The 47,246-nt window shown below is 63.4% G+C and carries 36 protein-coding genes and 1 tRNA gene; 23 read left to right on the forward strand and 14 right to left on the reverse strand.

The window, feature by feature from the left end:
• Window positions 1-173: 173 nt before the first annotated feature.
• Entirely contained in the window at window positions 174-2,558 is a 2,385-nt protein-coding gene (locus tag CAG31_RS27050; RefSeq protein WP_085586807.1) for an RND family transporter, read from the reverse strand.
• Between the two features lie 28 nt (window positions 2,559-2,586).
• Complete coding sequence (locus CAG31_RS27055) at window positions 2,587-3,615, reverse strand: YCF48-related protein (protein ID WP_085586808.1); 1,029 nt, start codon at window positions 3,613-3,615, stop codon at window positions 2,587-2,589.
• Window positions 3,616-4,107: 492 nt separating this feature from the next.
• Here CAG31_RS27055 and CAG31_RS27060 point away from each other — a divergent pair, with 492 nt between their 5' ends.
• The 7 genes from CAG31_RS27060 (at window position 4,108) to CAG31_RS27090 (ending at window position 9,429) form a co-directional block, all read left to right on the forward strand.
• Window positions 4,108-4,698 carry an amino acid synthesis family protein gene (locus tag CAG31_RS27060; RefSeq protein ID WP_085586809.1) on the forward strand — a complete coding sequence of 197 codons (591 nt, stop codon included), beginning with the start codon at window positions 4,108-4,110 and terminating at the stop codon, window positions 4,696-4,698.
• Between the two features lie 31 nt (window positions 4,699-4,729).
• Entirely contained in the window at window positions 4,730-5,563 is an 834-nt protein-coding gene (locus CAG31_RS27065) for an alpha/beta fold hydrolase (RefSeq protein ID WP_085586810.1), read from the forward strand.
• Entirely contained in the window at window positions 5,560-7,041 is a 1,482-nt protein-coding gene (locus tag CAG31_RS27070) for an aldehyde dehydrogenase (RefSeq protein ID WP_085586811.1), read from the forward strand. The genes CAG31_RS27065 and CAG31_RS27070 overlap by 4 nt, the downstream gene beginning before the upstream one ends.
• Window positions 7,042-7,053: 12 nt before the next feature.
• On the forward strand, window positions 7,054-7,539 hold the full coding sequence (locus CAG31_RS27075) for a flavin reductase family protein (protein WP_085586812.1): 486 nt from the start codon (window positions 7,054-7,056) through the stop codon (window positions 7,537-7,539).
• A gap of 130 nt (window positions 7,540-7,669) precedes the next feature.
• Window positions 7,670-8,074, forward strand: coding sequence for a carboxymuconolactone decarboxylase family protein (locus CAG31_RS27080; RefSeq protein WP_085586813.1), 405 nt, complete (start codon window positions 7,670-7,672; stop codon window positions 8,072-8,074).
• Between the two features lie 37 nt (window positions 8,075-8,111).
• Window positions 8,112-8,864 (forward strand): GntR family transcriptional regulator, encoded by a 753-nt coding sequence (locus tag CAG31_RS27085; protein WP_085586814.1) that lies wholly within the window; start codon window positions 8,112-8,114, stop codon window positions 8,862-8,864.
• Window position 8,865: 1 nt separating this feature from the next.
• Complete coding sequence (locus tag CAG31_RS27090) at window positions 8,866-9,429, forward strand: NUDIX hydrolase (RefSeq protein WP_085586815.1); 564 nt, start codon at window positions 8,866-8,868, stop codon at window positions 9,427-9,429.
• A gap of 56 nt (window positions 9,430-9,485) precedes the next feature.
• On the opposite strand, the gene CAG31_RS27095 is transcribed toward CAG31_RS27090, so the two are convergent.
• Window positions 9,486-9,962, reverse strand: a complete 477-nt coding sequence (locus CAG31_RS27095; protein WP_085586816.1) for a hypothetical protein — start codon at window positions 9,960-9,962, stop codon at window positions 9,486-9,488.
• A gap of 153 nt (window positions 9,963-10,115) precedes the next feature.
• Window positions 10,116-10,409 carry a DUF1330 domain-containing protein gene (locus CAG31_RS27100; protein WP_085586817.1) on the reverse strand — a complete coding sequence of 98 codons (294 nt, stop codon included), beginning with the start codon at window positions 10,407-10,409 and terminating at the stop codon, window positions 10,116-10,118.
• Between the two features lie 67 nt (window positions 10,410-10,476).
• Between CAG31_RS27100 and ribBA the strand changes: the two genes are divergently transcribed.
• The 5 genes from ribBA (at window position 10,477) to CAG31_RS27125 (ending at window position 15,708) form a co-directional block, all read left to right on the forward strand.
• Window positions 10,477-11,586: a bifunctional 3,4-dihydroxy-2-butanone-4-phosphate synthase/GTP cyclohydrolase II gene (gene ribBA, locus CAG31_RS27105; RefSeq protein ID WP_085586818.1), complete on the forward strand. Its 1,110-nt coding sequence runs from the start codon at window positions 10,477-10,479 to the stop codon at window positions 11,584-11,586.
• Window positions 11,587-11,753: 167 nt separating this feature from the next.
• Window positions 11,754-12,779, forward strand: coding sequence for an ABC transporter substrate-binding protein (locus CAG31_RS27110; protein WP_085586819.1), 1,026 nt, complete (start codon window positions 11,754-11,756; stop codon window positions 12,777-12,779).
• The gene (locus tag CAG31_RS27115; protein ID WP_085586820.1) at window positions 12,776-13,720 is read left to right on the forward strand and encodes an ABC transporter permease; all 945 of its coding nucleotides are present in this window, start codon (window positions 12,776-12,778) and stop codon (window positions 13,718-13,720) included. The genes CAG31_RS27110 and CAG31_RS27115 overlap by 4 nt, the downstream gene beginning before the upstream one ends.
• Before the next feature lie 6 nt (window positions 13,721-13,726).
• Window positions 13,727-14,536: an ABC transporter permease gene (locus CAG31_RS27120; RefSeq protein WP_085586821.1), complete on the forward strand. Its 810-nt coding sequence runs from the start codon at window positions 13,727-13,729 to the stop codon at window positions 14,534-14,536.
• Between the two features lie 17 nt (window positions 14,537-14,553).
• Window positions 14,554-15,708, forward strand: a complete 1,155-nt coding sequence (locus tag CAG31_RS27125; protein WP_085586822.1) for an ABC transporter ATP-binding protein — start codon at window positions 14,554-14,556, stop codon at window positions 15,706-15,708.
• A 212-nt stretch (window positions 15,709-15,920) separates the two neighbouring features.
• On the opposite strand, the gene map is transcribed toward CAG31_RS27125, so the two are convergent.
• A complete protein-coding gene (map, locus tag CAG31_RS27130; protein WP_085586823.1) occupies window positions 15,921-16,718 on the reverse strand; it encodes a type I methionyl aminopeptidase in 798 nt (265 codons plus the stop codon).
• Entirely contained in the window at window positions 16,715-16,975 is a 261-nt protein-coding gene (locus CAG31_RS27135) for a ParD-like family protein (RefSeq protein ID WP_085586839.1), read from the reverse strand. Before CAG31_RS27135 ends, map begins: the two co-directional genes overlap by 4 nt.
• A gap of 203 nt (window positions 16,976-17,178) precedes the next feature.
• Between CAG31_RS27135 and CAG31_RS27140 the strand changes: the two genes are divergently transcribed.
• The 4 genes from CAG31_RS27140 to CAG31_RS27155 all read left to right on the forward strand — a co-directional run bounded on the left by CAG31_RS27140 (window position 17,179) and on the right by CAG31_RS27155 (window position 21,548).
• Window positions 17,179-18,555, forward strand: a complete 1,377-nt coding sequence (locus CAG31_RS27140; protein ID WP_085586824.1) for a pyridoxal-phosphate dependent enzyme — start codon at window positions 17,179-17,181, stop codon at window positions 18,553-18,555.
• On the forward strand, window positions 18,552-19,730 hold the full coding sequence (locus CAG31_RS27145) for a cystathionine gamma-synthase (RefSeq protein ID WP_085586825.1): 1,179 nt from the start codon (window positions 18,552-18,554) through the stop codon (window positions 19,728-19,730). The genes CAG31_RS27140 and CAG31_RS27145 overlap by 4 nt, the downstream gene beginning before the upstream one ends.
• Before the next feature lie 546 nt (window positions 19,731-20,276).
• Complete coding sequence (locus CAG31_RS28810) at window positions 20,277-21,041, forward strand: hypothetical protein (RefSeq protein WP_256575602.1); 765 nt, start codon at window positions 20,277-20,279, stop codon at window positions 21,039-21,041.
• A gap of 192 nt (window positions 21,042-21,233) precedes the next feature.
• Entirely contained in the window at window positions 21,234-21,548 is a 315-nt protein-coding gene (locus CAG31_RS27155) for a hypothetical protein (protein ID WP_085586826.1), read from the forward strand.
• Window positions 21,549-21,560: 12 nt separating this feature from the next.
• On the opposite strand, the gene CAG31_RS27160 is transcribed toward CAG31_RS27155, so the two are convergent.
• On the reverse strand, window positions 21,561-23,201 hold the full coding sequence (locus CAG31_RS27160; RefSeq protein ID WP_085586827.1) for a hybrid sensor histidine kinase/response regulator: 1,641 nt from the start codon (window positions 23,199-23,201) through the stop codon (window positions 21,561-21,563).
• A gap of 112 nt (window positions 23,202-23,313) precedes the next feature.
• Here CAG31_RS27160 and CAG31_RS27165 point away from each other — a divergent pair, with 112 nt between their 5' ends.
• A complete protein-coding gene (locus CAG31_RS27165) occupies window positions 23,314-23,919 on the forward strand; it encodes a response regulator transcription factor (RefSeq protein WP_085586828.1) in 606 nt (201 codons plus the stop codon).
• A 150-nt stretch (window positions 23,920-24,069) separates the two neighbouring features.
• A tRNA-Gln gene (locus CAG31_RS27170) sits at window positions 24,070-24,144 on the forward strand.
• A 41-nt stretch (window positions 24,145-24,185) separates the two neighbouring features.
• Here CAG31_RS27170 and CAG31_RS27175 read toward each other — a convergent pair.
• Window positions 24,186-25,184 (reverse strand): bile acid:sodium symporter family protein, encoded by a 999-nt coding sequence (locus CAG31_RS27175; RefSeq protein WP_085586829.1) that lies wholly within the window; start codon window positions 25,182-25,184, stop codon window positions 24,186-24,188.
• Between the two features lie 83 nt (window positions 25,185-25,267).
• On the opposite strand from CAG31_RS27175, the gene CAG31_RS27180 reads away from it, so the two are divergent.
• Both CAG31_RS27180 and CAG31_RS27185 read left to right on the forward strand, forming a co-directional pair.
• Window positions 25,268-26,056, forward strand: coding sequence for a helix-turn-helix domain-containing protein (locus CAG31_RS27180; RefSeq protein ID WP_085586830.1), 789 nt, complete (start codon window positions 25,268-25,270; stop codon window positions 26,054-26,056).
• Between the two features lie 138 nt (window positions 26,057-26,194).
• Window positions 26,195-27,907: an amidase gene (locus CAG31_RS27185; RefSeq protein ID WP_085586831.1), complete on the forward strand. Its 1,713-nt coding sequence runs from the start codon at window positions 26,195-26,197 to the stop codon at window positions 27,905-27,907.
• 34 nt (window positions 27,908-27,941) lie between these two features.
• Here the strand turns inward: CAG31_RS27185 and CAG31_RS27190 are convergent, their stop codons facing one another.
• Window positions 27,942-28,925: a Dyp-type peroxidase gene (locus tag CAG31_RS27190; RefSeq protein ID WP_371856135.1), complete on the reverse strand. Its 984-nt coding sequence runs from the start codon at window positions 28,923-28,925 to the stop codon at window positions 27,942-27,944.
• 130 nt (window positions 28,926-29,055) lie between these two features.
• On the opposite strand from CAG31_RS27190, the gene CAG31_RS27195 reads away from it, so the two are divergent.
• Window positions 29,056-30,030, forward strand: coding sequence for a TerC family protein (locus CAG31_RS27195; RefSeq protein ID WP_085586832.1), 975 nt, complete (start codon window positions 29,056-29,058; stop codon window positions 30,028-30,030).
• A gap of 51 nt (window positions 30,031-30,081) precedes the next feature.
• On the opposite strand, the gene CAG31_RS27200 is transcribed toward CAG31_RS27195, so the two are convergent.
• On the reverse strand, window positions 30,082-31,182 hold the full coding sequence (locus CAG31_RS27200; protein ID WP_085586833.1) for a polyamine ABC transporter substrate-binding protein: 1,101 nt from the start codon (window positions 31,180-31,182) through the stop codon (window positions 30,082-30,084).
• A 260-nt stretch (window positions 31,183-31,442) separates the two neighbouring features.
• A complete protein-coding gene (locus CAG31_RS27205) occupies window positions 31,443-32,849 on the reverse strand; it encodes a cytosine permease (protein WP_085586834.1) in 1,407 nt (468 codons plus the stop codon).
• Between the two features lie 323 nt (window positions 32,850-33,172).
• On the opposite strand from CAG31_RS27205, the gene CAG31_RS27210 reads away from it, so the two are divergent.
• On the forward strand, window positions 33,173-33,658 hold the full coding sequence (locus CAG31_RS27210) for a flavin reductase family protein (protein ID WP_085586835.1): 486 nt from the start codon (window positions 33,173-33,175) through the stop codon (window positions 33,656-33,658).
• A 68-nt stretch (window positions 33,659-33,726) separates the two neighbouring features.
• Window positions 33,727-34,770, forward strand: coding sequence for an LLM class flavin-dependent oxidoreductase (locus tag CAG31_RS27215; protein ID WP_085586836.1), 1,044 nt, complete (start codon window positions 33,727-33,729; stop codon window positions 34,768-34,770).
• 87 nt (window positions 34,771-34,857) lie between these two features.
• On the opposite strand, the gene CAG31_RS27220 is transcribed toward CAG31_RS27215, so the two are convergent.
• From CAG31_RS27220 to CAG31_RS27230, 3 genes are all read right to left on the reverse strand, one after another.
• Window positions 34,858-35,346, reverse strand: a complete 489-nt coding sequence (locus tag CAG31_RS27220) for a hypothetical protein (protein WP_085586837.1) — start codon at window positions 35,344-35,346, stop codon at window positions 34,858-34,860.
• 269 nt (window positions 35,347-35,615) lie between these two features.
• The gene (locus CAG31_RS27225) at window positions 35,616-36,029 is read right to left on the reverse strand and encodes a hypothetical protein (RefSeq protein ID WP_085586841.1); all 414 of its coding nucleotides are present in this window, start codon (window positions 36,027-36,029) and stop codon (window positions 35,616-35,618) included.
• A 15-nt stretch (window positions 36,030-36,044) separates the two neighbouring features.
• The coding region (locus CAG31_RS27230) for a hemagglutinin repeat-containing protein (RefSeq protein ID WP_085586838.1) at window positions 36,045-47,246 on the reverse strand (11,202 nt) is incomplete at its 5' end.

The following is a 47,246-nucleotide window of genomic DNA, read 5'->3' on the forward strand; positions in this document are numbered from 1 at the left end:
AGCTGTGCCGGGTGGCATTCGCCCTCATGAAAAGCGAGAGCGAATACCAACCGAACTTGAGGCTGCAGGGTTCCCTTGCAACATAGAATCTCCCACAGGGTTTTGTGTGAATCGTGAAATGCAGAAAAGCCGCAACCCTGAGGTTGCGGCTTTGTCGTTCCAGCCCCCAAGGATCAGTGGGCGAACAGCGAATTGCCCTTCTGCCCCGCCAGCTTCTCAGGCTTGATCAGGAACTTCGCCAGCGCCGGCAGCAGCCACAGCGCGCCGAACATGTTCCACAACAGCATGAAGGTCAGCATCAGGCCCATGTCGGCCTGGAACTTGATCGCCGAGAAGATCCAGGTGCACACGCCGATGGCCAGGCACAGGCCGGTGAACAGCACGGCCTTGCCGGTGGACTTCAGGGTCTGGTAGTAGGCTTCCTGCAACGGCAGGCCGGCACGCAAGAAACTCTCCAGGCGGCTGTAGATGTAGATGCCGTAGTCCACGCCGATCCCCACGCCCAGCGCCACCACCGGCAGGGTCGCGACCTTGACGCCGATGCCCATGAACGCCATCAGCGCGTTGCCCAGCACCGAGGTCAGCACCAGCGGCAGGACGATGCACAGGGTCGCCGCCCACGAGCGGAAGGTGATCATGCACATGACCGCCACGCAGATGTACACCAGCACCAGGATGGTCAGCTCAGCCTGCTTGATGACTTCGTTGGTGGCCGCCTCGATCCCGGCGTTGCCGGCGGCGAGGATGAACTCCAGGCCGTCCTTGTTGTTGTCCGCGGCGAATGCCTGCACCGCCTTCACGGCACGGTCCAGGGTCTCGGCCTTGTGGTCGTTGAGGAACACCAGCACCGGCGCCAGCGAACAGTTGTTGTTGTACAGGCCGTCGGCCCGGGCGATGGAGTTGTTCAGCACGTCCGGGTTGCGCGACAGGGTCTCCCATTTCAGGTTGCCCTCGTTCATGCCCTTGATCATCTGCTTGGACACGGTCACCAGCGAGATCGCCGACTGCACGCCCTCGGTGTTCTGCATCTTCCACATCAGCTCGTCGATGGGCGCCATCGCCTCGTAGCGCGAGCAGCCTTCGGACTTGGTCTTGACCATCACCACCAGCACGTCGGAACTGGTGGAGTAGTTGCTGATGATGAAGTTGTTGTCCTTGTTGTAGCGCGAGTCCGGCCGCAGTTCCGGCGCGCCCTGGTCGAGGTCGCCGATCTTGAGGTTCTTGCTGTACCAGAGGCCGCCGCCGAAGGCGACCAGCGCGATCAGGATCGACACCGGCGCCACTTTGGAGCTGGCGAAGTTCGACAGCAGGCGCCAGAACGGATGCTCGCGGTTCGCGTCTTTCTTGCTCTTGGCCACGGCGCGCTTGCTGATGCCGACATAGGAAATCGCCACCGGCAGCAGGATCAGGTTGGTGAACACGATCACCGCCACGCCGATGGACGCGCCGATGGCCAGTTCGCGGATCACGCCGATGTCGATGATCAGCAGGGTGATGAAGCCGACGGCGTCCGCCAGGATCGCGATCATCCCCGGCAGGAACAGTTGCCGGAAGGTGCGCCGCGCGGCCGTCAGGGCGTTGTCCGCCTCGCTGGACTGCAAGGCGATGCCGTTGATCTTCTGCACGCCGTGGGAGATGCCGATGGCGAAGATCAGGAACGGCACCAGCATCGAATACGGATCGAGCCCGAAGCCGAAGAAATGCATCAGCCCCAGTTGCCAGATCACCGCCACCAGCGTGGTGCTCAGCACCGCCACGGTGCTGCGCATGCAGTGGGTGAACCAGTAGAGCAGGATCAGGGTGATGACGAAGGCGACGCCGAAGAACATCACCACCATCACCAGGCCGTCGATCAGGTCGCCGACCTTCTTGGCGAAGCCCACGATGTGGATCTTGACGTTGGGGTTCTGCGCCTCGAACTTGTTGCGGATCTTGTCCTCCAGCTCATGGGAGAACTTGCGGTAGTCCAGCGCCAGCAGCTTGCCCTGGTCCTGCGGATCCGGGTAGGACTCCAGCAGCGGGATGTCGACGATGCTCGACTTGAAGTCGTTGGCCACCAGCCGCCCGACCTGGCCGGACTTGAGCACGTTGTTGCGCAGCAGGTCGAGGCTGTCCTGGGAGCCGTTGTAGCTCTGCGGGATCACTTCGCCGCCGGCGAAGCCTTCCTCGGTCACCTCGGTCCAGCGCACGCTCGGGCTCCACAGCGACTTAAGGCCGGAGCGGTCGACGCCGGAGATGTAGAACACCTCGTCGTTGATCTGGCGCAGGGTCTCCATGTACTCCTTGGAGAAGATGTCGCCGTCGGTGGCCTCCACCGAGATCCGCACCGTGTTGCCCAGGTTCGCCAGGTCGTTGCGGTGCTCCATCATCTTCTCGATGAACGGATGCTTGAGCGGGATCATTTTCTCGAAGCTGGTGGACGGCCGGATCAGCGTGGCCTGCCAGAACAGGAAGATGCTGACCAGCAGGCAGATCACGATCACTGCCGGGCGGTTGTTGAAGATCAGGCGTTCGAGGAACGTCGCCTTGTCCTGATGATGAGTGCTCAAGGAAGTCATAGCCCCGCCTTCTTATTATTGATCCGGCTCATTTGCCCAGCTCGGCGCCGTTGGGCGCCGTGATGCGTACCCCGCCCTGCCCGGTCAGGATCAGGTCGCCGTTGCCGGCGGCGGTGACCGACGACAGCGAAATGCGGTCGGGCCGGTTGAACACGCTGAAAGTCTCGCCGTTGTCGCTGCTGCTGATCACCGAGCCGCCGTTGCCGACGATCACGATGGAACCGTCGTCGAGCAGCGTGGCGCCGGACAGGCCGAACTCCAGGGAACCGCGCGCCGCCTTCAGCTCGACCTGTTCCCAGGTGCCGCCGAAGTCGGTGGAGCGGTAGAGGTTGCCGCGCAGGCCGTAGGCCAGCAGGGTCTGCGGCTGCGCGGTGCCGATCACGCCGAACAGCGAGCCTTCATACGGGCCTTCGAGCTTTTCCCAGGTCTGGCCCCAGTCGGCGGAGCGGAACATGCTGCCCTGCTCGCCGACGATGAACAGCCCGGCGTCCTTCACGGCGGCGATGGCGTTGAGGTGGTATTGGTCTTCGTTGTCGAGGCGGTCGCTGACGTCTTCCCAGTGCTGGCCGCCGTCGGTGGTCTCCAGCAGCGCCCCATAGGCGCCGACGGCGATGCCGTGGCTGGCGTCCTTGAACCAGACGTCGAGCAGCGGCGCTTCGCGCTTGAGGTCTTCGAACTGCTTGGTCCAGGTCAGGCCGCCGTCTTCGCTGGCGAGGATCTGCGCGTCATGGCCGACGGCCCAGCCGTGCCGGTCGTCGACGAAGTACACGGCGGTGAGCAGTTGCCGGGTCGGCACCTTGGCCTGAATCCAGGTCTTGCCCTGGTCGTCGGAATAGAGAATGTGGCCGCGATCCCCGACCGCCACCAGCCGGGCGCCGGCATGGACGACATCGAGCATCAGGCTTTTGGCGGCCTTGGCCGAAGCGGTGGAATAGACCCCGTCCGCGGGCGCTTCGTCGGCCAGTGCACAGGCCGGTACGGCTGCCAGGCCCAGCAGGGCGCAGGCGGTGGCCAGCAGTGCGGTTTTGCGTAACGCCGGCGGGCGGCAACGAACCATAGACCTTCCCCTATTTATTATTGTTGGGCCATCGGGCCTTCAAGGGCGCCGCAAGGGTGCTCCGGGACCGACCGGTCAGCTGCGCTGCGTGCAGCATAGTCCTGAAACCCGCAGTCCAGAGCCCCTTCGGATGCTGGCTCATCCTATCGGGCTTTGGAAACGTCTGACAATCGGCGCCACGTTATCTTTTGTTAACCGCCAAACCGGTCTGTTGCAGACGAATGCTTGCTCACGAAGGCGCCAGGTCAGGCCACAAAGACGCAGGCCGGAGCGGCCCCATCGCCAGCAGGCTGGCTCCCACAGGGATCTGGGGTGAATGCAGAGTCGGTGGCCACAGCAGAACAATGTGGGAGCCAGCCTGCTGGCGATGACGGCCGAATGAACGGCCATTCGCCGGATGGATGACGCAAAACTTGCGAAGGGGACTTGCGCGATAGGTATTATGGTATACCATCAGACGCACAGACACTCTTATCCCCTACGGAGCAGCCCATGAGTTTCGAAATCCGCAAGATCGTCAGCTACATCGAAGAGACTTTCATCGAAGGCGGCAAGGCCACCGACACCCCGGTGACCATGGTCGGCCTGGCGGTCGTGATCAAGAACCCGTGGCTGGGCCGCGGCTTCGTCGAAGACCTGAAACCGGAGATCCGCGCCAACTGCTCCGACCTCGGCGCGCTGATGGTCGAACGCCTGGTGGCCGCCATCGGCGGCGCCGAGAAGATCGAAGCCTACGGCAAGGCCGCCGTGGTCGGCGCCGACGGCGAGATCGAACACGCCTCCGCGGTGATCCACACCCTGCGCTTCGGCAATCACTACCGCGAAGCGGTCAAGGCCAAGAGCTACCTGAGCTTCACCAACAAGCGCGGCGGTCCCGGCACCTCGATCCAGATCCCGATGATGCACAAGGACGACGAAGGCCTGCGCTCGCACTACATCACCCTGGAAATGCAGATCGAAGACGCGCCGCGCGCCGACGAGATCGTCGTGGTGCTCGGTTGCGCCGACGGCGGCCGCCTGCACCCGCGCATCGGCAACCGCTACATCGACCTGGAAGAGCTGGCCGCCGAAAAGGCCCAGTGACCACAATAAGAAAGCATTGCAGGAGCGCTCCATGATTCGGCTCACCGCTGAACTCACCCCCGCCGGCACCAGTTATCTGGCGACCGGCCTCGGCCAACCCGTCGTGCTGATCCACGGCGTGGGCCTGAACAAAGAAATGTGGGGCGGCCAGATCGTCGGCCTCGCCTCTCAGTACCGGGTGATCGCCTACGACATGCTCGGGCATGGCGCCAGTCCGCGACCGGCCGCCGACACCGGCCTGCTCGGCTACGCCGATCAGTTGCTGGAGCTGCTGGAGCACCTGCAACTGCCCCAGGTCACCGTGATCGGGTTTTCCATGGGCGGCCTGGTGGCACGGGCCTTCGCCCTGCACTACCCGCAGCGCCTGCAAGGGCTGGTGGTGCTCAACAGTGTGTTCAACCGCACCGAGGAGCAGCGCGCCGGCGTCATCGCCCGCACCAGCCAGGCCGCCGAGCACGGGCCGGACGCCAACGCCGAAGCCGCGCTGTCGCGCTGGTTCAGCCGCGAATACCAGGCGGCCAACCCGGCGCAGATCGCCGCGATCCGCCAGACCCTGGCCGGCAACGACCCGCAGGGCTACCTGACCACCTATTCGCTGTTCGCCACGCAAGACATGTACCGCGCCGACGACCTGGGCAGCATCCAGGTGCCGACGCTGATCGCCACGGGCGAGCTGGATCCCGGCTCGACCCCGGAGATGGCCGAGCAACTGGCCCGGCGCATCCCCGGCGCGAAGGTCGCCGTGCTGCCCGAGCAAAGGCATATGATGCCCGTAGAGTCGCCGCGCCTGGTCAACCAGATGCTGCTGGAATTTCTCGAATCCGCAAACGCCCGACAAAACCATATAAAGGGGATCGTTGCATGACACTCGCACGCTTCCAGATGTGCATCGGCGGAGAATGGGTCGACGCCCTCTCCGGCAAGACTTTCGAAAGCCTCAACCCGGCGCTGGCCGAGCCCTGGGCCGAGCTGCCCGATGCCGACGAGGCCGATGTCGAACGCGCCGTGCAGGCGGCCCAGACCGCCTTCGACAGCCCGGCCTGGCGCGGCCTGACCGCCACCGCGCGCGGCAAGCTGCTGCGCCGCCTCGGTGACCTGATCGCCGAAAACAAGGAGCAGCTGGCCCAGCTGGAAAGCCGCGACAACGGCAAGCTGATCCGCGAGACCCGCGGCCAGGTCGGCTACCTGCCGGAATTCTTCCACTACACCGCCGGCCTGGCCGACAAGCTCGAAGGCGGCACCCTGCCGCTCGACAAGCCCGACCTGTTCGCCTACACCGTGCACGAAGCCATGGGCGTGGTCGCCGCGATCATTCCGTGGAACAGCCCGCTGTACCTGACCGCGATCAAACTCGCGCCAGCCCTGGCGGCGGGCAACACCATCGTGATCAAGCCGTCCGAGCACGCTTCGGCGACGATCCTGGAACTGGCGCGCCTGGCCCTCGAAGCCGGCATCCCGCCGGGCGTGGTCAACGTCGTCACCGGCTACGGCCCGAGCACCGGCGCCGCCCTCACCCGCCATCCGCTAGTGCGCAAGATCGCCTTCACCGGCGGCGCGGCGACCGCCCGGCACGTGGTACGCAGCAGCGCCGAGAACTTCGCCAAGCTGTCGCTGGAGCTGGGCGGCAAATCGCCGAACATCATTTTCGCCGACGCCGACCTCGACAGCGCCATCAACGGCGCCATCGCCGGGATCTACGCGGCGTCCGGGCAGAGCTGCGTGTCCGGCTCGCGCCTGCTGGTGCAGGACGAGATCTACGATGAGTTCGTCGGCCGCCTGGTCGAACGCGCCCAACGCATCCGCATCGGCAACCCCCAGGACGACAGCAGCGAAATGGGCCCGATGGCCACCGCCCAGCAACTGGCCGTGGTCGAAGGCCTGGTGGCCGACGCCCTCGCCGAAGGGGCGCGCCTGCGCATCGGCGGCAAGCGTCCGGCGGGCGTGGGCGACGGCTGGTTCTATGAACCGACGCTGTTCGAGTGCGACCGCAACTCGATGAAGATCATGCAGGAAGAAGTGTTCGGACCGGTGGCCTCGGTGATCCGCTTCAAGGACGAGGCCGAAGCGCTGGCGATCGCCAACGACTCGCAGTTCGGCCTCGCCGCCGGCATCTGGACCCGCGACCTGGGCCGCGCCCATCGCCTGGCCCGTGACGTGCGTTCGGGGATCATCTGGGTCAACACCTACCGCGCGGTGTCGGCGATGGCGCCCATCGGCGGCTTCAAGAACAGTGGCTACGGACGCGAAAGCGGCATCGATTCGGTGCTGGCCTACACCGAACTGAAAACGGTGTGGATCAACCTTTCCCAGGCCCCGATGCCTGATCCCTTCGTGATGCGCTAGGAGTCCTGCGACATGATCGAACCCGGCATTTACAAAGACGTGATGGGCTCCTTCCCGTCCGGAGTCACGGTGGTCACCACCCTCGACGCGGACGGGGGCATCGTCGGCATCACCGCCAGCGCCTTCAGCGCGCTGTCGATCGACCCGGCGCTGGTGCTGTTCTGCCCCAACTACGCCTCCGACACCTACCCGGTGCTGCGTGACAGCCAGCGCTTCGCGATCCACTTGCTGTCCGCCGACCAGACCGCCGAAGCCTATGCCTTCGCCGGCAAGGGCAAGGACAAGGCCAAAGGCATCGCCTGGCACCTGAGCGAACTGGGCAACCCGATCCTGGACAAGGCCACGGCGATCATCGAGTGCGAGCTGTGGCGCGAATACGACGGCGGCGACCACGCGATCATCGTCGGCGCGGTGAAGAACCTGATCCTGCCGGCGCAGCCGGTGACGCCGATGATTTATCACAAGGGCAAGCTCGGCGCGTTGCCGAGCCTGACTTGAGAAAACAATGCAAAACACTGTGGGAGCTGGCTTGCCAGCGATGGCGGTGGGTCAGCCAGCATAGATGTCGATGTGATGCCGTCATCGCTGGCAAGCCAGCTCCCACAGGGCCTGAGGTGAGGTTGAGAATATGAATAACGAAAAATACGAAAAGGGCCTGAAGATTCGCACCCAAGTGCTGGGCGAGGCTTACGTCAACCGTTCGATCCAGAACGCCGACGACTTCACCCGCCCGCTGCAGGAAATGGTCACCGAATATTGCTGGGGCCATGTCTGGGGCCGCGACGGCCTGTCGCTCAAGGAGCGCAGCATGATCAACCTGGCGATGATCTCGGCGCTCAACCGCCCGCACGAACTCAAGCTGCATGTGCGCGGCGCCTTGCGTAACGGCTTGAGTCGTGAGCAAATACGCGAAATTCTGCTTCAGGTCGGCATCTACTGCGGCGTTCCCGCTGCCGTAGACAGTTTCCGGCTCGCCCGTGAAGCCTTCGCCGAAGCCGACGCCGAGGCCTCCAGTCAACACTCGGCTGTCTGACCGCCCCGCAAGGACAGCCACATTTAGAGCGGACTCCATGAAACGCCTGCCACTCGACGACAGCTTCAAGGTCAATCGCAACCCCGTCACCCTGCGCGAGATCGTGCTGGACAAGCTGCGAAGCGCCATCATGAACTTCCAGCTCCTGCCGGGCGACCGCCTGGTCGAACGCGACCTGTGCGACCGCCTGGGCGTGAGCCGCACGTCGGTGCGTGAGGCCCTGCGTCACCTTGAATCCGAAGGCCTGGTGGAATTCGCCGACGCCAAGGGCCCGCGCGTGGCGATCATCACGCTGGCCGACGCCGTCGACATCTATGAGCTGCGCTGCGTGCTCGAAGGCCTGATCGTCCAGCTGTTCACCCTGCGCGCCAAGGCCAAGGACATCAAGGCCCTGGAGAAAGCGCTGGAGGAGAACCGCAAGGCGCTCAAGGACGGCGAGCTGCAGCAGGTGATCGACTCGGTGCAGGGTTTCTACGACGTGCTGCTGGAAGGCTCCGGCAACCATATCGCCGCCACTCAGCTGCGCCAGTTGCAGGCGCGCATCAGCTACCTGCGGGCGACGTCGGTGTCCCAGGAGAACCGCCGCGGCGCCAGCAACCAGGAAATGGAAAAGATCGTCGAGGCGATCAAGAGCGGCGATCCGCTGGCCGCCCACCAGGCGTCGGTCGACCACGTGCGCGCCGCGGCCGCCGTCGCCCTCGACTACCTCAAGCGCAAGCAGGAAGAGACCGGCGCCACCCCGGCGATCACCCTGCCCATCGCGCTGAAAGAACCGCGCATAGGCCGCTGACATGTTCAGCCCGAGCTTTTGCCCGAAATGCGGCGGCGCCGACCTCGGTCAGCAGGTGCCGCCGGGCGATACGCACGAGCGCCTGATGTGCCGCGGCTGCGGCTACATCCACTATGTGAACCCGAAGATCATCGCCGGCTGCATCATCGAGCAGGACGGCAAATACCTTTTGTGCCAGCGGGCGATCCCGCCGCGTCCGGGCACCTGGACGCTGCCGGCAGGTTTCATGGAAAGCGGCGAGACCACCGAGCAGGCGGCGGTGCGCGAAGTCTGGGAAGAAAGCGGCGTGCGCGCCGAGATCGTCTCGCCCTACTCGATCTTCAGCGTGCCGAAGATCAGCGAGGTGTACATCATCTTCCGCGCCATCGCCCTGGAGATCACCGGCCAATACGGCCCGGAAACCCTCGACTGCCAATTCTTCGCCCCCGAAGACATCCCCTGGGACAAGATCTACTACCCGGCGATCCGCCAGATCCTCGAACGCTACATCGAAGAACGCCAGGCCGGCGTCTACGGCATCTACGTGGGCAACGACGACAGCGGCAAGATTCATTTCATCCGCTGATCAGAAGCCACCTTCAACAGATGCAGAGCCCGGCCCGGATCCCCGATAGCCGGTGCTCAGTCCGGCATCGACCGAATGATGTCAGCCAAATCATCTTTGGTGATCTCATTGGTCTTGAGCGCAGCGGAGATGTCTTTTTTGGAAAGCGGGAAGCGCTTGAAAATGTCCTTCAATGTGTCCGCATCGATATTCTGCAACCAAAGAGGGTCGATGAAGGAGCCACCATACTCAGGCTTCATGGGAACCTCTTCGTGAGCGATTGAACCTTTGTGGTTCAGATAGACAACATAGCGATCGTGCCCTTCAGGAAAGCTTTTATCGTGGTATAGCGTCGTCCCGATGGGGAGGACATAGTAATTGTCATCGCCACTTTGCCCTTCGATCAGCAGTGGCTCTGTGGTTTTAACCCTCTCCAAATCACGTTCCTTCGAGCCGTTCCCGAAAATCAGAAACGCCAGAAAGATCGCATTTACAAATAGAACGCCCAGCAGCCAATAGCCAATTCGCCTATTTGCAAACATTCCTCTTGTCATGGTATGCCTCAATAATCCCTTCGAGCATGGCTTGTGAATCCGCAGGCAAGAAAATCCCGTGCTGAGCTCTGGATTGCGTACGCGCGGCTCGTCCTTCGATGAATGACAAGCCGCGCATTTCGCTGTATTTCGCGCAGCCTTGCAAGCAAGCCCTTACGGCGCCATCCCTTCCACAATAATGACTTCCGCCCTCGCCCATTCCTCCCGGTAGCTTTTCGCTTCCTGATACGCCACCGAGCGATAGCACGCCACCGCCTGTTCGTAGCTGTCGAACTCAATCACCACGCTGCGCTGCGGCGTCGCCCTGCCCTCCATCGCTTCGCTGCGCCCGCCCCGGGCCAGGAACCGTCCGCCGTACTCGGCGAACGCCTTGGGGGCGCGTTGGGTGTATTGGCTGTAGCGGTTCGGGTCGGTGACGTCCACATGAGCAATCCAGTAAGCCTTCATAGTGACCTCTCGGTTGAATTTGTATTATGGTATACCACAAATTTCCAACAGACACCGGGAGTCCAGCATGCCCTTCAACACTATCGAAGAAATCCTCGAAGATTACCGCCTCGGCAAAATGGTGCTGCTGGTCGATGACGAGGACCGGGAGAACGAAGGCGACCTGCTGCTGGCCGCCGACCGCTGCACGCCCGAAGCGATCAGCTTCATGGCCCGGGAGGCTCGCGGGCTGATCTGCCTGACCTTGACCGACGAACATTGCCAGCGGCTGGGCCTGGAGCAAATGGTGCCGAGCAACGGCAGCGTGTTCAGCACCGCGTTCACCGTCTCCATCGAAGCGGCGGTGGGCGTCACCACCGGGATCTCCGCCGCCGACCGCGCCCGCACCGTGGCCGCCGCGGTGGCGCCCGATGCCTGCGCCGAGGATCTGGTGCAGCCCGGCCACATCTTCCCCCTGCGCGCCCGCGAAGGCGGCGTGCTGACCCGTGCCGGGCACACCGAGGCCGGTTGCGACCTGGCGCGCCTGGCCGGCTTCACGCCCGCCTCGGTGATCGTCGAGGTGATGAACGACGACGGCACCATGGCCCGCCGACCGGACCTTGAAGCCTTCGCACGAAAGCACGGGATCAAGATCGGCACCATCGCCGACCTGATCCACTACCGCCTGAGCACCGAGCACACCATCGAGCGCATCGGCGAACGCGAGCTGCCGACGGTGCACGGCACCTTCCGCCTGATCACCTTCGAGGACCGCATCGAGGGCGGCGTGCACATGGCCATGGTGATGGGCGAACTGCGCCGCGAGCAGCCGACGCTGGTGCGCGTGCATGTGATCGACCCGCTGCGCGACCTGGTCGGCGCCGAGTACAACGGGCCGCGCAACTGGACGCTGTGGGCAGCGCTGCAACGGGTCGCGGCCGAGGGCCATGGCGTGGTCGTGGTGCTGGCCAACCATGAGTCCTCCCAGGCGCTGCTGGAGCGGGTGCCGCAACTGACCCAGCCACCGCGCCAGTTCAGCCGTTCGCAGTCGCGGATCTATTCTGAAGTGGGCACCGGGGCGCAGATTCTGCAGAACCTGGGCGTCGGCAAACTGCGCCACCTCGGGCCGCCGCTGAAATATGCCGGTTTGACCGGCTACGACCTGGAAGTGGTCGAGAGCATTCCCTTCACCGAGTGACGCCGTTTGCCGGATAACCGGTACGGCAAAATGCTTGCACAAAGCTTGGAATACCATAATATGATATTCCATAGACCGGACGAGCTGACGAAGCCGTCCCTCTACTGCTCCCGACAGGCGGGCAACAACGCAAGCCCGCTGAAAAACACAACAATGAGGGCGTGAAAATGGTGTTGAACAAAGCTGCAACCGCAATCCTTCTTGCGGGACTGCTGAGCGTGACCGGCCCCGCTGCAATGGCCGCCGAAAGCGTGAACTTCGTCAGCTGGGGCGGCAGCACCCAGGATGCGCAGAAGCAGGCCTGGGCCGACCCGTTCAGCAAGGCCAGCGGCATCACCGTCGTGCAGGACGGCCCCACCGACTACGGCAAGCTCAAGGCCATGGTCGAAAGCGGCAACGTGCAGTGGGACGTGGTCGATGTCGAAGCCGACTTCGCCCTGCGCGCCGCCGCCGAAGGCCTGCTCGAACCCCTCGACTTCAAGCAGATCCAGCGCGACAAGATCGACCCGCGCTTCGTCAGCGACCACGGCGTCGGCTCGTTCTTCTTCTCCTTCGTGCTCGGCTACAACGAAGGCAAGGTCGGCGCCAACAAGCCCCAGGACTGGAGCGCCCTGTTCGACACCAAGACCTACCCCGGCAAGCGCGCCCTGTACAAATGGCCGAGCCCCGGCGTGCTGGAACTGGCCCTGCTGGCCGACGGCGTGCCGGCGGACAAGCTCTACCCGCTGGACCTGGACCGTGCCTTCAAGAAACTCGACACCATCAAGAAAGACATCGTCTGGTGGGGCGGCGGCGCCCAGTCGCAGCAATTGCTCGCGTCCGGCGAGGCTAGCCTCGGCCAGTTCTGGAACGGCCGCACCTACGCCCTGCAGCAGGACGGCGCACCGGTGGGCGTGAGCTGGAAACAGAACCTGGTGATGGCCGACATCCTCGTCGTGCCGAAGGGTTCCAAGAACAAGGACGCGGCGATGAAGTTCCTGGCCAGCGCCAGCAGCGCCAAAGGCCAGGCCGACTTCTCCAACCTGACCGCCTACGCCCCGGTCAACGTCGACAGCGTGGCGCGTCTGGACTCGACGCTGGCCCCCAACCTGCCGACTGCCTACGCTAAGGATCAGATCACCCTTGATTTCGCGTACTGGGCCAAGAACGGTCCGGCCATCGCGACACGGTGGAACGAATGGCTGGTCAAATGAAAATGGCGGCCACCGCGTCCCGTCCCTCCACTGCCGCCGGGAGCGCTGCCAGCGCTGCCGGCCCGGCCCCGGTCAAGGCGAGTGCCATGGCGCAAGCCCCGTCCCTCAAACAACGCTGGCGCGGCGCCGGCAACCTGGCCCCGGCGCTGCTGTTCCTCGGCCTGTTCTTTCTCGCGCCGCTGATCGGCCTGCTGCTGCGCGGCGTGCTGGAGCCTGAGCCGGGCCTGGGCAACTACCAGCAGCTGTTCGCCAACTCGGCCTACGCGCGGGTGCTGCTCAACACCTTTTCGGTGGCCGGGCTGGTGACCCTGTTCAGCCTGCTGCTGGGCTTCCCGCTGGCCTGGGCGATCACCTTGGTGCCGCGCGGCTGGGGCCGCTGGATGCTCAACATCGTGCTGCTGTCGATGTGGACCAGCCTGCTGGCGCGCACCTACTCCTGGCTGGTGCTGTTGCAGGCCTCGGGGGTGATCAACAAGGCCCTGATGGCGATGGGCATCATCGACCAGCCGCTGGAGATGGTGCACAACCTCACCGGCGTGGTGATCGGCATGAGCTACATCATGATCCCGTTCATCGTGCTGCCGCTGCAGGCGACCATGCAGGCCATCGACCCGATGATCCTGCAGGCCGGCTCGATCTGCGGCGCCAGCCCCTGGACCAACTTCTTCCGGGTGTTCCTGCCGCTGTGCCGGCCGGGGCTGGCGTCCGGCGGGCTGATGGTGTTCGTGATGTCGCTCGGTTACTACGTCACCCCGGCGCTGCTGGGCGGGGCGCAGAACATGATGCTGCCGGAGTTCATCATTCAGCAGGTGCAGTCGTTCCTCAACTGGGGCCTGGCCAGCGCCGGCGCCGCGTTGCTGATCGTCATCACCCTGGTGCTGTTCTACTTCTACCTGAAGCTTCAGCCGGAATCCCCGGTTGGCGCCAGCAACGCGAGGTAAGCCGACATGCTCCTGACACCCAATGCCATGAGCCGCCGGATGCGCCTGGGCCTGTACGCGACGACCGGGCTGATCGGCCTGTTCCTGCTGCTGCCCATCGTGTTCATCGTGCTGCTGTCGTTCGGCTCGTCCCAGTGGCTGGTGTTCCCGCCGCCGGGCTGGACACTGAAGTGGTACGTGCAGTTCTTCTCCAATGCCGACTGGATGAGCGCGGCCATGGCCAGCCTCAAGGTCGCGGTGCTGACCACCGTCTGCGCCGTGGCCCTGGGCCTGCCGACCGCCTTCGCCCTGGTGCGCGGGCGCTTTCCCGGCCGGGAAATGCTCTACGGCCTGTTCACCCTGCCGATGATCGTGCCGCTGGTGATCATCGCCGTGGCGGTGTACGCGCTGTTCCTCAAGCTCGGCTACACCGGGACGATGTTCGCCTTCGTCGTCAGCCACGTGATCGTCGCCCTGCCGTTCACCATCATCTCGATCATCAACTCGCTGAAGCTGTTCGACCAGTCGATCGAAGACGCGGCGGTGATCTGCGGCGCCTCACGCCTGCAGGCGGTGTTCAAGGTGACGTTCCCGGCGATCCGTCCGGGCATGGTCGCCGGCGCCCTCTTCGCCTTCCTCGTCTCGTGGGACGAAGTGGTGCTGAGCGTGATGATGGCCAGCCCGACCCTGCAGACCCTTCCCGTGAAAATGTGGACCACCCTGCGTCAGGACCTGACACCCGTGATCGCCGTCGCCTCGACGCTGCTGATCGGCCTGTCGGTGCTGGTCATGGTGATCGCCGCCGCCCTGCGCCGGCGCAACGAAATCCGCGCCTGAGCGCCCAGGAGTACGACATGAGTGCCGTGATCAAAGACGCATCCCAGCAGAGCGACAAACCCCTGGTCAGCCTGCGCCACCTGAACAAGCACTACGGCGATTTCGCCGCCGTGGACAACATCTCGCTGGACATCAAGGACGGCGAATTCCTCACCTTCCTGGGCTCCAGCGGCTCGGGCAAGAGCACCACGCTGTCGATGCTCGCCGGCTTCGAGACGCCGAGCAGCGGCGAGATCCTGGTCAACGGCCAGTCGCTGGTGAACGTGCCGCCGCACAAGCGCGACATCGGCATGGTGTTCCAGCGCTACTCGCTGTTCCCGCACCTTTCGGTGCGCGACAACATCGCCTTCCCCCTGGCGATCCGCAAGCTCGCCGCCGCCGAGCGGGACAAGCGCGTCGATGCGATGCTCAAGCTGGTGCAGCTGGAGCAGTTCGCCCACCGTCGCCCTTCGCAGTTGTCCGGCGGCCAGCAGCAACGGGTCGCCATCGCCCGGGCGCTGGTCTACGAGCCGCGCATCCTGCTGATGGACGAGCCTCTCGGCGCGTTGGACAAGAAGCTGCGTGAAGACCTGCAAGACGAATTGCGCCAGCTGCACCGGCGCCTGGGCATCACCATCGTCTACGTGACCCACGACCAGGAAGAAGCCATGCGCCTGTCCCAGCGCATCGCGATCTTCAGCCACGGCAAGATCGTCGGCCTGGGCAGCGGCTACGACCTGTACCAGAACCCGCCGAACGCCTTTGTGGCGTCGTTCCTCGGCAACTCGAACTTCTTGCGGCTCAAGGCCCAGGGCAACGGGGCGGCGGATTTCGAAGGGCAAGCGCTGTCGATCCGCCTCACCGCCGGCCTGCACAGCGGGCAGGACGTGCTGCTGATGGTGCGCCCGGAAAAGGCCCTGGCATTGAGCGTGCAGCAAGCGGTCAACGAACCGCTGGCCGCCGGCTGGAACGAGGTGTCGGCCAAGGTGGTGGAGGTGCTGTTCCTCGGCGAAAGCCAGACGTGCAGCGTGGTCACGCCGGGCGGCACCGCAATGACGGTCAAGGCCCTGTCCGCTGCCGGCATGCCGCTCAAGGCCGGCGATCCGGTGCAGGTGCGCTGGGCCACGGCGGACGCCTGCGTGTACACCGAATGGGCGGAAAGCGACTTGAACAAGGCGGCCGGCGCTCACTGAGCCCGGCATCGCCACAAGAGATCCCTGCACACCACAGAACCTGTGGGAGCTGCGGTGCGACGACTCGACTTGCCAGCGATGAGGCCGGCACTGCCGACATCCATGTTGCCTGGCCCGCCGCCATCGCGGGCAAGCCCGCTCCCACAGGGATCGCGGCGTCTAGGAAATGTCACCTTCGGGCCGGCATCGCGTCGGGCGGTGCCGGCCCTTTTTTACGACCGAAGGATCGGCGCAAACCCTGCGATCTCGTCCGGCCACGCCGTCAGCACTTCGAAGCCGTCCTCGGTCACCGCCACCATGTGCTCCCACTGCGCCGAGAGCGACTGGTCCTTGGTCACCACGGTCCAGCCGTCGGCCAGGCTTTTCACATGGCGCTTACCGGCGTTGAGCATCGGTTCGACGGTGAAGATCATCCCCGCCTTCAGCTTCAGGCCCTGGTTCGGATGCCCGTAGTGCAGCACCTGCGGCTCATCGTGATAGACCTTGCCGATGCCGTGCCCGCAGTACTCGCGCACCACGCTGAAGCCTTCCCGCTCCGCCAGGCTCTGGATCGCGAAGCCAATGTCGCCCAGGGTCGCGCCCGGGCGCACGGCGCGGATGCCGGCGCACATGGCGTCGTAGGTGGTCTTGATCAGATGCCGGGCCTCGGGCGTCGGCTCGCCGACCACGTACATGCGGCTGGTGTCGCCGAACCAGCCGTCCTTGATCACCGCGATGTCGAGGTTGACGATGTCGCCGTCCTTCAGCTTGCGGCCCGACGGAATGCCGTGGCACACGACCTCGTTGACCGACGCGCACACCGTCTTCGGGAAACCGTGATAACCGACGTTGGCGGGAATCGCCTTCTGCACGTTGACGATATAGTCGTTGCACAGACGGTCGAGGTCGTCGGTGGAGACCCCGGCCTTGACGTGGGGCACCAGCATGGCCAGCACTTCGGCGGCCAAACGGCCCGCCTCCCGCGATTGGGCGATGTCGGCGGCGGTGTTGATCTTGATCGGGTTTCTCATGCTTCGGTCCTCTGCGCAGACGAGACCGCAGACGAGGCATCCGCCAACGTGCACAGACGCTGCAGATCGAGACCGCCCGCCTGCTCCGCGCGGATCAGCAAGCGGCAGATGGCGCTGTGATCCAGGTTGGGGTGCAGCTCGGCAAGCATGCCGATGCGCATCCAGTGCTCGGCCTGTGCGTTGATCGAACGACTGAGCGCGCTGCTGGAGATGCGCAGGTTCTCGTGCATGTCCTCGGAGATTTTTACGATGCCCACGGCAATACCTGATATGAAATGCATATGGAACGTATATTAGCGGCGTTCGAACGAAAACCGCAATCGGACCTTGCCGCACCCACGCCCCAAACCATTGGCCCAACCAGCGAAAGGTTGCGGCGCAGACCATCCGGGCCTATGTTGCATGCGAGCTTGTTCCCCGCGAATGGATCGCGATCAATCACCACAAACGAGGTGAAGAGATGTCAAAGGATTCACGCCCTGCAGTGCTTGGGCTGATAGGCAACACACCGCTGGTTCGTGTCACCCGCTTCGACACCGGGCCGTGCACGCTGTTTCTCAAACTCGAATCGCAGAACCCCGGCGGATCGATCAAGGACCGCATCGGTCTGGCCATGATCGACGCCGCCGAACGCGACGGCCGCCTCCAGCCCGGCGGCACCATCGTTGAGGCCACCGCCGGCAACACCGGCCTGGGCCTGGCCCTGGTGGGCCGCGCCAAAGGCTACCGGGTGGTGCTGGTGGTGCCGGACAAGATGTCCACCGAAAAGGTCCTGCACCTCAAGGCCATGGGCGCCGAAGTGCACATCACCCGCTCCGACGTCGGCAAGGGCCACCCCGAGTACTACCAGGACGTCGCCGCACGCCTGGCCAAGGACATTCCCGGCGCCTTCTTCGCCGACCAGTTCAACAACCCCGCCAACCCGCTGGCCCACGAATGCAGCACCGCCCCGGAAATCTGGGCGCAGACCGAACATGACCTGGACGCCATCGTCGTCGGCGTCGGCTCCGCCGGCACGCTCACCGGCCTGACCCGGTTCTTCCAGCGCGTGCAGCCGGACCTTGAAATGGTGCTGGCCGACCCGGTCGGCTCGGTGATGGCCGAATACAGCCGCAGCGGCCACCTCGGCACCGCCGGTTCCTGGGCGGTGGAAGGCATCGGCGAGGACTTCATCCCGTCGATCTCCGACCTCTCCAGCGTGCGCCACGCCTATTCCATCAGCGACGAAGAAAGCTTTGACCACGCCCGCCAACTGCTGCGGGTCGAAGGCATTCTCGGCGGTTCGTCCACCGGCACCCTGTTCGCCGCCGCGCTGCGCTACTGCCGCGAGCAGACCGAACCGAAACGGGTGGTCAGCTTCGTCTGCGACACCGGCACCCGCTACCTGTCCAAGGTCTACAACGATCAGTGGATGAACGACCAGGGCCTGCTGGCGCGCAAGCGCTACGGCGACCTGCGCGACCTGGTGGCCCGACGCTTCGAGGACGGCCGGGTGATCAGCGTCGGCCCGGAAGACACCCTGCTCACGGCCTTCCAGCGCATGCGCCTGGCCGATGTGTCGCAACTGCCCGTCCTAGTCGAAGGCCGCCAGCTGGTCGGTGTGATCGACGAATCCGACATCCTGCTCGGCGTCCATGAGGACGCTGCGCATTTTCGCAAGACCGTCGCCAGCGCGATGACCGACAAGCTGCAGACCCTGGCGCCGAACGCCGACCTGGCCGAGCTGGAGAAGGTCCTCAACCGCGGCCTGGTGGCGATCATCGCCGACGCCTCGGGCTTCCATGGCCTGATCACCCGCGTCGACATGCTCAACCAACTACGGAGATCCCTGGCATGAGCCAGCACGATGAAAACGCCCCGCCACGGGGCTTCGCCACCCGCGTGATCCACGCCGGGCAAACGCCGGACCCGACCACCGGGGCGCTGATGCCGCCGATCTACGCCAACTCCACCTACCTGCAGGACAGCCCCGGTGTGCACAAGGGCTTCGACTACGGCCGCTCGCACAATCCGACCCGGTTCGCCCTGGAGCGCTGCGTGGCGGACCTGGAGGGCGGCACCCGGGCGTTCGCCTTCGCCTCGGGCCTGGCGACCATTTCCACGGTGCTCGAACTGCTTGAGGCCGGCTCGCACGTCGTGTCGGGCAACGACCTGTACGGCGGCACGTTCCGCCTGTTCGACAAGGTGCGCCAGCACAGCGCCGGACACCGTTTCACCTATGTCGACCTGAGCGACCTGTCGGCCTTCGAAGCGTCGCTGCAGGACGACACCCGCATGGTCATCGTCGAGACCCCGACCAACCCGTTGCTGGGCCTGGTCGACCTCGCGGCCATCGCCCGCACCTGCCGGGCGCGGGGCATCCTGTGCGTGGCCGACAACACGTTCGCCAGCCCGTACATCCAGCGTCCGCTGGAGCTGGGCTTCGACATCGTGCTGCACTCGACCACCAAGTACCTCAACGGTCACTCCGACGTGATCGGCGGCATCGCCGTGGTCGGGCAGAACGCGGAACTCGCCGAGCGCCTGGGCTTCCTGCAGAACGCGGTCGGCGCGATCGCCGGGCCGTTCGACGCGTTCCTCACCCTGCGCGGCGTGAAGACCCTGGCGCTGCGCATGGAGCGCCATTGCAGCAACGCCCTGGAACTGGCGCAGTGGCTGGAGCGCCAGCCGCAGGTCAAGCGCGTCTATTACCCGGGCCTGCCGTCGCACCCGCAGCATGAACTGGCGAAACGGCAGATGCGCGGTTTCGGCGGGATGATCTCCCTGGACGTGAACAGCGACCTGGCCGGCGCCCGACGCTTCCTGGAGAACGTGAAGATCTTCGCCCTGGCCGAAAGCCTCGGCGGCGTGGAAAGCCTGATCGAGCACCCGGCGATCATGACCCACGCCACCATCCCGGCAGAGACCCGCGCGCGGCTGGGCATCGGCGATACGCTGGTGCGCCTGTCCGTGGGCGTGGAAGATGTCGAGGACCTGCGCGCCGACCTGGCGCAGGCGTTGGCGAAGATATAGGCCCCGAAACGTCAAAGCCCGCACAAGGCGGGCTTTGGTGTTCGAGTAGTCGGCCAGTGCTGGTCTCTGGCTTACGAGGTTTATCAGGACTCCCACAGTACAGGCAATGTGCTCTGCTGCTTCACACGGCATAAGGGCTGGATCCCAGCGCGGGGATCTTTCTAACCGTGTACCCTTCGGAACGCGCCCAACGCTTCCTCGCTATCCGCTTGCGCATCAGTCTGCGTGTTCGCCTACACCTATGAGCCTAGCAAAGGCTTTGAAATCCGAAACGCCCTTTTTAGACCGATTTCCTTCTAGCGCCCGCCCGCAAGGACGTTAACCGACTATCGCCCCGGGCCGAGCGGCCTCCGTCGCCGACGATTGGCCGACTATACTTTTCAGTTCGCTAACGAAGTTTCATGCAGTACGTCGACACCCGTGCACCTGGCGGTGCGCCCGTGCCAATCGCCAATCTGGTTAACCCCGGGCCAACGAGCCCTGCCGCCGGTGCAGCCGACGGACGCCGCTCGGACGCGTTGTGGCTGATGGGTCGTGGAGAAGATCATGAAACACAAGCTTTTGACAGGCGTCGTTCTTGCGGTGGCCGCAACGGTGGTGGTGCCGGTGGCCTGGGCGGCGCAGCCGCAGGCGTTGGCGTCCGATGGCTCGGATCATGTCGGTGCGGGTGCCGTTGCCTCTGACGGTTCTGACCATGTCGGCGCGGGCGCTGTGGCTTCCGACGGCTCCGACCATGTCGGCGCAGGCGCTGTGGCTTCCGACGGCTCCGATCATGTAGGCGCGGGCGCTGTGGCCTCCGACGGTTCCGACCACGTCGGCGCAGGCGCTGTGGCTTCCGACGGCTCCGATCATGTAGGCGCGGGCGCTGTGGCTTCCGACGGCTCCGATCATGTAGGCGCGGGCGCTGTGGCCTCCGACGGTTCCGATCATGTCGGCGCAGGCGCTGTGGCTTCCGATGGCTCTGACCACGTCGGCGCAGGCGCCGTGGCTTCCGATGGCTCTGACCACGTCGGCGCGGGCGCCGTGGCTTCCGACGGTTCCGATCATGTCGGCGCGGGCGCTGTGGCTTCCGATGGCTCTGACCACGTCGGCGCGGGCGCTGTGGCCTCCGACGGTTCCGATCATGTCGGCGCAGGCGCGGTGGCTTCCGACGGTTCCGACCATGTCGGTGCAGGCGCCCTGGCCGCCGATGGCGCGGACAAGGTCGGCGCCAACCGGCTGGCCTACTCCCGCGTCGGCGTCGGCTCCGACCGGGTCGCCTCGGCGCTCATGACCGGCAGCTATTCCGACCAGTTCAACAGCCCTCAATAACCGGCCCAGCCAGGTAAAACGGGCGGTCCCATCCGACCGCCCGTTTCGTCCCCGCTAGCACATTTGTGCTAATGACCGCTGCGTCGCCCGGCGCTATAGTCCCCGCAACCCCCGACGCTTCCCCACACGGCCCTTGCACCGTGCACGGCACCGTCGCGCCCGGAAAAAGAACAACACCAAGGAAGACACACCATGAAACTGCACTCACGCCTCTGCAAACTCGCTGTCATCGGTGCGCTGCTGGCCGGCGCCGCCGGTTGCCAGACCGCCAAACCCACCGAAGACAGCATGAAGGAACGGGCCCAGACCGTGATCGGCCAGCCCGTCACCAAGATCGCCAACGTGCGCAGCGACAGCACCCTCACCTATTACACGGCCTACACCGCCGGCGGCGAGTACAACTGCGAGCTGCCCAGCGGCGCGATCGTCGCCGTGGCCAGCATGGGGATCATGTCGCCGCCGCTGACCTGCCTGCCCAAAGGCGCCTCGCCGATCCCGTACCGGTAACCGGATCCGCCCTCACGCCAGGCTGTCGCTGCCGGCGCCCACCGGCTCGTCCCGCCGCTCGCGCAGCGCACGCAAGGTCGCGCGCAGCTCGGCCGGACGCACCGGTTTTGACAGGATGGCGATCCGACGGTCATGCAGCGCCGCCTGGATTTTCTCGATGTCATGCCCGGTGATGATCATCGCCGGCACCGCCTGACCGCGCTGCCGGCGAATGTCATCGATGCACTCGATGCCGGTGCCGTGGGCTCCCAGGTCGTAGTCGGCGACGATGATGTCGCAGTCCGTCACCAGCCCCTGCCCCGTCGTCTCGGCCTGCACCACGCACCCCCAACGCTCGAGCAGCGCCGACGTGGCCAGCAGCACGTTGCGGTCATCCTCTACCAGACACACTTTCAGCCCGGTCAGCATGCCCGCCTGACGCGCCTCATCGCGCACCGCCGGCAACGCAGGCGCCGTCGCCAACGGCAATCCGAACAGGGTCACCGCCGTGCCATGCACGAGCCGCGAGCGCAGCGTCACCCCGACACCGATCAGTTGCCCCAACCGTTTGACGATCGACAGCCCCAGCCCCACGCCCTCCACATCCTTGTCCCGTAACTGGCGAACCCGGTAGAACTCCTCGAAGACCTTCGGCAGATGTTCCTCGGCGATGCCGTTGCCGCAGTCGTACACGACGATGGCCAGCCCGCCGGCACGCTTGCGCACGCCGATCAGCACCGGCCGGTGCGCACCGTACTTGAAGCAGTTGGACAGGACGTTCTGCACCATGGTCGCCAGCAGCGCCGGGTCGGTGCGAACCCAGTGCCGGCACGGACGCAGGCGCAGTTCCACGCCGGCCCAGCGTGCGGCTTCGGCGTTCTGGCGGATCAGGTCGGCCAGCCATTCGCCCAGTTCGAACGTCTGGAGCTTGGGCTGGATCCGCCCGTTGTCGAGGGTGTAGAGGTCGAGGATCGAACGGAACAGCTGCGAGACGTTGAGCAGCGAACGGTCGATGTTGTCCACCAGCCGGCGCTCTTCGTCACCCAGGCGGGACTCGCGCAGGCACGCGGTGAACAGGCCGATGGAGTGGATCGGCTGGCGCAGGTCGTGGCTGGCCTGGGCCAGGAACCGCGACTTCTCCAGATTGGCCGCGACCGCCTCTTCCGACGCCTTGCGCGTGCGTTCCAGCAGCAGGTGCGCATAGAACGGAATCACCGTGCTGGTGATCATCAGCATCAGCACCATGAACGGCTGCGCCTGCCACACCGGCGTCAGGCTGTACACCACGACCAGCGCCGCCAACGCCAGCGCCGTGGCGATCGCCAGGTAACGCGAACCGTAGCGCATGCCGTTGCCCAGGTTGACCCAGACCATCACCGCATACAGCGGCAACGCGGTGGCGCCGCCCATCACCAGCCCGAACGAGGTGCCGGTGTAGTCGTTGACCATGCCGAAGATCCGCCGCGCCGGATAATGCCCGGGCCAACGCACAATGGCCTGGCGCAGCACCGCCGACGCCAGCAGGAACACGCTGATGTAGGCGATGATCGGCAGGTAGGTGTCCACCCGCTGCCCCGGCAGAAAGCCCAGCACGCTGATGTAGGCCAGGGCCACGCTCGCCAGAATGATGCGCAGGTTGGCCTGGTCGAGCTCGGTGTTCTTTTCGAACTTCATGGGAACGTCCTTGTGCGGCAGTCGTCAGATCCAGCACGAACCAACAGGCAACGCCTTTGCCCGGTGCTAAGGTGCAAGCCAACGGAACGCCAGACCCAGGGAGGGTGCAGCCATGGCTTGCCGAATCATCATAGCCGACGATCACCCGCTGTTTCGCGAAGCGCTGCTGCGCACCGTCCAGCGCCTGTTGCCCGAGGCCGCCGTCGACGAGGCCGGCGATTTCGAGGCCGTGCAGCGCTTGCTCCGGTCAGGCGACGAGCCGGACACACTGATCCTCGACCTGCGCTTTCCCGGCCTGACCAGCCTCGACCAATTGGCGCAACTGCGCCTGCAATGGCCGCGCACCACATTGATCGTGGTGTCGATGGTGGACGACGAAACGCTGATCGGCGAAGTGATGGCCGCCGGGATCGACGGGTTCATCGGCAAGAACATCGCCCCGGACGAGATCGGCCAGGCGATCCTGGCCATCCGCGAGGGTGAAGTGCTGGTCAGGTTTGCGCCTTCGGGCCTGTTGCCGCTGGAATCCGGCACAGCGTTGACCGCCCGTCAGCAGGAAGTGCTGCGGCTGATCGCCCAAGGCAAGACGAACAAGGAAATCGCCCGGGAACTCGATATATCTCCGTTTACCGTGCGCATTCATGTGTCTTCGTTGCTGCGCACGCTGAACGTCCCCTCCCGTGCCGCTGCGGCGGTGAAATACTCGGGGACGCTGTAGGAAAAGCGGCGAAATGAGCCATCACGGGCGGCGCAAAAAAGATAACAGGCTGTTTTCCAAGAAAATTATTTCGTTCGGGGCTTCCCAGACGGAAAAAATGTTGTTAAATTTCGCGCACTTTCCGGGAAGCCAGACAGGCCAACCGAATACAGGGGCGTCGCCAAGCGGTAAGGCAGCAGGTTTTGATCCTGCCATGCGTTGGTTCGAATCCAGCCGCCCCTGCCATTTTCTTCCTCGTTTCACCCTCCCTTACTTAGCCAACTCCCTTATGGATCCACCTGAGCCATCAGTTCAGGAATCGACTCCGGCCGTTTGGCATATCGCTGCGCCAGCACCGCACACACCATCAACTGAATCTGATGAAACAGCATCAGCGGCAGGATCAGCACGCCGATCGTGCTGCCGGCGAACAGCACCTGGGCCATCGGCACACCGGTTGCCAGGCTCTTCTTCGAACCGCAGAACAGAATGGTGATGCGGTCTTCCTGGCTGAAGCCGAACGCCTTGCCCAGCACCGTGGACGCCAGCAGCACCAGCGCCAGCAGGATGCAGCACACCACCACCAGCCCGAACAGGTCCAGCACCGGGATCTGATGCCAGATGCCTTCGTTCACCGCCTCGCTGAAGGCGCCGTAGACCACCAGCAGGATCGAACCCTGATCGACGAACTTGAGCCAGTGCTTGTTGCGCCCGACCCAGGCGCCGATCCAGCGCCGGGCGATCTGTCCGGCGATGAACGGCAACAGCAGCTGCACGCTGATCTTCACGATGGCATCGAGGGTCGAACCGCCGTCACCATGGACGTTCAACAGTAGCGTCACCAGCAACGGCGTCAGGAAGATCCCGAACAGGCTGGAGGCCGCCGCGCTGCAGATCGCCGCCGGAATGTTGCCCCGGGCCAGCGAAGTGAACGCAATCGCCGATTGCACCGTGGCCGGCAGCGCGCACAGATAGAGCATGCCCATGTACAGGTTGTCGCCGATCAGCGGCGACAGCAGCGGCTTGAGCGCCAGGCCCAGCAACGGGAACAGCACGAACGTCAGGCCGAACACCAGCAAATGCAGGCGCCAGTGGCCGGCGCCGGCGATGATCGACTCCCGCGAAAGCTTGGCGCCGTGCAGAAAGAACAGCAGCGCGATGGCGATGTTGGTCAGCCAGCCGAAGCCGACCGCGACCTGGCCGCTGGCGGGCAGGAAACTGGCCAGCAGCACCACGCCGATCAGGGTCAGGGTGAAGTTGTCGGGTAACAAGCGTGGGCGGGTCATAAGCGGTCTTCCGGGGGTTGCCAGTACGTGAAGGCGACTCTAACGTGATCGGCAATGACCGACTAACGCCGAAGAGCCCACAGATGCCGCCTAAAGGACACGACAAAAGCGTCAGACGCAGCATTCCCGGACTGCCCAGCCTGCCGCGACCGCTCTACGGCCGTACCGAATCGCTGCCCAACCGCGCCCTCACCCGCCGCCACAGCCACCCGTGGGTGCAGTTGTCTTATGCGATCCAGGGCGTGCTGGAAGTGCAGACCGCCGCCGGGCGCTTCGTCGCCCCGCCGGAGCGGGCGGTGTGGATCCCGGCCGGCGTGCCGCATCGGGTGTTCAGTTCGCCGCACACGGAAATGCGCAGCCTGTACATCGATTGCAGCGTCGCAGGCCGGGCGGCGCAACGGTGTCATGTGCTGGCCGTGAACGACTTGCTGCGCGAGCTGATCCGCACCTTCAGCGGCGTGCCGGTGGAGTACGACCTGGACGGCCCCCACGGTCGGCTCGCTCAGGTGATCCTCGACCAGTTGGCCGAAGCCCCGCAAATCGACCTGATGCTGCCACTGCCCCAGGACAGCCGCTTGCAGCAGATCTATCGCAGCCTTGAGCAGCATCCCGATCAGTCGACCACGCTGCAGCACTGGAGCGACCGGTTCGGCGTCACCGAAAAGACCCTCAGCCGCCTGTTCCTGCGCGACACCGGCCTGACCTTCCGGGCCTGGCGCCAGCGCCTTCGCCTGCTCGGCGCCCTGACGCCGCTGGAACGGGGCGAACGGGTCACCGATGTGGCGCTGGCCTGCGGCTATGATTCAACTTCGGCCTTCATCGCCGCGTTCCGGCAACAGTTCGGAGAGACGCCCGGTGAATTTTTTCGATGATAAATGCCGATATTTATCGAATTTGAATACCCCATCCGCATCACTTCAGGGTAGAGTCTCGCTCATCAAGGATTCTTGACACCGTGCCACGATAACCATGACGAACAACCCATCTGAGAACCTGTCGGCGGTAACAGCATGATCGAAGTCACTGAAGTTTCCATTGCCCAATTGCGCGCAGCCCTGGAATCGGGCCAGACCACCGCGGTCGAGCTGGTGCAGGCTTATCTCGCGCGGATCGACGCCTATGACGGCCCGCAGACCGCCACCGCACTCAACGCCGTGGTGGTGCGCAACCCCGACGCCCTGAAGGAAGCAGAGGCCTCCGACGCCCGCCGCGCCGCCGGCAAGACCCTCGGCCCGCTGGACGGCATCCCCTACACCGCCAAGGACAGCTACCTGGTCAAGGGCCTGACCGCCGCGTCCGGCAGCCCGGCCTTCGCCGACCTGGTCGCCCACCGCGATGCGTTCACCATCGAACGCCTGCGCGCCGCCGGGGCGATCTGCCTGGGCAAGACCAACATGCCGCCGATGGCCAACGGTGGGATGCAGCGCGGCGTCTACGGCCGCGCCGAAAGCCCGTACAACGCCGCTTATCTGACCGCTCCCTTCGCCTCCGGCTCGTCGAACGGCGCCGGCACTGCCACCGCCGCCAGCTACTCGGCGTTCGGCCTGGCCGAGGAAACCTGGTCGAGCGGCCGCGGCCCGGCCTCCAACAACGGCCTGTGCGCCTACACACCGTCGCGCGGGGTGATTTCGGTGCGCGGCAACTGGCCGCTGACGCCGACCATGGACGTGGTCGTGCCCTACGCCCGCACCATGGCCGACCTGCTGGAAGTGCTCGACGTGGTGGTGGCCGAAGACACCGACACCCGCGGCGACCTGTGGCGCCTGCAGCCGTGGGTGCCGATCCCGAGCGTGGCCTCGGTGCGTCCAGCCTCCTACGCGGAACTGGCCGTCGGCGCTGCGGCCCTGGCCGGCAAGCGCCTGGGCGTGCCGCGCATGTACATCAACGCCGACGCCGAGGCCGGCACCAGCGAAGCGCCCGGCATCGGTGGCCCGACCGGCCAACGCATCAACACCCGCCCTTCGGTGATCGACTTGTGGAACCAGGCGCGCAAGGCGCTGGAAGCCGCCGGCGCCGAAGTGATCGAGGTGGACTTCCCGCTGGTGTCCAATTGCGAAGGCGACCGCCCGGGCGCGCCGACCGTGTTCAACCGCGGGATCGTGTCCAAGGAGTTCATGCACGACGAGCTGTGGGATCTGTCGGCCTGGGCGTTCGATGATTTCCTGCGGGCCAACGGCGATCCGAAACTCAACCGCCTGGCGGACGTCGACGGGCCGAAGATCTTCCCGCACGATCCGGGCACCCTGCCCAACCGCGAAGGCGACCTGGCCGCCGGCATGGACGAATACGTGCGCATGGCCGAGCGCGGCATCAAGCCGTGGGACCAGATCCCGACCCTGCCCGACGGCCTGCGCGGCCTGGAGCAGACCCGCAAGCTCGACCTCGAAGACTGGATGGACCGCCTCGGCCTCGACGCCGTGCTGTTCCCGACCAACGCCGACGTCGGCCCGGCGGACGCGGACGTCAACCCGGCGTCGGCGGACATCGCCTGGAGCAACGGCATCTGGGTCGCCAACGGCAACCTCGCCATCCGTCACCTCGGCGTGCCGACCGTGACCGTGCCGATGGGCGTCATGGCGGACATCGGCATGCCGGTGGGCCTGACCTTCGCCGGCCGCGCCTACGACGACTCGACGCTGCTGCGCCTGGCGGCGGCGTTTGAGGCAACCGGCTCGAAACGTCTGGTGCCGCCGCGTACGCCAGCCCTGGCGACCGGCAAGTAAGAAAAAAGGCGGGATCATTCGATCCCGCCTTTTTTTATCGCTCCGCCAACGCCTCCAGCAGATCCGCCGAAGGCACAAAGAACAGGCTGCCGGTGACCGCCGTGCTGAAGTCCAGCAACCGATCGTAGTTGCCGGGCGGCTTGCCGACGAACATGTTTTCCAGCATCAGCTCCAGCGGCTCCGGCGAGCGCGCGTAGCCGATGAAGTAAGTACCGAACTCCCCCGCGCCCGGCCGACCGAACGGCATGTTGTCGCGCAGGATCTTCACCTCTTCGCCGTCCTGGGTGATCGTCGTCAGTGCGCTGTGGGAATTGCTCGGCTTGACCGAATCGTCCAGCTCGATATCGGACAGTTTGGTGCGGCCGATCACCCGCTCCTGGGCCTCGACCGACAACTCGTTCCACGCCTTCATGTTGTGCAGGTACTTCTGCACCAGCACATAACTGCCACCGCTGAACGCCTGGTCTTCATCGCCCACGAGGGCGAAATGCTCGGCTTTGCGGCCGACCGGGTTTTCCGTGCCATCGACAAACCCGATGATGCTGCGCATATCGAAATAACGGAAACCCTGCACTTCGTCGGTCACCGTCACGGCGCCGTCCAGCGCGGACATCAACTGCGTCGCCAGCTCGAAACACAGATCCATCTGGTCGGCCCGAATGTGCAGCAGCAGGTCGCCCGGCGTGGAAACGGCACGCCGCCCTTCTACACCGAACTCACGAAAACCGTGCAAGGACGCCGGGCGCGGACCGCCGAACAGACGATCCCAGGCGTTGGAGGAAAACCCGCAGACGCAAGACAGGTTGCCCGAGGGAACGCGCTTGCCGACCGAGCGCGTCAGCCCCGCGACGTCGGCGCACCAACCGCGCACGGTGTCGGCGGCCTCAGCCCCGGCGTTGAGGGTCGCCACGATGAATATGGCGGCACTGGTGATCGGGCTGCAGACGGCTTGAGGATCTGGCGTGTCGATGATCTTGGCTCCCGGAGTGGTGGACTGGCTCGACAGCGAGGTTAGCAAAGAAGTGTTGTATTCCGACACTTCGCTATTTACGAACAATACCCACGAAATAAACGATTTTTCTTTGTCGGAAGGCTCCCACTAGCATGGCCCCGTCCACCCCGAAAAACATAAAGACAGGGAGAACGGCATGCAACCCATCAACATCGGCGAGCCCTGGATGTGGGGCGCCTTCATTGTCTTCGTCCTCGCCATGCTGGCCCTGGACCTGTTCGTGTTCGGCGGGCGCAAGGCCCATCGGGTGTCGGTGCGCGAAGCGTCAGGCTGGGTGATCGCCTGGTGCGCGCTGGCGCTGGCCTTCGCCGGGCTGCTCTGGTGGTACCTGAACGGCGAGTTCGGCCCTGAAATCGCCAAGGTCAAAACCCTGGAGTTCCTCACCGGTTACCTGATCGAGCAATCGCTGTCGATCGACAACATGTTCGTGTTCGTGATGATCTTCGGCTACTTCGCCGTGCCGCCGGAGCTGCAGCGCCGGGTGCTGCTATACGGTGTGCTCGGGGCCATCGTGATGCGCGCGGCGATGATCTTCGCCGGCGTGTGGCTGGTGTCGCAGTTCGCTTGGCTTTTGTATGTGTTCGGCGCGTTCCTGATCGTCACCGGGATCAAGATGCTGATGTTCGCCGAGCACCAGCCGGACCTGGACAAGAACCCGCTGCTGCGCTGGGTGCGCGGGCATCTGCGCATCACCCACGGGTTTCACGGCGAGCGTTTCTTTGTGGTGCAGAACGGCGTGCGCTGGGCCACGCCGATGTTCCTGGTGCTGGTGCTGATCGAGGCCAGCGACCTGATGTTCGCGGTCGACAGCATCCCGGCGATCTTCGCCGTCACCACCGACCCGTTCATCGTATTCACCTCGAACATCTTCGCGATCATGGGCCTGCGGGCGCTGTATTTCCTGCTGGCGGACATGGCCGACCGCTTCCATCTGCTCAAGTACGGCTTGGCGCTGGTGCTGGTGTTCATCGGCGGCAAGATGACGCTCATGCCGTGGTTCCACATGCCGGTGGAATGGTCGCTGGCGGTGGTGGGCGGGGTGATCCTGCTGTCGGTGGTCTTGAGCCTGATCGTCAGCCGGAACAAGGCTGCCGAGCCGGATGCCCGCTGATTCGCGTTGCGGTGAGGGCGTTTGCTCCCTCACCACACGCAAGCCCCGCTCTTACTTGTCGGACTTGATGCTCGTCCACACCCGCGTGCGCACCCGCTCCAGCTTCTGCGGCAGCGGCTGCACCACGTAGAGCTTCGCCAGCGCCGCCGGGGTCGGCGTCAGGTTGGGGTTTTCGGTGATGTCCTTGTTGATCAGGGCCATCGAATCCTTGTTGGCGTTCGGGTAGCCGAGGAAATCGCTGATCGGCGCGATCACCTTGGGATCCAGCAGGTTGTTCAGGAACTCATGGGCCTCGGCCACGTTCTGCGCGCTCTTCGGAATGGCGAACGTGTCGAACCAGATCGGCGCGCCCTCCTTCGGCAGGCGCCAGTCGACCACCACACCGTTGCCCGCCTCCTTCGCCCGGTTGCCGAACTGATAGAAGCTGCCCGAGTAGCCGATGGCCACGCAGATGTCGCCGTTGGCGATGTCGGTCATGTACTTCGCCGAGTTGAAGTAGGTGACGTAGGGCCGAACCTTCAGCATCAGCGCCTTGGCCTTTTCGTAGTCATCCGGGTTTTGGCTGTTCGGATCCAGCCCCAGATAATGCAGGGCGAGCGGCAGGATCTCCGACGGCGAATCGAGCATCGCCACGCCGCAGGACTTAAGCTTTTCCATGTTCTCGGGCTTGAACACCAGATCCCAGCTGTCCACCGGCGCATTCTCACCCAGCGCGGCCTTGACCTTGGCCGGGTTGAAGCCAATCAGCACCGTGCCGTACATGTAGGGCACGCCGTACTGGTTGCCCGGGTCGTTGGCGTCCAGCAGCTTGAGCAGCGCCGGATCCTGGTGTTGCCAGTTCGGCAATTTGGACTTGTCGAGCTTCTGGAACACGCCGGCCTTGATCTGGGTGTCGAGGAACTGGTTCGACGGCACCACCAGGTCGTATCCGGAGTTGCCGGTCAGCAGTTTCGCCTCCAGGGATTCGTTGGTGTCGAAGGTGTCCCAGGTCACTTTGATCCCGCTGTTGGCAGCGAAATCCTTGGGCACGGACGGCAGGATGTAGTCCGCCCAGTTGTAGACCCGCAATTCGCGCTGTTCGGCCTGGACGGCGCTGGCCAGCAGCGTCAGCCCGCACACGGTGGCGCCCAGCATGCGTTTGATCGTGACCATGGTTGTTTCCCCTGAAGCGGCGTGAGTTCGATGGTTTTGTTGTTCTGTACACGGCAGCGGCTGATCGTCAGCCAAGGGCAAGGTGTTGCGGCATCCTGTTGTTCTTGTCGGTTGCGTCCGATTCTTGCCGACGGCGCTGGCCGGGCACAGTGGCCGGTTGGCCAAAAGGGGATCGAAACGGCCAATTTGAGTGACCGCCGCAGTGCGGAAACGACAATGCCCGGCGAAGGGCCGGGCATTGCGGATGAGGCGCTTGCGGATCAGTCGGTGTAGCTGAACTGCGCCGCCCCGCTGCGCTGCGGCTGGCTGCGGGTCGCCAGGCAGTAGTACAGCGGGCACGTTACGGCCAGGCCCACCAGCCACGACAGGTCCGCGCCCTCCACGAGGTTGGCGTAGGGCCCGACGTACAGCGACGTGTTGGCGAACGGCAGCTGCACCAGGATGCCGATGAAGTAGGCGATGATCGCGTGCAGGTTGAAGCGCCCGTAGAGGCCGCCGTCGGCGCGGAAGATCGACGCGATGTCGTAGCGGCCGCGCTTGATCAGGTAGAAGTCGATCAGGTTGATCGACGCCCACGGCACCAGCACCAACAGCAGCGCGAGGATCAGGCCGATGAACTGGGAGATGAAGTCCGCCGACGCGCCCAGCGCCACCACGCAGCAGCCCGCCAGCACCACGCTCGACAGCGCCACCCGCACCTTGACGCTCGGCGTCCATTGGCTGGCGAAGGTCTGGATCGAGGTGATGATCGACAGCACCGCGCCGTACAGATTCAAGGCGTTGTGGCTGATGATGTTGAGCAGGAACAGCACCATCAGGATCGGCCCCAGCCAACCGGTGGAGAGCTTGACCGCCGCCATCGCCTCGGTGCCTTCCGGCGCCGCCAGCACGGCCACCGCACCGAAGGCGAACGACAGGATCGTGCCCAGCGTCGCCCCCAGGTAGGTGGCGAAGAACGGCTTGGCGATGCCGATGTCCGCCGGCAGGTAACGCGAATAGTCGGACACGTACGGCGAGAAGCTGATCTGCCAGATGATCCCCAGCGACACCGTGGCCAGCCAGCCGGACAGGTTGAAGCTGCCGCGGGTGAAGAAGTCCGCCGGCAGGTCATGGGCGAAGATGTAGAGGAACCCGGCCAGCAGCGCGCTGCCCATCACCCAGGTGCCGATGCGGTTGAGGGTGTGGATGAAGTTGTAGCCGATCACGCCGATGGCCGTGGCGCCGAGAGCCCCGATCAGGATGCTCAGCGGCGCCGGCACCGACGGCGCGATGCCGACGATGGATTTGCCGGCCAACACGATGTTGGAAATGAAGAAGCCGATGTAGATGACCGCCGCGAAAAACACGATCAGCAGCGCGCCGTAACGGCCGAACTGGCCGCGGCTCTGCACCATCTGCGGGATGCCCATGCGCGGGCCCTGGGCCGACGCCAGGGCGATCACCAGACCGCCGATCATGTGCCCCAGCGCAATCGCCAGCAGCCCCCAGAACAGATCCAAGTGAAACACCTGGACCACCATGGCGCCGGTGACGATGGGCAGCGGCGCGATGTTGGTGCTGAACCACAGGGTGAACAGGTCGCGGGCCTTCCCGTGGCGTTCCGCGAGTGGGACGTAGTCGACCGTGTGATTCTCGATCAACGGATCTTGCCGGGACATCTGGGACATATGCATGAACTCGAGCTTGTCTGTTTTTATCTTTGTATGAAGCCAAACCAGGAGGGATTCGCCGCCCACCCTGAGCGAACACCATATTATGGTATTCCAACATTTACACAAGACTGATCCGCTGTTCGGCGCGCCATCTGATCCGCCATCCTCCCTGATCCCAAGCCCCTAAGGCTACGGGGAGGCCCCGTAAACCCTGAGTTTCCGACGAAAGCGCCGCGTTTATCGTTTCATCAAAAAAGCACTTGCAAACGATGTATTACGGTATACCATCAGACCCACAAACACATAAAAACCGCGTCACCCCATCCGAGGATCGTCCAATGATCGATGCCGCCCTCTACAAACAAGTCATGGGTTCGTTTCCGTCCGGCGTAACCGTCATCACCACCCTGGATGACGACGGCCAGATCGTCGGCCTGACCGCCAGCGCCTTCAGCTCGCTGTCGATGGATCCCGCCCTGGTGCTGTTCTGCCCCAACTACAGCTCCGACTCCTACCCTGTCCTGATCAAGAACAAACGCTTCGCCATCCACGTGCTGTCCGGCGGCCAGCAGAGCGAGGCCTACGCGTTCGCCCGCAAAGGCAAGGACAAGGCCCAGGGCATCGAATGGACGCTGAGCGAGCTGGGCAACCCGATCCTGGCCAACGCCACGGCTATCATCGAATGTGAGTTGTGGCGCGAATACGAGGGCGGCGACCACGCCATCATGGTCGGCGCGGTGAAGAGCCTGATCGTGCCCGAGCAAGACGCAGGACCGCTGGTGTATTGCCACGGCAAGATGGGCGCCCTGCCCGTTTTCGCCTGACCCCAACCGGTTGCCGTTAAACAGGCCCGACAGCGACCGGCCAACAACAAGAGATCCGAGGTAGCGTCATGAAATTTTCCCTGTTCGTACACATGGAACGCTGGGACGAAAGCGTCAGCCACCGCCAACTGTTCGAAGACCTGACCGAACTGACCCTGATGGCGGAGGCCGGCGGTTTCAGTACCGTGTGGATCGGCGAACACCACGCCATGGAATACACCATCTCGCCGAGCCCGATGCCGCTGCTGGCGTACCTGGCGGCCAAGACCACCACCATCCACCTGGGCGCCGGCACCATCATCGCGCCGTTCTGGCACCCGCTGCGGGTGGCCGGCGAATGCGCCTTGCTCGATGTGATCAGCAACGGCCGGATGGAAGTCGGCCTGGCCCGCGGTGCCTATCAGGTGGAGTTCGACCGCATGGCCGGCGGCATGCCCGCATCGGCCGGCGGCCAGGCATTGCGGGAAATGGTTCCGGTGGTGCGCGCCTTGTGGCAAGGCGACTACGCCCACAACGGCGACATCTGGAAATTCCCGACCTCCACCAGCGTGCCGAAACCGGTGCAGAAGCCCAACCCGCCGATGTGGATCGCCGCCCGCGACCCGGACTCCCACAACTTCGCCGTGGCCAACGGCTGCAACGTGATGGTCACGCCGCTGATGAAGGGCGACGAAGAAGTCGTCGACCTGAAGAACAAATTCCAGGCCGCTCTGGACAACAATCCCGGCGTGCCGCGCCCGCAACTCATGGTGCTGCGCCACACCCACGTGCACACCGCTGACGATCCGGACGGCTGGAAAGTCGGCGCCAAGGCCATCTCACGCTTCTACCGCACGTTCGACGCGTGGTTCGGCAACAAGGAAGTCCCGGTCAACGGCTTCCTCGCCCCCAGCCCGGAAGAGAAATTCGCCGGCCGCCCGGAATTCGAACTGGAAAGCCTGCACAAGACCGCAATGATCGGTACGCCGGAAGAAATCATTCCGCGGATCAAGTACTACAAGGAGCTGGGCGTGGACGAGTTCAGCTTCTGGTGCGACAACAGCCTGCCCCATGCGGAGAAGAAGAAGTCGCTGGAGCTGTTCATCAAACACGTGGTGCCGGCGTTCCGCTAAACACCCCGGCTATTGAACCCGACACATGAAAACGCCCCGACATCGTTCGGGGCGTTTGCGTGGGGGCCTGAATAATTTGCGCTGGGATCAATCGACACCCTGACCGGAATCGGCCTCAAGACTGACCGGCTCAGGCAAAAAGAAACGTGCGGTCAACCAGCACGTGGCCATCGACACAGCAAACAGCACGGCCAACTCCAACCCATACTCCAGGCCATTCCCGCGTGGGTCATCACGGAAAACGGCGACCACAAACGGAACGACCCACAACGTGGCGACACAAGCGCCCACCAGGGCAACCGTCGCGCAGGCCCGCACCGTTCTCGCCACTTTCAGCCCCGCAATCGCCGAAGAGAACAGCAGAAACGGCACGATGAAAATCAACAGCGCCAGCACGGGCGCGAGGAACGGCATCATCATCAACTCCGGCCCCACCTCGCCGATCAGCCTCGGGTTCATGGCCAGATGGACAACCGTCGCAACGGTCTTGACGATCCCGGCGATGAAGCCAGGGACCAACGGGCACAGAAGAAAGGCCAGGAATACCTTTAGGCGGGGGTAGTTCGAGTGATGCAATGAGAGAGTTCCGTTTGCTCTGGTCAAGGTCTGCGATTCAGATCGTGGGTGGGTTAAGGAATCAAGGGTAAAAAAGGGTCAGATCTATTGAATTGATCATCGCATTAAATAGATTCGTCCCCTTTCTTTCAAATAGCCCGGACTACTCAAAGAACCTCGCTGTCATTGCTGGCTGACAGCGCCTTCCGGCAGCAAGAATGTCCGGGCGGCCATCCAACAAACCCGACTGATCGCCCATCCGCCGCACACCTGCCCTGAATCAAGTTTGCCTATGGCAACTCGACCATCACAAATTGCGCGGAACCTTCAGGTAGCTCCAAAAGATATTTCCATCCTTCGAGCACTTTACGCCACTCCTGAAGAGTAAACCTGCCCTCAGGCTGACCCACCCAGTCATCGTTGACCAGAATATCGACTTGCACAGCGCTCGCATCAATGTTCAGCAGAACATCATTGCCACCATCGCTGGCTGACTCCTGCTCGCCTGTCTCTACCGACTCAATGGCAGCCAGCAATCGATCGCAATCCTTTGGGATCTGAGCGATCGCACCTAGAACACTGCAGACATAGAGCTCGTAGCGCGGCGCCTCTTCATCCGTTGAAACCACTTCAGCTACCGCATGGAATATCTGCCCGACTTCAGGATAGGTTCCGCCTGGCTGATGATAAAACTTGAGCTTCATGAACATCCTCGACAATTAAGGCTTGTAAATTGGATAAACAGTTGTTCTTGGAGTGGTGTATCCCTGCACCTTCACTCCAGATGGTGTCTCCGACTTCCATTTAACACCGGTCACCGTTTTGTTAGGACTATTCCATGCCGCATCAACCTCAGCCTTGATCCGAGCCTCATCCCATGTCGCAGGAAACATCGAGTTAATATTCCCTGGCTTTTGGATCCACCGACCCGGAAACCTAGGATCCGGAACCTCTACAAAAGCTCGGTAAACACCCCATGAATCAGGAGGATCAACTGTTGAACCAGGCACGATCCTTACATCCCCATTCAGCAGCGTATGGGCTCCCGTAGGAGTGAATCCATCATTTTTGTAGTCTGCCCCGATAATATGAGGATAGTCGACCGGACTGTTGTACATGTTACCGGGCGACAGGTTTGGATCCACCGCTGGAGAGGTGGTGCTCCACCCTTCTCCATTTTCGATCGTACTGCCCCCGGTACTGCTTGGAGACGTGGGCTCGATGGTGAAACCACCGGCGCTCACGGGATGGAGCACGTCTGTTTCCACAATCGGATTGGTCATCGTGCCGAAGCGAGGATCCAACAAGTGTATGGGCAAGCTCGTACCAAGAATCGCCCACCACAATTCAGTCGCCAGCCTTAGACGCTCTTGCATTGGCAGCCCTGAGCCACTGGTAGACTCCATCAGGCTATTCACCGCCTTACGCATTTCCTCCTGATTCTGCGGTGAATTGGCTGCCGTCAAAAGCGCGCCCCCCAAGGCGGCCAACGCCCCTCCAGCCATCACCGCCAAAGGCGCAAAGTTCAACTGCCCAGGCATTGAGGTCTGCAAGCGTTTGAACGCGAGCATCAGGCTCAGCGCCAATTCGGGATCGGTCGCGGCAATTTGAGCAATCCGCTCGACCACCGCTTGCGCTTCAGGGGACGTTGCCCCATTGGTCATGCCGTCGACAGCCTTGCCGATAGTGTCCTTGCGCGTTTTTTCGTCACGCAAACTTTTGATCAAATATCGGTGAGCAACGCGATTGCCCAATACGTAATTGGCGACGGAGACACCGTTGCCGCGGACGAAGGCATTCGTGGCAAAAACCAGATCCAGCAGTTTGTTCAGTGACTCAATGCCGTTCTCGCCGTACTTTTCCGCATCCTCCGCCCATTTATCCAGCGTCTTGTCATAGTCCAGGATCGCATTGATCGACGTGCTGCTCACGTACAGATCCGTTCGGTGCTCGTCATCCCGGGTCACTTCATAGGCTTTGTTCAGATCGCGGTTAAGCCCTGCCGTAGAGTCTTGTCCAGTTTTCTTGTCATGACGCACGACAATCTCACCCGCGCCAACCGTGGCGTTGAGTGTCTGTTCACGATCCTTGTCGTACTTGTAGCCCTCTACTGCCCAATTGTTTTTACCGTCCCCCCCCATGCCTTTGTTGGGTTTATCGGCCTGAGAGCCACCGATGCCGTAACTGCCGCCGACATTCAGGTAGTAACCATGCTCAGTGTCTTTGCCGGTGATGTTGCGAAAACCGAGCGTATCGGTATCCAGCTTCAGATTGCCGTTGTCGGCAAAGATAACGGCCCCGTCCAACTGGGTATGGTCTTGGGTGCGAATGTCGACCTTGCTTTTGCCACTGATGACGGTCTGGTTCTCGACCCAATCGGTCTTGCCGTTAGTTTGTCCATAACCCAACGATCCGCTCGCGGTCATGCCGATGCTGAAAGCAAGCGTCAGGCTGGCGTCCATCTCCTTGCCTTCGACTTTCCCGGTATTGGGCACAGACGTCACAGTAAGGTTTCGACCAACGTCGCCAGTCACTTCGTCGCCGCGCAAGGTCGCACCGGCAATGGTGGTGTCACGACCACTCTCGAAGTTAAGGGTCTTGCCCGCGTACAGGTAGGCTTCTTGCTGCTCGACACCCTGGCGCTTGAGATCGCCCAGACCTGCATTGACTGAGCCGTAGAAGCCGAAACCGTCCTTCCCTGCAATCACCCCACCTTCGGCACCCCAACTGCGCCGACTGTTTTCACTGCTCGACGCATTCTGCGCAGAGAGGATGTTCAAGTCGTTTCCGGCCTTGAGCTTGATATCGCGTTCGGCGACAGCTCGGGTTCCTATCAGCGTCAGATCGTTTTTTGCATCCAGATTGATGCTGCCACCGGCATTGAGCTGGGTCGGCGTGGAGAGGCCTTGAGTGGACTCATCTTGACTGCCGGCATTGCTGATCCCGACGCCCAGTTTGAAGCCACCGGTAGTGCCGCCCTTGAGACCGCCCTTGCTTTGGGTCTGGCTGGCGTCACTGCCTTGGGCGCCATGGGCGACGTCGAGGGTAATGTCGCGGCCGGTGACATTGATGTCGTGACCGGCATCCAACCGGCTGCCATGGACGTTGACGTCATTGCCGGCGTCCAGACTGATGTCGTTGGCCGCCGAAAGTGTCGAAGGACGGTGGGTTACCGATGTTCTGGTCTGGGTCTGGCTGATGCTTGAGCCACCAGCATGACCATCGAATGTCGCCCCACCGAAGAACTGACCCAATGTATCGACCGACTTCAGCACACTTGATCCCTTGCTGACGCCATCCTCTCCCTTACCGGTGCCTTGAAGGGTATTGAGCGTGTTGCCGATGTTATAGGCGATAGTGGTCGTGGTGCCGTTGCGTTTCACGCTGTCCCAGGTGGTGACCGCACTGGCTTGTTCCGCTGCATCAATGTTGATGTCTCGTTTGGCGCCGATCTTAAGATCGATGCCTGACTGCATGTCCGAACCTTGCAGGTTGACATCGCGGCCGGCGTTGACCTTCAGGTTCTGACCCGCGGATATGGAGCTGCCGGCAGCGGTATGCCCGGAACTTTCGGTACCCTTCTTGATGGTTTCATTGCCGACGAACGTGCTGAACCCATTGTTGTCGATAGTCTGTTTGATGCCGTAGCTTTTGTTGGTTTCCCAACTGCTGCTGCGTTGCTCATCGATGCTGGCCACAACGTTTACATCGCGGCCCGCATCGAGGTTGGCGTCGTGTCCCGCATTGATGCCGCTGCCGATGACATTAATGTCTCGTGTGGCTTTCAGAATGGCGTCATGACCGGCATTGATTTCGCTGCCGACACTGGTTGAACTGACGACTTCACGGCCGCCCTTATGCGAAGCGTTCGCCGTGATATCAGCCCCGGCCCCTGGCGTGCCCGCAATCAAGCCCACCGTATCCTTGAGAGACAAGCCCAGTTTTTTCTTGAACTCTTCTGCACGGCTATAGGCTTCGTTGTCTGCGGAAGAAAGATTGATGTCACCGGCCTTGTCCAAAAGCCCGGCATGCAGTTCCGCGTTGTTGTCCGCGTTGATGACACTGGCGTTCAGGTTGATGTCACGGCCACCGATGATGACGGCGTCGTGCTTTGCGTTCAGTTCGCTGCCGACTTGAGTGACGTTGGTCTGCAGCTGGCTGCTGCCCTTGGACGACAACCCGAACAGTCCGGTTTTGGTCTTCTTGGAGTAAGATCCGCTTTCCTCGGTAGCCGAGAGCACCGAAACGTCATTCTTGGCGCCCAGAATCAGGTCATTCCCGGCACTCAACTGGCTGCCGATGATGGTGACATTGCGTCCCCCGTCGAGATTGACGCTGCCGTCTTCATCCTGGTGGGTATTGACGGTGAGACTCTGGCCGGCCTCGATCACTGAAGCGACGTTGGTGCTGTCGTAGCTCTCACTTTGCGTGGTCTTGCTGCGCCCGAAGGAGCCGTTTTTCTTCTTGTAGTAGTAAGAAGAGCTTTCGTCCTTGGCTGAGGCAACCAGAATGTCCTGTTCGGCATTCAAGCTGACATTTTCCTCTGCCTTGATCCGACTGGCGATGATCCCCAGATCATTGCCTGCATCGATCGCAATGTCTCGACCCGAGTTCAGCACCGTAGCCTGTTGGCTGATACTGTGACTCTCTTGTGCGAATTTCTTGCTGCGCGATACATAGTCGCTTTCGTTGGCCGCAGAGCTGAGAAGAATGTTGTTCCCTGCGGTCAAGTCGAGATCAAGCTTGGCGTCCAAACGACTCGCTATGGCGGTAATGTCACGTTCAGCCGAGATTGACAAATCCCGCCCGGACTTAACCTCCGCCCCCTGCTGAGTCACGGTCTGGTTGAGGAAACTGCTTCCACGGCCAGTGGTGCTGCGATCCTGCACCGAGGTGATGTTGATGTCGCGATCAGCGTCCAGCGTCATGTCCCGGCCGCTTTGCAGCACGCCGCCGATGTTGTTGATGTCGCGCCCGGAATCGATCTTCAGGTCGTTGGCCGCCTCGATTCGCGCCGCGTTGTCGAGCACGTCGCGGTGGAACAGGCTTGTGCCGCGACTGCCGTCGATGCTGTTCACGTCGCGCTGGTTGATCACGTCGCCATGGGTCGTGGTGAGCGTGACGTCACGTCCGGAGATGATGCCGCCGGACTTGTTGACGATGTCGTTGCCGGCCTTGAGGGTCAGGCGCTCGCCGGCTTCGATCAGGCCGCTGTTGGTGAGGTTGTTGCCGGCTTCGGCCGACAGGTTGTTCGATGCCTTCAGCGTGCCGGCGTTGTTCAGGTCGCCGCCGGCGATCAGAGTCACGTCGTTGCCTTGGATCAACGCTCCGTTCGGCGCCAGACGGTTGTTGGCCTGGGCCATGTAAAGCACAGGCACCAGCACCTTTTCGCCGTTCACTTCGTGCTCTTCGAGCCAGACGATGTCGTGGGTCAGCGCCGCCACTTGCTGGGCGGTCAGGGTCACGCCGACAGACAGGTTGAGCTCGTTCTTGCTCGCCACCGCGTTGTTCATCAGGTACTTGAACATCGCTTCGTCGGAGGTCTGCCCGTCGATGAAGCGCTGGCCCGTGCGGGCGACCACGGCCTGCTGCACCAGACGCTGTTCGAACAGGCCGTCGCCCAGGCGCTTGGCGCTGGTGTCGGGGTCGTAGCCGAGCTTGCCCAGCAGGTAGTCCGAGCTCATGAACGACTTGAGGTTGGTCAGCGCCGGGTTGGTCTCGATGAGGTACTTGTGCGGGTTGGAGCGCACGCTGGTGTCGGGCAGCCCTTCAACGCGCTGTACGTAAAATGAGGTGGCTTTGCCGCCTGGCGACAGCACGCCCACCGGCTTGTCGGTGCCGGCATTCACGCTGACCGGAACAGTCTTGTCACCGAGGCTCAAAGACGGACGTTCCGCCAGGCTCAAGTCACGCTTACCTGTCGATACCGGGCCGTTCTGGTCGAATTGCAATGGAGTGGCCGACTTGACCGGCATACCGTCGGAACGCGAGCTGGTAGCGGCGGCAATCGTGCCGATGCTCCAGTCGTGCTCCACTGCGGGGGTCGGATCGGCGCCTTCCTTGTGGCTGAGGCGGAACAAGCCGTTTTCACCAGCCGGCAGGGTGAAACCCGGCAACGTCAGAGGGTTGACCTGTTGCTGGGCCAGATCGGGAGGCAACTGCGAATTGATGCGGATGACGGTCGGCGTCACCTGTCCGCCCAGCTGCGTGGATCCTAGACGGGACGTACCGGCTGCCGTCGCGTTGCCGTTGCGCACGACTCCGTTGTCCAGTTTGTTCGATGCATTGATGTAGACGGTGCCGCCGGCCTGCACAACGGCGTTGGCACTGGCGGTCGCGCCGCTCTCGACGGTTGTGTTTCTGGTGAATGTTGCGTTCTTTACGATGTCCGGCGCTTCGGTACGCACGCCGCTGCCGTAACTCGGCGGAGCATAGAAAATCTGACCATTGCTGTATTCGGCAACGATCGAACCAAAGGACAGATACCTGATGGCTTCGCCGCCACCTTGACGTCCTCCAATGGTGGACAGTGTTTCGACTTCATTCATGTCCCAGGTATGAATATTGGGAACCATGACAATCTTGCCGTTCAAGACACCCTTTTTGCCGGAGTCATAATCGGGATCGTTGGCAGCGTTGTAGTTCAGAACGGCCTGCCAGAAGCTCAAGGTTTTCGATTCGCGAGGTGCGTCCAACCAACGCGTGACGGTGTACTCACCGACAGTGGCGCCCTGGTTGGTGAAGTTCTGTACGTTGAGCGTCAGATCACGACCGGCACTGACCACCGACGCGTTGTTGATGAATTCGCGACCGTTTCCTGTCAAGTTGCGGCCGGCGGTCAATGTGCCCGACGCCGAATCCTTGACGATGGATGACTGGTACTTCTCGACCCAGACGATGTGACTGGGAATCCGGCTCTCATAACGAATGTCCTGGAAGGAGGTGCAGGTTTCGCAACGAACACCGATCGTTCCGGAAACCAGCCCGCCCCCCGCCACCTCAAACACATCCTTGCGGTTCTCGATGCGATCCGCCGCCAAGTTCAGGTCGCCGACGCTTTCGATAGTCCCTGAAAGGTTTTCGATCGATGAGCTCCAGCCACCGATGCCGTCCCGCGAGACGCTGATGTCACCCATGCCGTAGATATCGGCATAGCGATTGGTCAGTGTGCCGACACGCAGTTGCATGTCAGCACCGCTGAAAATCAGGCTGTTCTGGTTCAGCAGAGAGTTGGCGGTGATCGTCACTTTACTGCTGCCGCCAAGCGTCCCGTTGTTGATCAGCGCGTCTGCATTGACGTTGAGGTCGCCAACGGATGTGAGCCGTCCCAGATTGGTCAGGCTGCCGCGACTGGTGAGCGTGGTCTTGGAGGCTCCCGTGATGCTGGCGGCCGAAGGCAATTCGATCTGCGCAGCAGTGAGGCCCAAGTCCCCGACGCTGCTGAGTCGGCCATTGCCGTAGTAACGGCCGCTCAGCTGAATGTCCAATCCGCCGCCAGCGGCAATCAACCCATCGTTGTTCCAGTTCCCGCCGCGCCCGACCAGCTTGGTCGTCGCCAGCAGCTGTCCGCTCGCCGTCTGAGTGAAATTGTTGACGTTGACCGTAAGGCGCCCAGCCTGAATGACGCTGCTGTTGGTCCAGCTGTCGGCGGCCAAGGTCAAGCCACCCAGGGTGACCAGCGAGCCGCCGGCATTCATGACATTCGCGGTGGAGATGCCGAATTCGCCCGTTCCGACGTGGGTGACAGTGCCGCCCGCATTGAGGAAGCCCGGTGTGGTGAGAATGAGATCGGTGTTGGCGGTCTCCACCAGACCGTTACGGTTGTCGAACAGGCTGCCGATCTGGAAGTCGGTCTTGCCGGCGTTGCCCAGCGCCCGTAGCTTGCCGCCCTGGTTGTCGAGGTTGGCGGCGCGGATGGCCAGGGTGCTGGCGCTTTCGATCAGGCCGCCGCGGTTGGAAAAATTGCCGTTGCTGACGACGTCGATCTTGCTGGCGCTGATTTGGCCGCCATCGTTGTTCACCGAGCCGGCGGTGGCGTTGAGCAGGCCTTTGGCGTAGATCCCGCCGCCGCTGTTATCCAGGAGATTGCTCCCTGCATCGAGCAGGATATCGCCCGTGTTGGCAGCGATTCGCCCCGCGCCGCTGTAGATGCCGCCCCAAGCACGCAGATCGATCCGGCCGCCTTCGATCTTGCCGCCCTGACCGTTGCGCAGCACGCCGGTCAGGCGGCTTTGCATCAGCCCCTTGAGGCTCGACAGCATCCCGCCACGGTTATCGAGACTGCTGGCGTTCAGGGTCAGGTCGCCATTGCGGGCGATGAGTTTGCCACCCTGGTTGTCGATGGCCCCGGTGCCCGCGTCAACGGTCAACGCGTTGCCGGCCTGCACGGCGCCGTTGCCGTTGTTCAGCCCGCCAACGGTAAGGATCACATCGCCCTCACGGCTGTTGATCAGGCCATCGGCATCGTTGCGAAGCGTGCCGGCGGAGGCGATCTCAAGCCGGCCATCGGCCGAAATCGTCCCCTGCTGGCTGTTGTTCATCTCGCCTGCGGTCAGCAGTTTCAGCCAAGACTGGCTGATCAACTGGCCACCTTGGTTGTAGACGCCACTGGCGCGCAGGATCTCCAGCGGGCCCGCGCTGCCCAGAACGCCGTTGATGTTGGTCAGCGCACCGAGCAGGTCGAGGGCAACGCTGCCGTCGCCTACGAGACGGCCACCGGTATTGTCCAGTCGCGAACCGGTGACAGTCATGGTCTTGGCGGCGGTGATACGGCCGCCGGCGTTGTTCAGGTCGGTTGCACGAATATCGAGAGTGCCGCTGCTTTCGATCAGACCGCCCGAGGAATTGATCAGGGTGCCGTCAGTAAGGGTGAGCGACTGCCGGTCGCCGCTGGTGATGATCCCGGCGGTGTTGTCGAGGCTGGCCGCCTTGATGGTCACCTCGCCCTTGCCGCCCAGACCGCCCTTGCTGTGGTTGACCAACGCGCCGCTGAGGCCGATGGCCAGATCACCGAACTGGCTGGAGACCGTGCCTTCCTGGCTGTTGTCGAGGCTGCCGCCGTCGACGGTCACGCCGTTCCAGCCGGACACCAGGCCGCCCTGGTTCAGGATCTCGGCTGCCGTCAGGTGCAGTCGGTCGTTGCTGATCAGGTTGCCGCCACGGTTGTCCAGGCGGTTGCCGGTCAGGCTGAAGCCGTTGACGCTGGAGATCTCGCCCTTACGGTTGTCCAGGTCGCGCAGGTGCGCAATGCTCAGCACGCCCTTGGTGTTGATCAGGCCGTTCTGGTTGTTGAGATCCGCCGCCGTCGTGCCCAGATCGATGTTGATGCCGGTTTTCCCCAGCAGCATGCCGCCCCGGTTGTTCAGGCCGCTGCTGTTGAGCGTCAACTGCTGTGCGGCCTTGACCGTGCCGTTGCCGTTGTCCAGCAGGCCGTCGACGGTCACGCTCAGGTCGCTGTCGCTGAGCAGCACCCCGCCGTCGCTGTTGTCCAGGCTCGCGGCACGGACCTTAAGCGCCGCTGCAGCGATCTTGCCCTTGACCGAGGTCAGGGCCTTGTCGAGCGTCAGGGTCAGCTTCTGGTTGCTCAGCACCTGGCCGCCGCTGTTGTCCAGCGAGGCGGCGATCAGGTCGAAGGCCTGTCCGCTGGAGATCTCACCGTTGCGGTTGTCGATCCCGACGAGGTTCGTCAACGACAACACGCCCGGTGCGTTGATGAGTCCGTCTTCGTTGTTCAGCGCGCCGCCTTGCAGGTCCAGGCTCAGGCTGCCCTTGCTGAAGAACTTGCCGCCCTGCTGATCCAGGCCGCGGACCTTGCCCGCCAACTCGGTGGTGGCGCCCAGGCTGCCGGCGGTGTTGGTCACCTGGCCCGCATCGAGCTCAAGCCGGCCGTCGGAGAAGAGGCTTCCCCGGCTGTTGTTCAGCGCGCCGGTGGTGAGGCTCAAATTGCCCTTGCTGCTGATGACGCCCTTGTCCTGGTTGTCCAGCGACTGGCTGTTGAGGGTGAGCGCAGCGTCTGTCAGCAGTTGGCCGCCCTTGTTGCTCACGGCGCCACGGGTGTTAACGCTCAGGGCCTTGGCGCTGGAGACCACGCCTTTGTCGTTGCTCAGGCTCTGGGCGTTGACCGACAGCGCCCCTTCGCTGTTGAGACGCCCCTGATCGTTGTTCAGGGCCGACGACAGGTTGATCGACAAGTCACGCAACGTGCTCAGCCGGCCGCTGTTCTCCAGGGTCGCCCCGGTCAGCGTCAGCCCCGCATCGCCGGACAGCACGCCGCCGTTGCGGTTGAACACCTCGCCCACGGTCAGCGCCAGGTTGCCGCCGGCCAGGATGTAGCCGCTGTCGCTGTTGTCGAGCCAGGCGCCGGTGAGGCTCACATCGGCCTTGCCCGACAGCTCGCCGGTGCGGTTGTCGAGGCGGCCGACGGTGAGTTTCAGCGCTTTTGCGGCGCCCACCAGGCCTTCGCGGCGGTTGTCCAGGCTGGCGGCGTCGACGGTCAGGCCGGCGTCGGCGATGACCGTCCCGGCCTGGTTGCCGAAGGTGTCGCTGACGGTGAGCCCCGCCTCCCCGCGAATGCGGATTTCGCCGTCGGTGTTGTCCAGGCTGGCGCTGCGGCTGTCGAGGCCGGCGGCGGCGATCAGGCCCTTGACGTTGCTCAGCGCCCGGTCGATGACCAGGGTGAGCTTCTCGTTGCTCAACAGTTTGCCGCCGTCGTTGCTCAGGCTCTGCGCAGTCAGGCTCCAGGCCTTGGCCCCGGCGATCTCGCCGGCGCCGTTGTTCACCTCGCCGAGGTTCTTCAGCAACAACTGGCCAGGCGTGCGGAGGTTGCCGCGCCGGTTGTCCAGCAGGCCCCGGTTCATGTCGAGCGTCAGGTCGCCGTTGCTGAACAGTTCGCCGCCGTCCTGCTCCAGCGAGGTGAGCGATACCTTCATCTGCTGCTGGCTGCCGATCTTGCCGCCGCCGTTGTCCAGGTGCGCGGCCGTCAGCAGCAGCGTGCCGTCGGTGGCCAGGTTGCCGCCCCGGCGGTTCTTGAACTCGCCGGTGCTCAGGGTCGAGTCGCCCTTGGCGCTGATCAGGCCGGCGTCGCTGTTGTCGAGGCTGCCGCTGGCGAAGGTCAGGCCTTTTTGCGAAACGATCAGGCCACCCTGGTTCAGCGCGGCGCCGACGCTGGTCAGCGCGATCGCCTCAAGGCCCGACAGCTTGCCCAAGCGGTTGTCGAGGCGCCCGGCATCGAGGGTCAAGCGGCCGTCGCTGCTGATCAGGCCGTTCTGGTTGTCGATGACCTCGTCGAAGGCCAGCTTCAGGTCCTTCTGGGTGACGATCCGTCCGCCCACGTTGCTCAGGCCGATGCCGCTCAGTGTCACGGCGCCCTTGCCGAAGATCAGGCCGTTGGTGGCGTTGATGATCTGCGCGACCTTCAGGCCCAGGGTCGTATCGGACAGCACCTTGCCGTTGTCGCTGTTGTCCAGGCGCGCACCGCTGATCAGCAGGCCCTGCCCGCCGGACAGCGAACCGCCCCGGTTGTCGATCTGATCGACGTTCACGGTCAGGGCCTTGAGCGAAGCGACCAGGCTGTCCTCGCGGTTGCCCAGCTGCTTGCCGGTCAGCGTCAGGTTGCCTTCGGCGACCAGTTCACCGCCCTGTTGGCTCAGGACGTCGATGTTCGCCTCGATGTCGCCCTTGCCGGATATCCGTCCCTTTTCACGGTTGTCCAGTTCTCCGACCGTCAGCTTCGTCGCCAGATCGGCACGAATCAAGCCGCCTCGGTTGTCGGTGTTCGTGCTGTTGAGGATCAGGGTGTTGAGCGACGATACCTTGCCCGCGCCGTTGTCCAGGCGGGTGGCCTGCACATCCATCGCGCCGTTGGCCTGGATCAAGCCTTTGCGGTTGTCGAGCTGGCCGCCGATCCGGGTGGTCAGCGTGCC

Source organism: Pseudomonas sp. R25(2017), from assembly GCF_002112565.1.
In the GTDB taxonomy this organism is placed as follows: domain Bacteria; phylum Pseudomonadota; class Gammaproteobacteria; order Pseudomonadales; family Pseudomonadaceae; genus Aquipseudomonas; species Aquipseudomonas ekonensis.

What these genes read in the sequence shown, in the direction of transcription:
- CAG31_RS27095 (WP_085586816.1), bottom strand. Translation starts at nt 9,962, where the DNA reads ATGACAAGAGGAATGTTTGCAAATAGGCGAATTGGCTATTGGCTGCTG.
- CAG31_RS27085 (WP_085586814.1), top strand. Translation starts at nt 8,112, where the DNA reads ATGAAACGCCTGCCACTCGACGACAGCTTCAAGGTCAATCGCAACCCC.
- ribBA (WP_085586818.1), top strand. Translation starts at nt 10,477, where the DNA reads ATGCCCTTCAACACTATCGAAGAAATCCTCGAAGATTACCGCCTCGGC.
- CAG31_RS27050 (WP_085586807.1), bottom strand. Translation starts at nt 2,558, where the DNA reads ATGACTTCCTTGAGCACTCATCATCAGGACAAGGCGACGTTCCTCGAA.
- CAG31_RS27225 (WP_085586841.1), bottom strand. Translation starts at nt 36,029, where the DNA reads ATGAAGCTCAAGTTTTATCATCAGCCAGGCGGAACCTATCCTGAAGTC.
- CAG31_RS27065 (WP_085586810.1), top strand. Translation starts at nt 4,730, where the DNA reads ATGATTCGGCTCACCGCTGAACTCACCCCCGCCGGCACCAGTTATCTG.
- CAG31_RS27125 (WP_085586822.1), top strand. Translation starts at nt 14,554, where the DNA reads ATGAGTGCCGTGATCAAAGACGCATCCCAGCAGAGCGACAAACCCCTG.
- CAG31_RS27205 (WP_085586834.1), bottom strand. Translation starts at nt 32,849, where the DNA reads ATGTCCCAGATGTCCCGGCAAGATCCGTTGATCGAGAATCACACGGTC.
- CAG31_RS27055 (WP_085586808.1), bottom strand. Translation starts at nt 3,615, where the DNA reads ATGGTTCGTTGCCGCCCGCCGGCGTTACGCAAAACCGCACTGCTGGCC.
- CAG31_RS27180 (WP_085586830.1), top strand. Translation starts at nt 25,268, where the DNA reads ATGCCGCCTAAAGGACACGACAAAAGCGTCAGACGCAGCATTCCCGGA.
- CAG31_RS27185 (WP_085586831.1), top strand. Translation starts at nt 26,195, where the DNA reads ATGATCGAAGTCACTGAAGTTTCCATTGCCCAATTGCGCGCAGCCCTG.
- CAG31_RS27115 (WP_085586820.1), top strand. Translation starts at nt 12,776, where the DNA reads ATGAAAATGGCGGCCACCGCGTCCCGTCCCTCCACTGCCGCCGGGAGC.
- CAG31_RS28810 (WP_256575602.1), top strand. Translation starts at nt 20,277, where the DNA reads ATGAAACACAAGCTTTTGACAGGCGTCGTTCTTGCGGTGGCCGCAACG.
- CAG31_RS27080 (WP_085586813.1), top strand. Translation starts at nt 7,670, where the DNA reads ATGAATAACGAAAAATACGAAAAGGGCCTGAAGATTCGCACCCAAGTG.
- CAG31_RS27145 (WP_085586825.1), top strand. Translation starts at nt 18,552, where the DNA reads ATGAGCCAGCACGATGAAAACGCCCCGCCACGGGGCTTCGCCACCCGC.
- map (WP_085586823.1), bottom strand. Translation starts at nt 16,718, where the DNA reads ATGAGAAACCCGATCAAGATCAACACCGCCGCCGACATCGCCCAATCG.
- CAG31_RS27210 (WP_085586835.1), top strand. Translation starts at nt 33,173, where the DNA reads ATGATCGATGCCGCCCTCTACAAACAAGTCATGGGTTCGTTTCCGTCC.
- CAG31_RS27160 (WP_085586827.1), bottom strand. Translation starts at nt 23,201, where the DNA reads ATGAAGTTCGAAAAGAACACCGAGCTCGACCAGGCCAACCTGCGCATC.
- CAG31_RS27215 (WP_085586836.1), top strand. Translation starts at nt 33,727, where the DNA reads ATGAAATTTTCCCTGTTCGTACACATGGAACGCTGGGACGAAAGCGTC.
- CAG31_RS27110 (WP_085586819.1), top strand. Translation starts at nt 11,754, where the DNA reads ATGGTGTTGAACAAAGCTGCAACCGCAATCCTTCTTGCGGGACTGCTG.
- CAG31_RS27120 (WP_085586821.1), top strand. Translation starts at nt 13,727, where the DNA reads ATGCTCCTGACACCCAATGCCATGAGCCGCCGGATGCGCCTGGGCCTG.
- CAG31_RS27200 (WP_085586833.1), bottom strand. Translation starts at nt 31,182, where the DNA reads ATGGTCACGATCAAACGCATGCTGGGCGCCACCGTGTGCGGGCTGACG.
- CAG31_RS27075 (WP_085586812.1), top strand. Translation starts at nt 7,054, where the DNA reads ATGATCGAACCCGGCATTTACAAAGACGTGATGGGCTCCTTCCCGTCC.
- CAG31_RS27155 (WP_085586826.1), top strand. Translation starts at nt 21,234, where the DNA reads ATGAAACTGCACTCACGCCTCTGCAAACTCGCTGTCATCGGTGCGCTG.
- CAG31_RS27060 (WP_085586809.1), top strand. Translation starts at nt 4,108, where the DNA reads ATGAGTTTCGAAATCCGCAAGATCGTCAGCTACATCGAAGAGACTTTC.
- CAG31_RS27175 (WP_085586829.1), bottom strand. Translation starts at nt 25,184, where the DNA reads ATGACCCGCCCACGCTTGTTACCCGACAACTTCACCCTGACCCTGATC.
- CAG31_RS27090 (WP_085586815.1), top strand. Translation starts at nt 8,866, where the DNA reads ATGTTCAGCCCGAGCTTTTGCCCGAAATGCGGCGGCGCCGACCTCGGT.
- CAG31_RS27100 (WP_085586817.1), bottom strand. Translation starts at nt 10,409, where the DNA reads ATGAAGGCTTACTGGATTGCTCATGTGGACGTCACCGACCCGAACCGC.
- CAG31_RS27140 (WP_085586824.1), top strand. Translation starts at nt 17,179, where the DNA reads ATGTCAAAGGATTCACGCCCTGCAGTGCTTGGGCTGATAGGCAACACA.
- CAG31_RS27070 (WP_085586811.1), top strand. Translation starts at nt 5,560, where the DNA reads ATGACACTCGCACGCTTCCAGATGTGCATCGGCGGAGAATGGGTCGAC.
- CAG31_RS27195 (WP_085586832.1), top strand. Translation starts at nt 29,056, where the DNA reads ATGCAACCCATCAACATCGGCGAGCCCTGGATGTGGGGCGCCTTCATT.
- CAG31_RS27165 (WP_085586828.1), top strand. Translation starts at nt 23,314, where the DNA reads ATGGCTTGCCGAATCATCATAGCCGACGATCACCCGCTGTTTCGCGAA.